The sequence below is a fragment of the Archangium sp. genome (genome assembly GCF_036277355.1).
Classification (GTDB): domain Bacteria; phylum Myxococcota; class Myxococcia; order Myxococcales; family Myxococcaceae; genus Archangium.
This window is the reverse complement of record NZ_DASUNC010000090.1, coordinates 1-41,891: the sequence shown is the minus strand read 5'-3', so window position 1 is coordinate 41,891 and position 41,891 is coordinate 1. Positions and strand designations below refer to the sequence as shown.

The 41,891-nt window shown below is 69.3% G+C and carries 31 protein-coding genes; 19 read left to right on the top strand and 12 right to left on the bottom strand.

The genetic code is table 11. From position 1 onward, the window contains the following. Positions 1 to 171: 171 nt before the first annotated feature. The 4 genes from VFZ09_RS23960 to VFZ09_RS23945 are packed head-to-tail and all read right to left on the bottom strand — an operon-like array spanning position 172 to position 3,894. On the bottom strand, positions 172 to 1,281 hold the full coding sequence (locus VFZ09_RS23960) for a DNA alkylation repair protein (RefSeq protein ID WP_329729961.1): 1,110 nt from the start codon (positions 1,279 to 1,281) through the stop codon (positions 172 to 174). A gap of 8 nt (positions 1,282 to 1,289) precedes the next feature. Further along, a complete protein-coding gene (locus VFZ09_RS23955) occupies positions 1,290 to 2,123 on the bottom strand; it encodes a hypothetical protein (RefSeq protein ID WP_329729960.1) in 834 nt (277 codons plus the stop codon). Next, positions 2,110 to 2,802 carry a hypothetical protein gene (locus VFZ09_RS23950; RefSeq protein ID WP_329729959.1) on the bottom strand — a complete coding sequence of 231 codons (693 nt, stop codon included), beginning with the start codon at positions 2,800 to 2,802 and terminating at the stop codon, positions 2,110 to 2,112. Before VFZ09_RS23950 ends, VFZ09_RS23955 begins: the two co-directional genes overlap by 14 nt. A gap of 39 nt (positions 2,803 to 2,841) precedes the next feature. Further along, positions 2,842 to 3,894: a glycosyltransferase family 1 protein gene (locus tag VFZ09_RS23945; protein WP_329729962.1), complete on the bottom strand. Its 1,053-nt coding sequence runs from the start codon at positions 3,892 to 3,894 to the stop codon at positions 2,842 to 2,844. 119 nt (positions 3,895 to 4,013) lie between these two features. On the opposite strand from VFZ09_RS23945, the gene VFZ09_RS23940 reads away from it, so the two are divergent. The 4 genes from VFZ09_RS23940 (at position 4,014) to VFZ09_RS23925 (ending at position 10,950) form a co-directional block, all read left to right on the top strand. Next, entirely contained in the window at positions 4,014 to 5,153 is a 1,140-nt protein-coding gene (locus VFZ09_RS23940; protein ID WP_329729958.1) for a glycosyltransferase, read from the top strand. 231 nt (positions 5,154 to 5,384) lie between these two features. After that, positions 5,385 to 6,779, top strand: a complete 1,395-nt coding sequence (locus tag VFZ09_RS23935; RefSeq protein WP_329729957.1) for an undecaprenyl-phosphate glucose phosphotransferase — start codon at positions 5,385 to 5,387, stop codon at positions 6,777 to 6,779. A gap of 95 nt (positions 6,780 to 6,874) precedes the next feature. Beyond that, positions 6,875 to 10,150, top strand: a complete 3,276-nt coding sequence (locus tag VFZ09_RS23930) for a hypothetical protein (RefSeq protein ID WP_329729956.1) — start codon at positions 6,875 to 6,877, stop codon at positions 10,148 to 10,150. A 14-nt stretch (positions 10,151 to 10,164) separates the two neighbouring features. After that, positions 10,165 to 10,950 carry an ATP-grasp domain-containing protein gene (locus VFZ09_RS23925; protein ID WP_329729955.1) on the top strand — a complete coding sequence of 262 codons (786 nt, stop codon included), beginning with the start codon at positions 10,165 to 10,167 and terminating at the stop codon, positions 10,948 to 10,950. A 549-nt stretch (positions 10,951 to 11,499) separates the two neighbouring features. Here VFZ09_RS23925 and VFZ09_RS23920 read toward each other — a convergent pair. Next, positions 11,500 to 13,869 carry a MopE-related protein gene (locus VFZ09_RS23920; protein ID WP_329729954.1) on the bottom strand — a complete coding sequence of 790 codons (2,370 nt, stop codon included), beginning with the start codon at positions 13,867 to 13,869 and terminating at the stop codon, positions 11,500 to 11,502. A gap of 908 nt (positions 13,870 to 14,777) precedes the next feature. Here VFZ09_RS23920 and VFZ09_RS23915 point away from each other — a divergent pair. Next, complete coding sequence (locus tag VFZ09_RS23915) at positions 14,778 to 14,948, top strand: transposase (RefSeq protein WP_329729953.1); 171 nt, start codon at positions 14,778 to 14,780, stop codon at positions 14,946 to 14,948. A gap of 202 nt (positions 14,949 to 15,150) precedes the next feature. On the opposite strand, the gene VFZ09_RS23910 is transcribed toward VFZ09_RS23915, so the two are convergent. Further along, positions 15,151 to 17,934: a vitamin B12-dependent ribonucleotide reductase gene (locus VFZ09_RS23910; protein ID WP_329729952.1), complete on the bottom strand. Its 2,784-nt coding sequence runs from the start codon at positions 17,932 to 17,934 to the stop codon at positions 15,151 to 15,153. 584 nt (positions 17,935 to 18,518) lie between these two features. On the opposite strand from VFZ09_RS23910, the gene VFZ09_RS23905 reads away from it, so the two are divergent. Next, positions 18,519 to 18,854, top strand: coding sequence for a (2Fe-2S) ferredoxin domain-containing protein (locus tag VFZ09_RS23905; protein ID WP_329729951.1), 336 nt, complete (start codon positions 18,519 to 18,521; stop codon positions 18,852 to 18,854). A 7-nt stretch (positions 18,855 to 18,861) separates the two neighbouring features. Here the strand turns inward: VFZ09_RS23905 and VFZ09_RS23900 are convergent, their stop codons facing one another. The 3 genes from VFZ09_RS23900 to VFZ09_RS23890 form a co-directional block, all read right to left on the bottom strand. Beyond that, positions 18,862 to 19,674 (bottom strand): phospholipid scramblase-related protein, encoded by an 813-nt coding sequence (locus tag VFZ09_RS23900; protein WP_329729950.1) that lies wholly within the window; start codon positions 19,672 to 19,674, stop codon positions 18,862 to 18,864. Positions 19,675 to 19,764: 90 nt separating this feature from the next. Beyond that, positions 19,765 to 20,475 carry a Bax inhibitor-1/YccA family protein gene (locus VFZ09_RS23895; RefSeq protein WP_414640737.1) on the bottom strand — a complete coding sequence of 237 codons (711 nt, stop codon included), beginning with the start codon at positions 20,473 to 20,475 and terminating at the stop codon, positions 19,765 to 19,767. A gap of 117 nt (positions 20,476 to 20,592) precedes the next feature. Next, positions 20,593 to 22,059 carry a hypothetical protein gene (locus VFZ09_RS23890; RefSeq protein ID WP_329729948.1) on the bottom strand — a complete coding sequence of 489 codons (1,467 nt, stop codon included), beginning with the start codon at positions 22,057 to 22,059 and terminating at the stop codon, positions 20,593 to 20,595. A 111-nt stretch (positions 22,060 to 22,170) separates the two neighbouring features. Between VFZ09_RS23890 and VFZ09_RS23885 the strand changes: the two genes are divergently transcribed. The 7 genes from VFZ09_RS23885 (at position 22,171) to VFZ09_RS23855 (ending at position 28,440) form a co-directional block, all read left to right on the top strand. Continuing rightward, entirely contained in the window at positions 22,171 to 23,823 is a 1,653-nt protein-coding gene (locus VFZ09_RS23885; RefSeq protein WP_329729947.1) for a thiamine pyrophosphate-binding protein, read from the top strand. 106 nt (positions 23,824 to 23,929) lie between these two features. Further along, a complete protein-coding gene (locus tag VFZ09_RS23880; protein WP_329729946.1) occupies positions 23,930 to 24,367 on the top strand; it encodes a hypothetical protein in 438 nt (145 codons plus the stop codon). 334 nt (positions 24,368 to 24,701) lie between these two features. Further along, complete coding sequence (locus VFZ09_RS23875; protein WP_329729945.1) at positions 24,702 to 25,175, top strand: hypothetical protein; 474 nt, start codon at positions 24,702 to 24,704, stop codon at positions 25,173 to 25,175. Further along, entirely contained in the window at positions 25,165 to 25,644 is a 480-nt protein-coding gene (locus VFZ09_RS23870; RefSeq protein WP_329729944.1) for a hypothetical protein, read from the top strand. Before VFZ09_RS23875 ends, VFZ09_RS23870 begins: the two co-directional genes overlap by 11 nt. Before the next feature lie 73 nt (positions 25,645 to 25,717). Next, entirely contained in the window at positions 25,718 to 26,095 is a 378-nt protein-coding gene (locus VFZ09_RS23865) for a hypothetical protein (protein ID WP_329729943.1), read from the top strand. A gap of 12 nt (positions 26,096 to 26,107) precedes the next feature. Further along, positions 26,108 to 26,713 carry a hypothetical protein gene (locus VFZ09_RS23860; RefSeq protein WP_329729942.1) on the top strand — a complete coding sequence of 202 codons (606 nt, stop codon included), beginning with the start codon at positions 26,108 to 26,110 and terminating at the stop codon, positions 26,711 to 26,713. A gap of 11 nt (positions 26,714 to 26,724) precedes the next feature. Beyond that, entirely contained in the window at positions 26,725 to 28,440 is a 1,716-nt protein-coding gene (locus VFZ09_RS23855) for a tetratricopeptide repeat protein (RefSeq protein ID WP_329729941.1), read from the top strand. Positions 28,441 to 28,449: 9 nt separating this feature from the next. Here VFZ09_RS23855 and VFZ09_RS23850 read toward each other — a convergent pair whose 3' ends face one another. Further along, positions 28,450 to 29,295 carry an alpha/beta hydrolase gene (locus VFZ09_RS23850; protein WP_329729940.1) on the bottom strand — a complete coding sequence of 282 codons (846 nt, stop codon included), beginning with the start codon at positions 29,293 to 29,295 and terminating at the stop codon, positions 28,450 to 28,452. 111 nt (positions 29,296 to 29,406) lie between these two features. Between VFZ09_RS23850 and VFZ09_RS23845 the strand changes: the two genes are divergently transcribed. Beyond that, positions 29,407 to 29,841, top strand: a complete 435-nt coding sequence (locus tag VFZ09_RS23845) for a hypothetical protein (protein WP_329729939.1) — start codon at positions 29,407 to 29,409, stop codon at positions 29,839 to 29,841. After that, positions 29,838 to 30,437 (top strand): hypothetical protein, encoded by a 600-nt coding sequence (locus tag VFZ09_RS23840; protein WP_329729938.1) that lies wholly within the window; start codon positions 29,838 to 29,840, stop codon positions 30,435 to 30,437. Before VFZ09_RS23845 ends, VFZ09_RS23840 begins: the two co-directional genes overlap by 4 nt. Positions 30,438 to 30,467: 30 nt before the next feature. Here VFZ09_RS23840 and VFZ09_RS23835 read toward each other — a convergent pair whose 3' ends face one another. Continuing rightward, on the bottom strand, positions 30,468 to 30,905 hold the full coding sequence (locus VFZ09_RS23835; RefSeq protein WP_329729937.1) for a cyclic nucleotide-binding/CBS domain-containing protein: 438 nt from the start codon (positions 30,903 to 30,905) through the stop codon (positions 30,468 to 30,470). 85 nt (positions 30,906 to 30,990) lie between these two features. Here VFZ09_RS23835 and VFZ09_RS23830 point away from each other — a divergent pair, with 85 nt between their 5' ends. From VFZ09_RS23830 to VFZ09_RS23815, 4 genes are read left to right on the top strand one after another with little or no spacing between them, the layout of a single operon-like run. Then, entirely contained in the window at positions 30,991 to 31,539 is a 549-nt protein-coding gene (locus tag VFZ09_RS23830; protein ID WP_329729936.1) for an isochorismatase family protein, read from the top strand. A 55-nt stretch (positions 31,540 to 31,594) separates the two neighbouring features. Continuing rightward, positions 31,595 to 35,245 carry an AAA-like domain-containing protein gene (locus VFZ09_RS23825; RefSeq protein ID WP_329729935.1) on the top strand — a complete coding sequence of 1,217 codons (3,651 nt, stop codon included), beginning with the start codon at positions 31,595 to 31,597 and terminating at the stop codon, positions 35,243 to 35,245. Positions 35,246 to 35,278: 33 nt separating this feature from the next. Then, entirely contained in the window at positions 35,279 to 36,868 is a 1,590-nt protein-coding gene (locus VFZ09_RS23820) for an AAA-like domain-containing protein (protein WP_329729934.1), read from the top strand. Positions 36,869 to 36,871: 3 nt separating this feature from the next. After that, complete coding sequence (locus tag VFZ09_RS23815; protein ID WP_329729933.1) at positions 36,872 to 41,572, top strand: CHAT domain-containing protein; 4,701 nt, start codon at positions 36,872 to 36,874, stop codon at positions 41,570 to 41,572. Here VFZ09_RS23815 and VFZ09_RS51710 read toward each other — a convergent pair. Then, positions 41,559 to 41,714 carry an MYXO-CTERM sorting domain-containing protein gene (locus tag VFZ09_RS51710; protein ID WP_414640738.1) on the bottom strand — a complete coding sequence of 52 codons (156 nt, stop codon included), beginning with the start codon at positions 41,712 to 41,714 and terminating at the stop codon, positions 41,559 to 41,561. The two genes, VFZ09_RS23815 and VFZ09_RS51710, sit on opposite strands and share 14 nt — an antisense overlap. Between the last annotated feature and the right edge of the window lie 177 nt (positions 41,715 to 41,891).

The window sequence follows — 41,891 nt, the reverse complement described above, 5'->3', positions numbered from 1 at the left end:
GCGAGCTCGTCCAGCGCAGGGTGCGAGATGGGCTTCCGCTCGCAGTGAGTCCATGAGCCGAAGAGCCGGATGCGGGAATTCCGCACGTCCGGATCCGTGGGGGGCCGGGGAGGTAACTCCCCGGTCTACCCGACCAACTTTTGTGAGACCGCGCCCGGAGGGGAGAGGGCCTCAAGCGATGACGGTGAAACTCCCCAGGTCCGAGGCCCTACCGTTCACGAGGGCTTCGACCCGATGCGTGCCCGCGTAGTGCTTCCGGGTCGTCATGGTGGCGAAGGAGATTGACTTCTCGAGGGTGCAGGAGGTGCCGGGGAGGAGATCGACCTTGGAGCCCTTGAAGACCTTGGGACTGGCCGAGCCGTTCGCCTTGATGAAGTGCACGGCGAAGTCGACGACGGCCTGCTGGCGAGTCTTCGCGCGATTGGTGACGGACAGGGTCATGGAGACGCTCTCGCCGAGCCGGATGCGCTTGGGTTTGAACGAGGCCGTCACCTCGAACTCTCCGCCTCCCTGGAATCCGAGCACCAAGAGGGCGCGCGCATCTCCTCGTTTCACGGCGGAGCGGAGCGCGTGGCGGATGATCCACAGACGCTCGGGTGAGGCCCCGTCCTTCCAGCGAGCGCAGGTGTCCACGAGGACCTCCGGGTGGTCCTTGCCGATGTCGTTCAGGTTGTTGGCGACGGAGCGCCGGACGTAGAGCTCGGGGTCATCCTTGAGCAGCTCGAGGAGCGCGAGCACCGGGAGCGGATCCTTCTGGAACGCACGGAGCCGGGAGGCCCAGGGCAGCCGGGGCCGCGTGCCCTCCGAGACGAGCCGCCGGATGTGGACGTTCGGGTCCTTCGTCCACTGGTGGAGGCGCTCCAGGGTTTCGCGAGGGTAGCGCTCGAGGAACGGGCGGATGGAGAACTCGGCGGTGAAGCGCTTGGTGAGCTCGTAGTGGGCGCGCATCGAGGTCTCGAAATGGTCGAGCCCGTGCTCCGCGACGAACAGGGTGTGGGGCAGGTAGATGAACACCCCCATGCCCTGGAATTCCTCGCGTTCGAGCTCCGGCCCGAGCGAGCGCAGGAGGATGCTGGCGGCGCGCTCGAAGTCGGAGGGGAGGGCGCGGTGCATGGCCTGCATGATGTGGCGGGCCCGGCCCAGGAGCTCATGGGCCTCGAGTCCGTCAGAGGCCTCGATCAGGAAGCGTGGCTCCGGGAAGGACGGGTGGGCGCCGCGCAGCATGGCGGCGATGCGCTCCACCACCTCGCGGTCGAAGAAGTTCTTGAGCTGCTCGGGCATGTCTTCCTTCAATCCTCGGAGGGCTCCGCTTCTTGATCCTCCTGCTGTTCCTGCTCGGCTTTTATTCTTTCCCGCTCCTCCCTCAGGCGTGTAAGGGAATGCAAGGTGTGGCGGTTGAATTTCTTGTGATACACGGCGTGGTAACGCTCACCGGCGATGGTTACCAGGAGCATTGGAGATGCGGGATGACTCGTCAGCCACTCCAGGGCTTCCTCCCGGGTGTTGAAGGATGCGGCCACGGGAGGCAGTTGGTTCGAGCTGGAATCATCAAGGAACAGTTCCACTATGTCGTTTCGCGATAACTCGCGAAAACCACTCTCGCGTGAGTACCAGATACTAAAGTACTCGTCTCCAATCAGTACATTGCCACCGCTGGGGGGCTCCGAGAGACTGTTCAGCCAGGCATTTGCTTCCTGGCGGGTGTTGAAGAAGGCGATGGCGAGCGGAGGATTGGAGTAGCGATCCACGAGATAGTTCTCGAATGCTTCGTATTGGTCACTGTCCGCAATGAAGTTGAGCAGATCGATGATGACGAGGGTGTACTGCTTTCGTGCCGGATCTGTCTGCTCATCAAGTTCTCGGAGAAGGAGTGTCATGCCCTGTTGCGACATCGGATCCGCGCGCGCGTTGAATGCAGTGCTTACGTAGGAGGTGCGCGCGGAATCGAGGCTGGCAAGGTAGTCCTCAAAGACGTAGACCTGACCAGTGATGATTGTGAAGTTCCATTGATTTCGTAGGTGTTGCCAGATGGCAATTTCCTCTATTCGTCCGGCCGATTCAGCCGCATGTTGCAGGCTTCCAATCAGGAGCAAGCCGCTATTGAGGAGATCATGGATTGGCATTCAGTACCTCCGCGACCTTTGGGGCAGTGGGCAATTGCGGCAGCGGGTCTGTCGAAGTCACTACCAGGAGTGGTATGAGGTAAAGAACGCCTCCTCCCGAACCTGCAACCGCGGCGACGAATGCCACCCCCGCGATGACGATGATGGAGCCTGTCACGACTTCTTCACGGTGGCTCTGGAGCCAATCAACGGCGGCATCAATTCGCGTAAATTCTTGAGCTTCCTGCTCGGCCCAGGGTCCCTCTCCTTTGATGCACTTTTCATGGAACTCCGTGCAGGTTCTTTGACACCACCAGCCCCTGTTTCTTGCCCATGACCCAAGGTGGACCGGGTACTTCCTGCCTTCTATTGGGATGGGTCTTGGACTGCTTGTGCACAGATTGATGCAACTATTCTGTTGCGCATCGCAGTGAGCGGAGGACGTCGCGACGCGCACGAGCCTTCCATCAAGTCCACCGTGGCTCGCGTGGTAGGGGTATTTCGCCAGGTCGAAGTCCTCGAGGGGTTTCCAGGTGTGGCTCACCCGTCCGTCCGGAGACTCCTCGATGACGAGCACAGACCTGGCCAGTTCCCGCGCGCTCGTAGGGCCGGGGGCCGGGTAGCGGGTGGCGGTACAGGCAGCAAACAGCAGACAGAGGACCGCGGCGCCGAGCCTCCGTGGCGCCAGAATCGTTTTCATGGGGGGCATGTACCTTCTGGTGTGTTGGGGGGGCGGACCCTAGCGCGACTCGAGCGCCCGGCGGTAGGTGGCCAGGGTCCGCCGCGCGCAGTCTTCCCAGTTGAAGAGCGCGGCTCGCTCGCGGCCCTTCTCCGACAGCTCGCGGCGCAGGGCATCCTCCCGCAGCAGCTTCAGTGCCGTCTCCCTCCACGCGTTCGCGTCCTCCGGCGGGAGCAGCAGCGCGGCTTCGCCCACCACCTCGGGCAGGGACGTGGCTCTCGCCACCACCGCCGGTGTCCCGCACGCCATGGCCTCCAGCGGCGGCAGCCCGAAGCCCTCGTAGCGCGAGGGCATCAACAGTGCCGTCGCCGCTCCGTACAGGCGCGGCATGTCGTCCTCGGGCAGGTCCGCCAGCTCGATCGTCGACTCCGGGAAGCCCAGCTCCCACACCGCGCCCTTGCCCGCCAGCAGCACGATGGGCACCGGCAGCGACGGGGCAATCTCCGCCAGCATCCCCAGGTTCTTGAAGGCCTTCGTGTTGCCCACCGCGAGGAAGAAGCGCGGCGGCAGCCCCCGGCGCTCGCGGAAGTCCTTCAGCTCCGAGGCCGTCGATGGCTGGTAGCGCGCGTCCACCCCATTCGGAATCACCTGCAGCTTGTAGGGCGACAGGCCGAGCTCCCTCGCCAGCTCCGCGCGGGAGAACTCGGACACGGTGATGAGCGCCCGGGCCGTCTTCGCCCTCGGGCCCACCACCAGCTTGTAGTAGGCGCGCTGGCCCAGGCCGTATTCCGCCGACAACACCAGGTGGTTGGCGTCGTGCAGCGTGGCCACCAGCCGCCCCGGCCACAGCGCCGGCATCGAGAAGGACGTCGCGTGGAACAGATCGGGCGCCAGCCGGACGAGCGAGGCGGCGAGCGCCGGCTGCTCCAATGGCGACAGGAAGCCCACCGGGCAGCGGTGCAGGGGGATGCGCGGCGTCAGCGCTCCCAGCCCCGCCGGCAGCCCCTCCGGGCCCGTCAGGCCACTGAAGCTCAGGTCCGGCGCCAGCTCCGGCAACCGGCTCGCCAGCTCCAGCGCATAACGCGCGATGCCGTGCAGCCGGCCACGCACCATCCGCAGGTCGATCAGGACGCTCGCCACGGAGGTGGCCCTACCACACGCGCGGACCCAAGTGGGGCGCTCGATTGGCTGGTTGTCGGCAAGCGGGCCCGGCGGTGGTACAAGGCCCGCCCGTGAAGGTCGCCCTCGTCCATGACTGGCTCGTCACCCAGCGCGGCGGTGAGCACGTGCTCGAGGCACTGTGCGAGCTGTTCCCGCAGGCGGACATCCATACCCTCGTGCACCGTCCCGGCGTCGTGCACCCGCGCATCGAGTCGCGGCCCATCCATACCTCCGTCCTCCAGCGCATCCCCCGCATCCACAAGCTCTACCGCCACTTCCTCCCCGTCCTCCCCCAGGTCATCGAGTCCATGCGCCTGGAGGGCTACGAGCTCGTCATCTCCTCCAGCCACTGCGTGGCCAAGGGCATCCGCAAGCCGCCCGGAGCGAAGCACCTCGCCTACGTGCACGCGCCCATGCGCTACATGTGGGACCTCTTCGATGACTACTTCGGGCCGGGCCGCGCCTCGCTGCCGGTGCGCGTGGCGGCGCACGCCGTCCGCCCGTACCTCCAGAAGTGGGACCGCGAGAGCACCGCGGGCGTGGATCGCATCCTCGTCAACAGCCAGCACATCGCCGGCAAGGTGCAGCGCTTCTGGGGCCGCGAGGCCTCCGTGGTCTACCCGCCCATCGCCTTGGACCGCTTCTGCCAGCACCCGCTCGAGGGGCTCGGCCAGGGCGGCTACTACCTGTGGCTCGGCGCCTTCGCTCCCTACAAGCGGCTCGACATCGCCCTGGAGGCCTTCCGCCACCTGGATGCCCCGCTGTGGGTGGTGGGCACCGGCCAGGAGGCGGCGAAGCTCACCTCGGGGCCGCTGCCCTCGCACATCCGCTTCCTCGGCGCCGTGCCCAACGAGGCGCTCGCCGGCCTGTACCGCGACGCGCGCGCCCTCATCTTCACCCCCGAGGAGGACTTCGGCATCGTCCCCCTGGAGGCCCAGGCCAGTGGCCGCCCCGTCATCGCCTACGGGCGGGGTGGAGCGCTGGAGACGGTCAGCCCCCGCACGGGCCTCTTCTTCGACGAGCAGACGCCCGACGCCCTGGTGGAGGCCGTGCGCCGCTTCGAGCAGTGGGAGCCCGCCTTCCAGCCCGCCGACGCCCGCGCCCAGGCCGAGCGCTTCAGCCGCGCCACCTTCCTGCGCTCGGTACAGGCCGAGGTGGACGCGCTGATGGGCGCTCCGTCCGTCCCCGCCCGCCGGGCCGCCGTCCCCTGAGACCCCTGACACCGGTGTCGGGGTGGGCGCTTTTTCCGAGGGGCCCGCCTCCGTCTCCGGGGCTCGCACCGTTGGCCACAAGCCCGGGCAACCCCTTGGATTCCGGGCGATTTTCATGGTAGGAGCCCACCCGGCCGCATGGGCTGTCCGCTACCGGACGGCGCGTGGGAGCGGGGTGCGACGATTGCAGGTCGCGGCCGAGCGTCTTGCAGGCCACAGAAGGAGGCCCGCGTGTTCAACCGGTTCCAGCGCTTCTATACGTCCATCAAGGTCGCCGCCGACGTGGTGATGCTGACGTTGGCGTTCGCGCTCGCCTACGTCAGCCGCTTCGAGGGCCCCATCCCCGTCTACTACGGCCTGCCCGCCGTGGAGGAGACGCTGCTGTCGCTGGCGACGGTGCTCATCGTCTTCCCCGTCACCTACCGGCAGGCGCGGCTGTACGCCACCAACCGGGCGCGCACGCACATCGGCGAGGTCTTCGAGGTCTTCAAGGCCACCATCATGGCCACCCTCATCGTGGTGGCCCTCACGTACTTCACCCGTGAGCGCTACTCGCGTCTGATGCTGGCCTTCATCGCCGCCTACTCGTTCGTGGGCGTGTCCGCGGTGCGGCTGGTGCTGCGCGGGGTGCTCAACGAGGTGCGCCGGCGCGGCTTCAACCTCAAGTCCATCCTGGTCATCGGCGCGGGCGAGCTGGGCCAGCGCGTCATCGAGACGGTCGAGGGCCACAAGGAGCTGGGCTTCCGCGTGGCCGGCGTGCTCACGCTGCGCCCCGAGAAGGTGGGCCAGCAGGTGCGCGGCGTACCCGTGCTGGGGCTCGTCAAGGACGTGGACGCCGTGCTGGATGCGCACCCGGTGGACCAGGTCATCATCGCCGTGCCGCTCGAGGAGCAGGCCGCCGTCAAGCCGCTCATGGAGCAGCTGGCGCTGCGCACCGTGGACGTGAAGGTGGTGCCGGACCTCTACCAGTACGTCACCCTGTACGGCGGGCTCGAGGAGTTCGGCGGGCTGCCCATCATCAGCCTCCAGGGCGATCCCATGTCCGGCTGGAACATGGTGGCCAAGCGCGTCTTCGACATCCTCTTCGCGCTGGTGGCCATCGCCGTGAGCGCCCCCATCATGCTGGCCGTGGCCATCGCGGTGAAGCTCACCAGCCGCGGGCCCCTGCTCTATGCCCAGGAGCGCATGGGCCTGGACGGCGACACGTTCCACATCCTCAAGTTCCGCACCATGCGCGTGGACGCCGAGTCCTCCGGCGCCAGGATGGCCAGCAAGGACGACCCCCGGCGCACGCCGATTGGCACCTTCCTGCGCAAGTACTCGCTCGACGAGCTGCCCCAGTTCTTCAACGTGCTGATGGGGGACATGAGCCTGGTGGGCCCGCGCCCCGAGCGGCCCGTGTTCATCGAGGAGTTCAAGAAGCAGATTCCCCGCTACCACCTGCGCCACAAGGTCAAGGCCGGCATCACCGGCTGGGCGCAGATCAACGGCCTGCGCGGGCAGACGTCCATCCAGAAGCGGATTGAATACGACCTGTACTACATCGAGAACTGGTCACTGCTGATGGACCTGAAGATTCTCATCCGCACTGCACTGGGCGGCTTCCTGTCGAAGAACGCCTACTAGCTCGCAGAGCGTCCGGGCGGGTGTGTGGGCTGCCGCACGCCCGGGGCCGAGACTCCTGCGCTCCCGAGGGCGGACCGGTCTAGTATCCGGGGCGCATGGCTGAACAACAGCTCGGAGCGCATCTGGTCCGCAAGGGCCTCATCACGCAGGCGCAGCTGGATGAGGCGCTGAAGTCGCAACTCATCTACGGCGGCAGCCTGGGCACCAACCTGGTCGAGCTGGGACTGCTCGACCTGGGCGCGTTGGGGCAGGCCCTCGCGGACACGTACCACTTCCCGCTCGCGGCGGACGCGGAGCTGGAGGCGGTGACGGCCGAGACGATCGCGCTGCTCAAGCCCGAGCAGGTGCGCAACCACCTGGCGTTCCCGCTGGCCCTCGAGGGCCGCCGCCTGCGCGTGGCCATGGTGAATCCGCAGGATCCCAAGCACGTGGACGGGCTCGGCTTCGCCACGGGCATGCGCATCGTGCCGGCGATTCTTCCCGAGCTGCGCCTCTTCGAGCTGCTGGAGAAGCGCTACGGCATCCCCAAGCCGCAACGCCCCGTGCGTCCGGGTCAGCCCAAGCCCGCGGTGGGGCAGGGGGCTCCCGTCGCGCAGCGGCCCACGTCGTTGTCCCCGCTGACGCCCACGCCCGCCTCGGCCCAGCCGGCTCCGGCCGCTCCCGCGCGGCCCGTGGCGCCGGGGGCTCCGGCTCCCGTGGCTCCGGGTGCGGCGCAGCCTCCTGTCGCCGGTGCTCCGCGTCCCGGCGGCGCGCCGGTCGTGGGTCCCGCTCCGGGTTCCAACCCTGGAATCCACCCTCCAGCGGCGTCCGCCGCGGGCCAGCCCCCGGGCATGCGGCCCTCGCCCGTGGCTCCCGCCGCGGCCCCCGGTGTTGCCGCGAAGCCTGCTTCCGCTCCGGTGGTGGGTGCGCCCGCCGCTCCGGGTGCCGCGCCCGGTGCCGCCGTGGCTCCGAGGCCTCCGGCGCCCGTGGGCGGTGCTCCGGTGCCAGGGGCTCCTGCGAGTGCTCCGGCCGGGGCCGTGGCGCCTCGTCCGCTCGTTTCGTCTGGCGCGCCGGGGAGTGCACCGGCTGGCGCCGCACCTGCTCCGTCTCCCGCCGCTGCCGCCGGGCCGGGCGCGCCCGCTGGTTCGCCGGCCGGAGCCGCGGCTCCTCAGGCCGCTGCCGCGCCGAGAGCCCCTGGGGCACCGGGCGCGCCAGGGGCTCCGCCCTCCGCGACCGTGCCTCCGCGTCCGGCGGCTCCCGCTGGCGTGTCTGGAGCGCCTGGATTGCCGGGTGCCGCAGCGCAGCCCGTGGTGGCGAAGCCGCCCGCGGGTCCGGCTCCCTCGACGCCTCCCCAGCCGGGAGCACCGGTGGCCGCGAAGCCCGCGGGTGCCACTCCGGGCGTGGCTGGCCCCGCGCAGCCGCCCGGGCAGAACCTGCCTCCGGGCATGATGCCTCGGAGCGCTCCGGGCACGGCTCAGCCGGGAGCCCCGAGTGCCGCCGCACCGGCTCCAGGCGCGAGCGCGGGCCAGGTTCCGCCGCAGGCCGTGCGTCCTCCGGCTCCCGCGGGGGCGCCTGCTGCTCCTGGTGCTCAGGTTCCTCCCGGTGCTCCCGCTGGGGCGCGTCCTCCCGTGGGCGCTCCTCCTCCGGGCGCCGTGGCTCGTCCCGCTCCCGTGGGAGCGCCGCTCCCGGGGGCTCCTGCTCCCGCGCCGGCGCAGGGTGGGGCGGTGCCTCCTGCTGGCGCTGCTCCGGCGACGGCTCCCTCGGCCACCGCGACGGCTCCGGGAGCGGGTGCGTCGCCTCAGCCCGTGCCCGCTCCCAAGGCGGCGGCTCCGGGTGTGGCGGCTCCGCAGCCCGCGCGCGCCCCCGTGCCTCAGCCCGCCGCTCCCGTGGCACCTCGGGCTCCAGCCGCTCCCGTGACCGCCGCGCCGCAGTCCACGCCCACCGCGCCGCAGGCCGCGATGCCTGGAAGCGCTCCGTCCGCTCCGGTTCCGGGGCCGGCCCAGAGCACGCCTCCCGCTCAGCCCGCGCCCGCGCCCGAGTCCAGGCCCGTGGCGGCTTCTCCGGACATCGCTCGCAAGCCCGAGGCTCCCTCCACGCCAGCGCCCGTGGTGGCTCCTCCGGTGGCTTCGGCTCCTGCCTTCGCGCAGGCTCCGGCGTCCGCGGCTCCGCCTTCGACTCAGACCATCTCCTTCCCCGTCACGCTCAAGGACGCACCCTTCCCGACACTGGACGCCGAGCCGGAGCAGGAGAAGCGAGCGGTTCCTCTGCTGGCGGAGGAGCCCCCCACTGCTCCCTCCCTGGCGCCCGCGGCCCCCGCTGCCAACGCGCAGCCGTCTCCGAAGGTCGAGTCCACGCCCAGTGCTCCGGCTCCCGCGCAGGCGCCGAAGAAGGCGGAGTTCGTGGCCCCTGTCGCGGTGCCTCCTTCCGGGACGCCTGCTCCGGCACGTGAGCCCCTCTCGGCCAGCCCGGTGGCGCCCGCGCCCGTCGCGGAGCCGGCCCCCGCGTCTCCCGAGCGCAGGCCCCGGACCGTGACCGTGCAGCCCGTTGAGCTCCCCTCGGAGCCCGCTGGAGACATGCAGGTGGCGTCGCACCTGGAGCTCATGGACTGGCGCCAGTCGGAGACGGCGGACGCCGCGGCGGGTGCCGAGTCCTCGCCTCCCTGGACACGGCGGGCCATCGAGGTGGACTTCTCGTCGGACGAGGCCAGCCCCACCGAGGCGGGCGTCTCCGAGGCGGAAGGGGAGGTCCCCCTGGCGTCCGTGCACGAGTTCATCCCGACCTGGGATCCCTCGGCCGAGCCGCCCCCCGAGGAGCCAGAAGCGAGTGCACCGCCCGAGGAGCGCTTCGCCGGATGGGAGGACGACAGCACGGCAGCTCCGCGGAGTGCTCCGGTTGTGGACTCGGAGCGCATCCAGCTGGTGCAGTTCCAGGAGTCGCTCGAGGCCCTGCGGCAGGCGACGACCCGGGGCGAGCTGGGCAAGGTGCTGCTGGACTACTGCCAGGGGCGCTTCCCGCGAGGCTTCCTGCTGGGCGAGACGTTCGGCTACGCCCGCGTGGGCCGAGGCTACGGTCCGGGCAGCGACAAGCACGAGGTCTCGGCGTTGCAGGTGGACCTCGAGGCGCCCTCGCTGCTGGCCATGGCCGCGGCGGGGGGCAGGGCCGTCGTCTCCAGCGTGCCGGAGAGCCCGGTGGACGAGCAGCTCTTCGCCGCCCTGGGCGAGTCGTTCTCGCACTTGATGGCCGCGCCCATCCGCCTGCACCAGCGTACGGTGGGCTTCGTCGTCCTCGACAGCGGGCCCTCTCCGTTCGGTGCCGAGGAGCTCGATGAGCTGGAGCAGCTGCTCTCCGCGGCCTCCGAGGCCTACGGCCGGCTGCACGACGCCTCGTCTTGAGATCGGGGGCGTCCGTGCCCGTCCTGCTGCTCTCGCCGCGGTTCAGTGACGATTCGATTGCACTCGCCACGGAGTCCTCGCGCCTCTCATGGCGCGTGCATCGGTTGCACGATCGGCGTCCTCCCGCCCGGCTGGCCGAGGAGGAGCTCGTCTTCTACGGCGAGTCGTTGCTGACGGATACCGTCGGGAAGAGGTTGGGGCTGGCACTGCTCGAACCCGCCGCTGATACGCTGTCGCTGCTGCCCGCGGAGCATGTGCGCCGGGACGTGCGCTTCACCACGCTCGGCGCGGCTCGGAGTGAGCGCTTCCCGCGATTCGTCAAACCCGCGGATGAGAAGCAATTCCGCGCGGCGGTCTACCCGTCCGCCGAGGCGCTTCCTGGTTCTGAAATTCTAGAAGACAGTCTGCCCGTGCTGACCGCCGAGCCCGTGCGCTGGCTCGACGAGTACCGCTGCTTCGTGCTCGAGGGCCAGGTCGTGACCGCGAGCCCTTATGCCTGGATGGGTGAGCGCGAGGAACTCCCACGGGCTGGGTTTGATCTGGACGCGGCGAGGGCCTTTGCCTCGGAAGTGATCACGAGGGCAGGGGACTCGTTTCCTCCCGCGGTCGTCCTCGATGTGGGGCGTATGGAGGGACGCGGGTGGGCCGTGGTGGAACTGAACCCCGCCTGGAACTCGGGCCTGTATGCGTGTGACCCGGCTGGAGTGCTGCGCGTGCTCCAGCGCGCCTCGGGGACACAGCGGGCATCTTCTCCCTTTGATGCACGGTGGCTGCGCCCACTGCCCGATATCGAGGGTTAGGACTCTGGCGTAAATTAGTTGACCAACTTCAAGCATCGCCGCACAGCGGAACAATGCCATATCATTGGTCGTTTAATTTGCGCCGGAGTCCTTAGGTCAGCCCGTCAGATGACGTGGGCAACCTCGGCGTGGAGTGGCTTGATCTTCAGTGGGCCGGTGATGCGGTCCATGGCCGAACCTCTGGGTCGAGGACCTCTGCGGCCGACGTCTTGAATCCTCACGCTGCCGATGGTCCTTTGGATGAGCAGAAATAGTCGGAGTTGCGCGCTTGACGCGGGGACGCCATGAAACCTCGTGAGGTTCGCCTGCGGTGAAGGCATCAGGGAGGCTATGCGCCGTAAGGGTTCCAGCCCGGTGAAGGAGAGGTGTGTGGTGACGTCCTGCAATGGGCGTTTCACCTCCAACGCGCGAGTCACTGAAGTGCCAGGACGCTGTTTGACTGGGGTGAGTAGACACAGGATGTGCTGCCACCCCAGCAGCTGCGCAAGCGAAAGATGGCGGAGCAGGAATTGGCGCCCCCGATGATGGCAAGGAGCGCTCAACTGACGCTCAGTAATCAGGACCGTCGTCGATGGGGCAGCTCACAGTCCTTCCATCACAGTTGTAATCTCGACCACCGCACGGCTCAAAGGCCCCTGGATGGTAAGCAGAACTCGAATCGTTGCAGTCGCCTCCGCGAGTGGCATACCCAGTGGGCTTGGAGCACGCCAGCGTCGTCGTACCCGTCGCTCCGTAGGTGTCTGCATCCGCATCCCGGTAGAACGTCGTCTTCACGCCTTCATCGACATTCCCGTCACAATCGTTGTCCTTCCCATCACATACTTCGGTGGCTCCAGGCTTGATGCTTGAGTTTGAGTCGTTGCAGTCGCCTCCGCGAGTGGCATACCCAGTGGGCTTGGAGCACGCCAGCGTCGTCGTACCCGTCGCTCCGTAGGTGTCCGCATCCGCATCCCGGTAGAACGTCGTCTTCACGCCCTCATCCACTTGAGCATCGCAATCGTTGTCCAGGCCATCACAGACCTCTGCCGCACCTGGCCTGATGGCAGCATTCCCGTCGTTACAGTCCAGAGCGTTCGCGACGTAGCCCGCGAGTTGCCGACAGTTCTGTATCCAACTGCTCGGGTTTCCATACCCATCGCTGTCTGCGTCGCGGTACCACGTCTGCAGTAGTAGATCCTCATCCACTACGCCATCGCAGTCGTTGTCCAGACCGTCGCAGACCTCACTGGATGCAGCCACTGTCTGCACGCAGTGGAGCGCGCTGCTGGTGCAGTAGGTCACGCCAGCGGCGCAAACACCCAGCTTCCCCGTTGAGCAGGTCTGCATGCCTCCCGGATTGTCTTCGTCGCGCTCTCCATCACAGTCATTGTCCAACCCGTCGCACCGCTCAGTGGATGCCACATTGTTCTGCACGCAAAGCACGCGGCCATTGGAACAAGCGGTCGTTCCCGCGGCGCACTCGCCCTTGAGACCTGTCGAGCAGACCAGGTTGCCTCCCGGGTTGCCGTCGTCCACGGTCCCATTACAGTTATCATCGACGCCGTTACACACCTCGGCCGCACCAGGGTGGGTGGTCGGCGAGTAGTCATCGCAGTCCACCTCCTCCACGAAACCAGGCGACGGCGTACAGGCCTGTTCTGCGATATACTGATCGCCGAAACCGTCTCCATCTCCATCGAAGTAAAAGGTGTTGAAGAGCTGGCTTTGCACCATCGTCCCGCTGCTGAGACCGGTCCCATCGCCGAGTTGGCCCTGACCGTTGTTGCCCCAGGCCCACACCGGACAACCCGGACGCACCGCTAACGAGTGCTGGGCACCGGCAGCAATCGCCTTCGCATCACCCAGACCTGCCACCTCCACGGGCACGGCGCTGTTCTCCGTCTTGCCGTTACCAAGCTGGCCATAGATGTTTTGTCCCCAAGCCATCACGGAACCGTTCCCCATCCTGGCCATGGAGAAGTAGTGGCCGGCGACGATGGACGCGGCAGCGGTTACCCCACTCACTGGGATGGGAACCAGCGTGGGAGTCGTGCTGGTACCACCGCTGCCCAGCTGCCCGACGCTATTTTGGCCCCACGCCCACACGTTGCCGAACTGCTCATCAATCACCAGCGAGTGGCCTGCTCCCGCGGCAATGGCTACGGCGCGGGGTAGGCTCGTCACCCGTGTCGGAACGAACACGGCGCTGCTGGTGGCGCCAGTCCCCACTTGGCCGGAGGTGTTCAACCCCCAGGCCCAGACGCCACCGCCTGTGTCCAATGCCAGCACATGGTTGACTCCGGCGGCAATGGCGCGGATGGCCGGAATTCCGGCCACTTTCACGGGCGAGGGCACCGAAGCACTGGCGGCGCCCGTTCCCACCTGTCCGGCTGTATTCTGTCCCCAGGCCCACACTTGGCCGGCCCCATCCAAGGCCAGTGAGTAGTTGCCACCCGCCGCGATGTTCCGAATGCCAGACAGCCCCTCCACCTTCGTGGGAATCAGCACCGTGCCTCCGACGCTGCCCATGCCCACCTGCCCGGAGGCATTCTGGCCCCAGACCCACACTTGACCGTTCAGGTCCAGGGCAAGTGAGTGGCCAATGCCGGCGGCGATGGCCTTCGCCGCAGGCAGACCCGACACCGGAGTGGGGATGGGGACGATGAGCCCACTGATTCCCAACCCGAGTTGTCCGTACTGGTTCTGGCCCCAGGCCTGCACCTGCCCGGTCTTGCCCAACATCAGGGAATGGTAGGACCCAGCGGCCACCATTTCCGGTACTGTCACGGCTGCGAGTTCCTGCGGCTTCGCCGTGAACATCGCGTCCGAGATGATATCTTCTTCCAGTTGCGGCGAACCACAGCCCAAAGCAACCATGGCCAGAATGGCCGTACACCACCGAAGACAGGGTCGAGAGCCCCGCGTGTACTGCTTTTTCAAGACGTTTGCTCCTGAGGACCAACCATGAACCTTCCTCTCTCGCTGTATGAATGCTTACATACTTGGCGTCAACCACTTTTTATCCCTTGGCGACAATCACACTACCCCATCGGGTTGATGCCCTGACTGCGTTCGCTTCGTCGTGGTTGTTGTCAGGTTGAGACATCCCCTCATAATCTGAGACATCCTCTCGTGATTTGAGGCATCCTCTCGTGATTTGAGGCATCCTCTCATGATTTGAGACATCCCCTCGTAATCTGAGGCATTCTCTCGTGATTTGAGGCATTCCCTCATAAAAGGGGCTCTTCTGTTGCGCTCATGGGTTTCCCCGATGGATGGTGTTGGTGTTTCACGACGAAAGACGACCGACATGAGACGCTGAGGGCCGCGTTCCTGTGAGCCATCGCTGGCAACTGCCTTGCACAACACGCTGCCCCGGTATGGGCAGGGGAGGAACGGACAGCACCATAACTATAGGAGAGTCGGGCGGTGGCGTGGGTCGGGTGGAGAGGCTGCTGGGCGTCAGTGGCATACGGGTACGAGGTGCCCGCTTCGAGTTCCGAGGTGTGGTGGTGTCAGGCGATAGGAAGATTGACCCCCCTCGGCGACAGTAACTCTGACCCCCAACCCACCTGCTGTGAGGCCTCTGACCTCACACAGTCAGCCCACTGCCCGCGACGAAGTCGCTGTCCAGAGGCGCGTAGCGACTCGCGAAAGCGATCCTGACCTGCACAGTACCGCAGGCTCGGGGCACGCGAGGTAGGGTGCTGTGCGCTGAACCAAGGGTTCAACGTTAGTGGCGCGAGGGGGTCGTTTCTGCTGTTGCTTTACACCCTGCGGCAGGGGGAGAAGCTGCGCGAGGTGCGGCGGCTCAACAGGCGGCTGTACCGCGCGTACCTGCTCAAGCAGTGCGCAAGCACAAGCAAGGCATTGTCGCCTACAGCGAGACGGGGTTGAGCAACGGCGTGGTGGAGGGGCTCAACAACAAGATTCGACTCGTCATCCGCCGGGCGTATGGCTTTCGCAACATTGCGGCCCTAAAGGCCATGGTGTTCCTGTGCTGCGGGGGGCTGATGTGAACGAAAAGGCCCCGGTACGTGTGTACCGGAGCCTCTTTGACTCGTGGGTTCATGTCCGGGCTTCGCGTAGACCCTCACCCCGTCCCTCTCCCAGAGGGAGAGGGGAGTGGGTTGAACCCGAGTTCTTCCGATACCCTCACCCCGTCCCTCTCCCGGAGGGAGAGGGGATATTGGGATGAGATGGATCAGTGGGCTCCGGGGCTCAGCTGCAACCGCTCGTCGTGCCGCAGTTGCTGCACTTGTAGCAGGCCCCGTTGCGCACCATGATCTCGCCGCACGTGTGGCACGGCGGCGCGTCCGCCTGGTTCAGGTACGTCTTGCGCGGCGTCGACATCGGCAGCGCCACCGCCGTCACCTGCACCGGCTTCACCGCCGGCTCCGCCACCACCTGCTTCTCCACCGCCTCTTCCACGCCGTCGGCCTGCTCGCTCGGCAGGAACTTCAGCGACAGCCACCGGAAGATGTAGTCCACGATCGACTTGGCGATCGGCACCGCCGGGTTGCCCGTGAAGCCGCTCGGCTCGAAGCGCGTGTGGCTGAACTTGTCCACCAGCACCTGCAGCGGCACCCCGTACTGCAGCGCCAGCGACACCGCCGTGGCGAAGCTGTCCATCAGCCCGCTCACCACCGAGCCTTCCTTCGCCATCACGCAGAAGAGCTCGCCCGGCGTCCCGTCCTCGTACATGCCCACCGTCAGGTAGCCCTCGTGGCCACCAATCGAGAACTTGTGCGTGATCGCCTGACGCTCGTCCGGCAGCCGCCTCCTCATCGCGTTGGCGTCCTTCACCGCCGCCAGCGCCGGCTCGGCCACCGCCGCCTTCGTGTCCTTCACCTTCTCCTTCGACGTGTTCAGCGGCTGCGTCCGCTTGCACCCGTCGCGGTACACCGCCACCGCCTTCAGGCCCATCCTCCACGCCTCGATGTACGCCTTCTCGATGTCCTCCACCGTGGCGTCCGACGGCATGTTCACCGTCTTCGAGATGGCTCCCGACAGGAACGGCTGCGTCGCCCCCATCATCTTCAGGTGGCCCATCCAGTGGATGCTGCGCTGGCCCTTCGCCGGCTTGAAGGCGCAGTCGAACACCGGCAGGTGCTCGGGCTTCAGGTGCGGCGCGCCCTCGATCGTCTCGTGCTTGTCCAGGTAGGTGATGATGTCCTGGGACTGGGTCTGCGGGTAGCCCAGCTTCTCCAGCGCCTGCGGCACCGTCTGGTTGACGATCTTCAGCATGCCGCCGCCCACCAGCTTCTTGTACTTGATGAGCGCGATGTCCGGTTCAATCCCCGTCGTGTCGCAGTCCATCATGAAGCCGATGGTGCCCGTGGGCGCCAGCACCGTCACCTGGCTGTTCCGGTAACCGGACTCCGTGCCCAGCGCGAGCGCCTCGTCCCACGCCTTCTTCTGCGCCTCGAACAGCTCCGCGCTCACACCCTCGGGCGACACGTTGTACGCCGCCTTGCGGTGCTTGCGGATGACGCCGAGGAACGGCTCCTCGTTCTTCGCGTAGCCCGCGAAGGGCCCCATCTTCCCGGCCATCCGCGCGCTCATCGCGTACGCCTCGCCGCACATCAGCGAGGTGATGGCCGCCGCGTAGTTGCGGCCCGCGTCCGAGTCGTACGGCAGGCCCGTGGCCATCAGCAGCGCGCCCAGGTTCGCGTACCCCAGGCCCAGCGGCCGGAACGCGTGGCTGTTCTGGGTGATCTTCTCCGACGGGTACTTGGAGAACCCGACGATGATCTCCATCGCCAGCAGCACCACGTCCACCGCGTGCTTGAAGGCGGCAACGTCGAAGTCGCCGTCGATGGTGCGGAAGTGCATCAGGTTCAGCGACGCCAGGTTGCAGGCCGAGTCATCGAGGAACATGTACTCCGAGCACGGGTTGGACGCGTTGATGCGGTCCGTGTTCGAGCAGGTGTGCCAGGTGTTGATGGTGGTGTCGAACTGCAGGCCCGGATCACCGCACAGGTGCGCCGCCGCGGAGATCTCCCGGAACAGCTCGCGCGCCTTGAAGGTGTCCATGGGACGCCCATCGCGCACCGCCCGCGTCGTCCACGCGCTGTCGTTCATCACCGCGCGCATGAACTCGTCCGTCACGCGCACCGAGTTGTTCGAGTTCTGGAAGAACACCGACGAGTACGCCTCGCCGTTGAAGCTCGGGTCATACCCGGCCTCGATCAGCGCCCAGGCCTTCTTCTCCTCGTTGGACTTGCACCGGATGAAGTCCAGCACGTCCGGGTGGTCCGCGTTGAGGATGACCATCTTCGCCGCGCGCCGCGTCTTGCCGCCGCTCTTGATGACACCGGCGAACGCGTCGAAGCCCTTCATGAAGGACACCGGGCCGGACGCCGTGCCGCCACCGGCCAGCAGCTCCTTGCTCGAGCGGATGGTGGACAGGTTGCTGCCCGTGCCCGAGCCGTACTTGAAGAGCATGCCCTCCGTCTTCGCCAGCCCGAGGATGGACTCCATGGAGTCCCCCACCGAGTTGATGAAGCACGCCGAGCACTGCGGGTGCTCCTCCACGCCCACGTTGAACCAGACGGGGGAGTTGAACGCCGCCTTCTGCCGCAGCAGCAGGTGCGTCAGCTCCGCGTGGAACGTGTCCCGGTCCGTCGCCGTGGCGAAGTAGCCGCCCTCGGCGCCCCAGCGCGTCAGCGTGTCCACCACGCGGCCCACCAGCCGCCGCACGCTCGTCTCTCGCTCCGGCGTCCCCGGCGTCCCACGGAAGTACTTCGACGCCACCACGTTGGTGGCCAGCATGGACCAGGACTTGGGCACCTCGATGTTCTTCTGCTCGAACACGGACTTGCCGTCCTCGCCCGAGATCGACGCCGTCCTCAGCTCCCACGCCAGCTCGTCCGCGGGATCCACCCCCGGCGTCGTGAAGACGCGCTCCACCGTCAGTCCGCCAGCCGGGGCTCTCGTCTTCAGCCCCGCCACCGTCTCCTTACCGTCCATTGCTGCTGCCGTGGCGCTCAGGTCGCGTTCCATGGTCCCTCCCACTGCTTTCACCCAACGTATGACTGCAAAATTTGCAAAAAGCCAAGCCCGCGAGATCTCTCGGGATCGAGTGATCTCGTTTCGACACGTCCCGCCCCGGTGGGGCGAGGTGCGTGGCGATGGTTCAATCTCTTGTTTTTTGGGATTCCGCCTGGCTGCTGGCTCGGCGGCTAGGTAGGCAAAGGTACGATCTTCGATCCGGGCTCGTCAAGGTTCTAGGCCCCCCAGATCTAGTGTCCGCCGCCATTGCACCACCTATGGATAGGGGAGTGTGACCGATTGGACGGTCCACGTCCGGCTCTCCGCCCCCGGTCCGGAAGCGGGTCGGGGGTGGCGATCTAAAGCCTGCCCGGCTGGCGATCAACTCTCTTGCGCAGCCGTTCGTGCAGTGGATCGTCAGGTGATGACGAGTCATGTAGTGTCACTCCCGCGAAAAGGCCGATGATCACTAGCGGATGTTTGCTGTGAGTCTGTGCATGGATCGTCCGGCCCGCCAGGCCTCGTGGCAAGAAAGGGGCAGGAGCGTCACGGGCGGGTTAGTCGCTTTTGGACGAAAGGCGCGTTAAGGGGACGACATGCCCCCCTTCAAGCGTCACGTATTCGTCTGCACCAACCGCCGCCCGGATGGGCACCCCAAGGGCTGCTGCGCCACCAAGGGCGCCGAAGAGGTCCGCGCCCGCTTCAAGGAGGAGCTGGAGAAGCGGGGGATGAAGGGGCAGATGAGGGCCAACGCGGCTGGATGCCTGGACACGTGCGCGTTCGGCGTGTCGGTGGTCGTCTACCCCGAGGGCACGTGGTACGGCGGGGTGAAGCCCGAGGACGTGCCCGCCATCGTCGACGAGCACCTCGTGGGCGGTCAGCCCGTGGAGCGGCTGCTGATGCCGTTCTCGCGCAAGAAGGCCGGGGAGTAGGCCCCGCTCAGTCGAAGATGTTGAGGAAGTCGAACACGTTGCCGCTGCGGCTGCGCTCCTCGAAGTAGCAGAGGTCCACCATCAGCGCGGCGGCGAGCACCAGCTGGCGCAGCCGGGGGTCGGTGAGGCCCGGTTGGAACTCCACGCCGAAGAAGTCGGAGTCGGTGAACATCTCCCGGGCCAGCCCGCTCCACTTCTTGCGGATGGTGGCCACCTCCTGGCCGTTCTGCTTCACGCGGAACGTCCACGGCCGCCACAGCGGGCCCTCCAGCGTGGCCAGCACCGCCCCCCCGGGCGTGCAGATATCGAAGGTGCGGTGCAGCAGCCCGAAGCGCTGTTGGATGATGCCCATGAGGCGCCCGTCCCAGGCCTTCACCTCCACGTACGTGAAGAAGAACGTCCAGGGCTGCTCGAGGCGCAGGGCGAGCGTGCCCCCCTTCGTCATGAACTCCAGCTCCACCCGGCGGAAGGGCCAGAAGTTGCGCAGCAGCGCGTTGCCCCAGCCCGAACCCGTCTCGCCGATGTACAGCATGAACTGGCCATTCTGATCGATGGCCTCGTAGCGGTTGCCCGTCTCCCAACCCACGAGGATCTCCGCCCACTCGTGGATCTGCCGGATGCTCAGGCTGGAGCCCTCCAGCAGGGGGCCCAGCGCGTCACGGACCTCCGGGCCCATGTAGCGGATGTCTCCTGGCGCCCCACGGCCCGCGCCCGGCTCGGCGAGCGCTGTCGGCTGCACACGCTCTTCCGGCGCGGTGCGCCCCTTCCAGTCCAGCTCCAGCTCGCTGTCACCCTTCGGCTGCCGATGGTCGTTCGACATGCCGGCGAGGCTAGTCCGCCCGCTCCCAAGAAAAAAGGCGGCGGGCCCGGGGGCCCACCGCCTTCCTTGCTTCATCCAGCGTGCTGGAGCCTAGCTGCGGCGGGAGCCGAACAGGCGCAGCAGCGAGATGAAGAGGTTGATGAAGTCCAGGTACAGCGTCAGCGCGCCCACGATGCTCAGCGTGGCGGCGGAGCTGTAGCCCGAGTCGGCGTGCATCTCGCGCAGCTTCTGGGTGTCGTACGCGGTGAGGCCCGAGAACACGAGCACGCCCGCGCAGCCGAGCACGAAGTTCATCATCGGGCTCTGCACGAACACCTGCACGATGCTGGCGATGACGATGCCGATGAGCCCCATGAAGAGGAAGGTGGACCAGCCGCTCAGGTCCTTCTTCGTGAAGGTGGCGAAGGCGCTCATCGCACCGAACGCACCCGCGCTCATCAGGAAGGCATTGGCGATGGAGCCGCTGGTGTAGACGTAGAAGAGCACCGAGAAGGTGAGCCCGGTGAGCACGGAGTAGGCCATGAAGAGCGTTCCGGCCACCGCGCCGGAGAGCCGCGCGGCCATGCCCGACAGGGCGAACACCAGCCCGAGCTGCGCGAAGAACAGCAGCCAGCGGAACTGGGCGATCTTCAGCACCATTTCCGGCGAGGCGGCCGTGAAGAGCGCCACCAGGCCCGTCACGGAGAGGCCGGCGAACATCCAGCCATACACCCGCGACATGAACGCACGCCGCGACTCCTGCACGGCGGCATCGCTCACCATGGGGCGCGACATCTGAAACCCGGGAGATTCCCAAGCCATAAGAATTCTGTGTCCTTTCCTTGCGACAGGACGGGTCTCCCCGCCCGGCACCGGTGTTTATAACGCAGCTTCAACCCGCGTGCGGCGTATCCCTTCCCGGATGTCCGCCGCGAGCGCTCAAATCGCCTTCCAGGCCATGAGGAGCTTCTGGGCCACTTCCGTGGTGATGAGCGGCAGCACGCCGCCCCCGCCCACGATGTTCACGATCTCCGAGGTGGAGCCCCGGCACACCCCGCCCCAGGCCGGCTGCTTCGCCAGGCCCACCGACGCGTACGCGGAGTAGTCCACGTGCAGTGACAGGGACGTCACGCCGCTCTCCTCGCACAGCAGGTGCTCCTGGGGAGTCGTCTCCACCACCTCCTGCACCACGAAGCCGCCGCCCGCCGGATCCGTCGCGGCGCGCTCGCACAGCTCCGCCCACGTGGGCACGGTGCCGTAGGCGGCCTTCGCCCGCTCCTCGAACGCCGGAGTGCCCACCGAGCGGCCGAGGTACACCGCCCGGCCCCCGTAGTCCCAGGACCGCTTGAGGACGAAGCGCCTGGGCTCCGCCACCACCAGGGCCACCAGGTCCTCCACCCGCTGCCCGTCCGGGCCCACGCCGGGGCCGTGCCGGAAGGGCCGCGTCCAGGGCACCGACTCGCGCACCGCCTCCAACTCCTCGGGCGTCAGGCCGGCGGCCTCGGCGCGCGCGGGCTCCACCAGCGCCTGCGAGAGCAGGGCGAACGTCGTCTTCACCTCCACCGGCGAGGCCGGCGGGTTGAGCAGCACCGCCTTGCGCCCCGGCACCGTGCCGAAGAAGTCCTGGATCCACGGGGCCGGCGTCTCCTCCAACCGCCGCGTGAAGAGGTGCCGGTAGACCAGGTCGTACCGCTTGCCGCGCACCTCGAAGTGCTCCTCGCCGGAGACCTCGTCCGGGTGCACCACGTCCGCGTCCGCGCCGAACTCGCGGAAACGCTCGCACAGGTAGCGCTGCTCGGTGATTTGCGCGTCGTTGCGGCGGCAGAGCAGGGCGAGGGTCTCCGGCATCCTGCCGTCACGCTCGGCCGCATAGCCGTCCAGCAGGGCGCGGTAGAGGGCCAGCGCGTTGCTGCCGTTGGCGGAGATGACCGCGTAGAGCGCCTTCTCGGGGTAGCGGAAGTGCCGGGCCACCACCTCGATGAAGGTGCGCGCGGCGATGTCCGAATAGCCCTGCATGGCCGGAATGGTGGCGTTGACCTCGAGGGCGCGCGGCTTCGTGTCCACGAAGTAGTCCACCCGCGTGGTGGCCAGCCGCTCCAGGTTCTTGAAGGTGCGCTCGGTGAGCTCGCGCTCCAGCGGAGAGAGGCCGCCCAGCAGCAGCTCCCTCTCCTCACTGGCGAGCACCGCGCGCGTCACCTTCACCGTGGCCGAGGCCAGGTGCGCCGAGAGCGTGGCCCGCCGGCGGATCTCCGCGGCATCGAGGATGACGGGGGTGGCGGTGACGGGGATGGGCCGGGTGGAGCCGTCCTTCTGGGTCACGGCCAGTCCCCGCTCGTACGCGGTACGGGCGAGCTCGGGACCGAAATGGATCGCCTGACGGCGCAGCACTTCCAGGAGTTCTTGCACGATGGGAATCCTTACGACGTGAACAGCCGGGCGTCCAGGGGCTTCCCGGGCGGCCCGATTCGGCGATGATGCCGGACTTCCGAGGTTCCCTACAGAGAGAGGACACACGCCATGGGCATGGTCACCGGAGGTCAGCTCGTCGGACGGATGCTGAAGAAGGAGGGCGTCCGGCACATCTTCACCCTCTCGGGGCTGCACGTGGCCCCCATCTACGCCGGGTGCGTGGAGGAGGGCATCCAGGTCATCGACACGCGCCACGAGCAGGCGGCCGCCCACGCGGCGGATGCCTATGCCCGCGTCACGCGCGGCGTGGGCGTGGCGGTGGTGACGGCCGGCCCCGGCGTGACGGACGCGCTCACCGGCGTGGCCAACGCGCACGCGGCCAGCTCGCCGATGATCCTCCTGGGCGGCGCGGCCCCCATCTTCAACCAGAGCCGCGGCTCGCTGCAGGAGATGGAGCAGGTGGACCTCTTCCACCGCATCTCCAAGTGGTCGGATCGCGTTCCCACCCCGGAGCTGGTGCCGGCGTACCTCGCCAAGGCCTTCCGCGTGGCGCTCTCCGGACGGCCCGGGCCCGTGTTCCTGGAGCTCGCCTGGGACGTGCTCTGCAACGGCGTGGACGAGGACACCCTGCAGATTCCCAAGAGCTACCGCACGGATGCGCGGCAGGCGCCGGATCCGCGCAAGGTGGACGAGGCCATGGCGCTGCTGAAGTCCGCCGAGCGCCCCGCCATCATCGCCGGCTCGTCGGTGTACTGGGACGGGGCGTGGGACGCGCTGCGCCGCTTCGCGGAGACGGCGCAGATTCCCGTGTACCTCAACGGCGCGGGACGCGGCTGTCTGCCGGCGGGCCATCCGCTCTTCTTCCAGCACACGCGCAAGGAGGCGCTGAGCGGCGCGGACCTGGTGTTCGTCATCGGCACGCCCTTCGACTTCCGGCTCAACTACGGCGCCGAGCCCACCTTCAGCGCCGGGTCGAAGATCGTCCAGGTGGACATCGATCCCACGGAGGTGGGCCGCAACCGCGTGGTGGACGTGGGCATCATCTCGGACAGCTACAGCGCGCTCACCGCCTTCGCGGACGCGGCGCCCAGGGGCAAGCGCGAGGCCTTCGTCTCGGGGCTGCGCGAGCGCGAGCAGAAGAAGCAGCGCGACCTGGAGGCCTGGACGAAGGACGACAGCCAGCCCATCCACCACTACCGGCTCGCCAAGGAGATGTCGGACGTGGCCAACGGGCCCGGGCAGGATCCGGTGTTCATCGCCGATGGCGGCAACTGGGTGGCCATGGCCGCCAAGGTGGTGGAGCTGCGCCGGCCGGGCCGGTGGTTGGATCCAGGTCCGCTCGGGTGCCTGGGCGTGGGCGCGCCGTTCGCCCTGGCCTCCAAGGTGCTGCACCCCGAGCGCACGCATTGGATCATCCAGGGGGACGGCTCGTTCGGCCTCAACGGCTTCGACTTCGAGACGGCGCTGCGCTTCAAGCTGCCCATGGTGTGCGTGGTGGGCAATGACGCCGCCTGGGGGCAGATCCGCCTGCCGCAGGTGCAGATGTTCGGCGAGGACAAGTCGCCGGGCACGCTGCTGGCTCCCACCCGCTACGACAAGGTGGTGGAGGCCTTCGGCGGCCACGGCGAGCTCGTGACGGAGCCGTCACAGATCCGCCCCGCGCTCGAGCGGGCCCTGGCCAGCGGCACCGTGGCGTGCGTCAACGTGATGCTCGACCCGGACGCGCCGGTGAAGGCGGGCGCCATGGGCTACGCCGTCTGATTCATCGCGTCATTCGGGGGCGCCGCCGTGTCTGGACTTGCACGCGGGGGCGCCCTCGCGTACAAAGATAGACACAATCGTAGTTTTCCCTGAAACCGTGCTTCCCGTGAGCCGCCTCCACCGCCAAGAGCCCGCGCTGTACCGACGGCCCCGCCTGCTGGCGCTGCCGCTGGTGCTCCTGTGCGCGCTGGCGTACCTGGGAAGCGCGGCGCACTTCTTCCTCGTGCAGCACGCCGCGTGCATCGAGCACGGGGACATGGTGCACGAGGCCTCGGCCGGGCAGGGGAACGCTCAGCTGAAGGTGCGCGAGTCCTTCGCGGACGAGCGCATCACCCGCACGGACGCCCAGGTGTCCGTGCATGGCGCGGATGCACACTGCGCCCATGTCTTCCTCCGCCGGGTGGTTCAGCCCCCGGCCGGAGTGATGCTGCCGCCGGAAGCGCCCGTCCTGCCGGGACAGGTGCTGGAGGCGGACAGCGTGGCCGTGGAGCCCCAGGTCGCATGGCTCCACCTGGCCCCCAAGTCCTCACCGCCACGGGTCTGAGCACGCCCTTCCTCTCTCTCGGGAGAGGAGCGGGGTGAAGGTGCTCGGAGCGCGTCCTCCCTCTCCCCCTGGGAGAGGGGCGGGTCCGCAATCCCTCTCAGCACCCTTCGCGCATCGCCCGCACACCTGCCCGCGGAGCTCCCTCCGTGTATGGCTTTGGCCCATGCACGCCCTCGGAGTCCCAATTCCTGGCACCGGTGCGTGAGGCCATGCCCACCCCGCCGTGCGTCCGTGCGCGCGCCTTCCCCACGTTCCGGGTGTCCCAAGCCGTCTTCCGGGACGGGAGCGTGGGGGCATTGCAGCACCAACACGTCAACACCTGGAGTCACACGTCATGATGAAGAAGTTGTTGTCCGCCTGCCTTCTGTCGAGCGCGCTGCTCGCGGGTTGCGTTGAAGCCAATGAAGCCGATGTCGAGGGGTGCGAGCACCTCCAGGAGGGGCCTGGCGCCGCCGTGAGTGCGAGCGCTTCGGCCACGGGCACGCTCCCCGCGGTGAGCAACGACCACAAGCGCTATGACATTTCGCTGCCGGCGGGCAGCGGGGGCAACGTGGGCTCCGTGTCGTTCGCGGCGGCCGAGGCCACCGACTATGTCTTCTTCCTGAGCACGAACGTCGCGCTGAAGGTCACCAGCGCCTCCGGCGAGACGGTGTCGTTCGAGGAGTCCGCGACGAAGTCGGACGTGTGCCCCGAGGTCAAGGGCCGCTTCGTGGCGCCGCTGCAGGTGGGCACGTACACGCTGACCTTCGGCCCCACGGCCGACAGCAGTGTCTCGCTGGTCATCGAGGAGACCGCCCATGCGCACTGAGCGCAAGCTGCTGGCGGCGTTCGCGGGCGCGGTGCTGGCCCTGACGGGGTGCGCGAAGTCCTCCACGGCGCTGGAGCCCGAGCTGGCCGCCGCCCACCAGAAGATGGAGGCGGACCACCAGGAGATGGAAGCGGCCCACCAGAAGATGGAGGCCCAGCACCGTGAGTGGGTGGCCGAGCACGACCGGCTCAAGGGCAGCGCGCCCGACGCGGAGCACGACGCCCTGGAGGCGCAGCACGAGCAGCTGCTCTCCCGCCACCAGTCGGTGGTGGAGGCCCACCAGAAGCTCGTGGGCGACCACGGTCAGCTCGAGGCCTCCCACGGCGAGGGCAAGCCCGCTTCCTCCGAGCACGAGCGCATGGAGGAGGAGCACCGCAAGATGCGTGACGAGCACAAGTCCATGGTGAGCGAGCACGAGCGCCTGGGCGAGGAGCACCGCCGGATGCTCGGCGCGCACGGCTCGAAGTAACCGCAGTCCGGAGCGGGAGGTGCCGCTGTCCTCCCGCTCCCTTTCCTTCCACGTGATTCCGCAGGAGATGACCATGGGGACCTTCAAGCAGTTCCTGGACGAGAAGCAGCTGAAGCCCGAGACGCTGGTGCGCCTGTCCAGCCAGCTCGAGGCCCGCGCCGAGGACGATCGCAAGCTCGCGAAGCAGCGCTCCGACAAGCGGCGCGACAAGGAGAAGCAGGGCAAGCCGTACGCGGAGCTGGGCATCGGCAAGCCGAAGAGCGGCCGCGGCGTGAGCGTGCAGCAGGTGACCGCCGCGCTCGAGGACCAGCCCCTGCCGCCGAAGGTGCGCGGCAAGCTGGTGCGCGCGGTGAACGCCGTGCTGTCAAGGAAGGGCGGCCAGCCGGTGGACTTCAAGGCGCTGTTCGGCGAAGTGCCCGTCCGCAAGGGCGCGGCGGCCAAGGCGAGCTGAGGAGACACGCGGATGGGCTCCTCCCTTCTCCACCTCCTCCCGCCAGACGTGCGGCGTGACGGGGAGCGGCTGTTCAACGTCTCCATGTGGTGCATCGGCCGCGATGTCACCCATGCGGACAACCTGCTGCTGCGCCATGGCTTCACCCGCGAGCGCATTCCGGCGGGACAGCAGGGGACCAGCGCCTACTCGGGTGCGTTGCCCGGGGGAGGGGCCCTCACGTTGTGGGGTTTCGGCGCGCTGTGCCGCGTGTGCGGCGAGTCCATCTACGTGCCGCGCGATGGGTTCTCCCCCGTCCTGGTGGAGGAGGCGAGCGTCACCTGGCCCGTCTTCCAGGCCGCGGGGCTCGGCAGCCCGCGTGCACCCGTCTCCGCGGGCGAGCAGTCCGCCGCGCGCACCGCGGTGCGGGCCCTGGCCCGGTGGATGGCCGGGTACGAGGAGTGGGTGCTCGGGCTCATGGGCTCGGGCTGGCGGCACGAGTGCCTCGCGGCGCGGCCCAAGGCCTCGCCCGTGAGCGCGGAGTCGTTGGCGGTGGAGTGGCGGCGTCTGGCCGGGCGCGTCGAGGCGCTGGAGCGGCCTGTCGTGGACGAATCGTTTTCCCCGCCCGCAGGGGCGTGAGTGAGGTCACCATGCTGACGAGACACCTTCGAGCCGAGGAGCCTTCTCTCTTCCCCTCCATGCCCTGGGATGATGTGCCCGACCTGGAGCTGCCCACGCCTCCGCTGCGCGAGGGGCTGGGACGCGCGCACCTGAAGGTGAGCACCCGGGTGCCCCTGGCCCAGGCGTACTTCGATCAGGGCCTGCGCCTGCTGCACCTCGGTTGGGGCGCCGAGGCGCGGCGCTCCTTCGCGGAGGCGGCCCGGCGGGATCCCCAGCTGGCCATGGCGTACTGGGGCCTGGCCCTGACGCGCGGGGCCGGCGCGCGCTTCGCGACGGACAGGGCGGACGCCATCCACAAGGCGCTCACCCTCAGCGAGGGCATCTCGGACGTGGAGCAGCGCTACATCGTCGCGGCCACCTTCCTCGCGGACAAGGGCCCCGCCAACGGCCGCCATGGCTTCGTGCGGGAGATGGAGGCGCTCGTCGACCAGTTCCCCGAGGACGCCGAGGCGCGCCTGCTGCTCGCCGGTTTCCTCGCGGATGGGTACGAGCCGGATGGGCGTCCCTGCGCGGGCCAGCCCTATGCCCAGGCGCTGCTGCGCGAGTTGCTGCGCACGCACCCCCACCACGAGGGTGTCCACCACGCCTGGGTGCAGGTGATGGGGGAGAGCGCCCGGCCCGAGGCGGCCCTGGAGAGCGCCCGGCGGTTGCGGCTGCTGGCGCCTCGCGTGGGCACGGCCCTGCTCGGCTCCGGCCGGTTGATGCTGCGCACCGGACACATCCGCGAGGCCCGCGAGGTGCTGGAGGCGGCGGTGGCCGCGGACGACGCCTGGCTCTCCCAGGAGTCCCTGCCCGAGTCCGCCGCACCCGCCGCGGGCCTGGCGCTGCGCCTGCTCGTCCAGGCGTGCGCCGACGCGGGGCGGTATGGCGAGGCCCAGTCCTGGGCGCGCCGCCTGCGCCAGCGCGTGGAGTCGGTGACGCCGCACTCCGGACAGGCGCTCGTGTTCGCGGCCGGTGCGCTCTCCAGCGTGCACCTGCGCTTCGGCTTCTGGCGCGCGGCGGCGGACCTGCGCGTGGAGCTGTCGCCCGAGTCGAGCGTGGCCGAGCGGGGGTTGCTCACCGGCATGGAGGCGTATGCCCGGGGCTTGCGCGCCCTCGAGTCGGGCAAGCTGGTGGAGGCGGAGCGCGTCTGTGACGAGCTCGACGCGCTGCACCCGCCGCTGTCCGAGGAGCGCAAGGCGGAGCACCGCCTGCTGTGCCCGCGCGACGTGGCCCGGGTGGTGGAGCTGGCGGCCTGCGAGCTGCGGGGCGCCCTGGAGGCGCGTCAGGGCGACTTCGCCCGGGCCGAGGCCTCGCTCATCAAGGCCATGCGGCTGGAGCGCCGGTTGCGCGCGCCGGGGCCCTCTCCCTTCTCCCGCCCGGCCCGTGAGACGCTGGCCCGCTCGCGCATGCGCGGGGGCCGCGAGGACAAGGCGGTGGAGCTGGCCGAGGCCGTCGTGAAGGAGCGGCCCGGCAGTGGCCATGCCTGGCTCCTCCTCGCCGAGGTGCACGTCGCCCGGGGCTCCTTCGCCGAGGCGGCCTCCGCCTTCTCCTCCTTCCTGGCGTGCTGGCGTGACGCGGATCCTCAGCTGCCGGAGCTCCGGCGGGCCCGGGCCTTCATCCTGGGCCGGGGTGGGGTGAGCGTGGCGGCCGCCAGGCCCGTCAACGTCATCCCGCTCCGCGCGCTGGAGAACGTCTCCTGCTGAGGGCCCCGCTCACGCCCGGTGCGGCGCCGCCTCCTCGAGGAACGTGAGGAGGCGCTGCGCGCACTCCTCCGGGTGCTCCAGCGGGAAGAGGTGGGTGCCGGGCAGCTCCTCGGCTCGGGCCCCGGGGAGGGTGCTCCCGGCGCGGGCCAGGGCCGCCGGCAGCAACGTGTCCGAGTCGCTCCCGCGCAGCACGAGCGTGGGCACCTTCACCGCGCGCAGCTTCCGCCACACCCCGCGCGGTGAGGTCTCGAAGATGCGGGCCTCCCACGCGGTGGGGATGGTGAGCCGGAAGCCGCCGCCGGGCACCTCGGTGAGGCCGTGGGTGATGTAGTCCTGGAAGCACTCGGGGTCGAAGCGCCGGAAGAGGGGCTTCTTGCGGTAGCTCGTGGCGGCTTCTTCTCGGGAGCCCCAGGTTTCCCGGCGGCGGCGGGCCAGGCTCGCGGGAGGAATCCGGCTCCGCAGCCCGAGCAGGGTCGCCGCCTGGATGACCCACTGGCGCGTGCCCGTGAACAGCACCGGATCCAACGCCACCACGGCCCGGAAGAGGCCCGGGTTCTTCACCGAGGCGAGCAGCGTGGCCACGCCGCCCATGCTGTGGCCCACGCCCACCACGCCCTCCAGGCCGCGCGCGCGCAGGGCCCCGGCGAGGTCATCGGCCATGTCCTCCCAGTCGCGCAGGGAGCGAGGGTCCGTTCCCGGCACGAGGCCGCGGCTGCGCAGGGTGTAGACGTGGTAGCGCGTCGCGAGGCGCTCGATGAGCTTGCGGTAGGTGCCCGGGGGGAAGCCGTTGGCGTGCGCGAGGTGCAGCACCGGGCCGGTGCCACCCCAATCATCCAGGTGTAGGGAGTCGCTCATCGCTGCCCTATACAGTAATCGGTTCCAGGTATGCGCTCCTCGCGGCGGCTGGCGTGAGGTGTCAGGGGACATGCGTAGGGTGCCCGGGCAACTCCACTCTCGGAGGCCTCCGTGAAGCGCTCTTTTGTCGTATTGGCCGTTACGGCCCTGCTGTGCTTGTCCGCGTGTGTGTCCATCGTTGGCGGGCCTGGAGGCATCTCTCCATCCCAATTCGAGTTTCTGCCAATCGTACCCGTGAGGGCTCCCGGACCCGGTGGATGGAAATCAGCAAGGGTCGTCATCCACCTGTTACATGTGACTGAGCAAGGTATTCGCAAGAACGTCTTCTGCCCCATCGAAGTGCAGGTGCCGGAGGTCAATTACCTCGGAGTCGTGACTGATCAATTCGCGCAATGGGAGGCTGCGAGGGCAGCGGATATCGCCGCGGAGAGGACATTGAAACACCAGGAGCTGTTATCGGCGGAGTTGTGTCAGCGATTCATGGCGGAAATGTTGGAAGTGCTGGGGGAGGCTGTTGACGGGGCTCGTGTTATCAAGGCCCTATGACCTCGAACCTGCCCGTTGATGGATCCACGCCCCAGTTGATGGAGCTGATCCACCAGTACTACCCGGCCAACATGAGGCAGTTCGCCGAGGGCTACAGTGAGTCGGAGCAGTACCAGCGGCTGGTGAGGGCACGTCAGGAGGCGTTGAGGAACTCCGGGCCCTGGGAGCGCGTGGTTTCCATGCTGACCGAAGCGCTGCCGGATTGCCGTGTGGAGGATTGGAGTGCTCTCTTCTCCAATGACAACTGCTGGCGTGTCCGGGTGTACCTCCCGGAGGTCCCTCAACTCCAGGGAGGAGGGCAGGAGGTTCGAGCCGTCGTGGTGCTCGTCAGCATTCTGGCGCCTGTGTATGTGCGCTATAGCTCCTTCCGCGAGCTTTTCGACCGCAAGTGGAGGAATCGCAGGCTCTTCTACGAGGACGTGCCAGAGACGAAATCCGTCGCGGGCAAGGTGGAAGCCCTGGTGGGCTCGGAGTTGGGCGTTCAACCCTTGCCGCAGCACGCCCTCTTCACTCCGGTTCCCGACATCGAGTGTGGTACCAGGTCTCTTGGTGAGGCCCAGCTCATCGACTGTCTCTTCACCTACGATCGCTGGTGAAGCGGCCGCTCCCTCCGGCCCAACACCCGATCAGGCCATCCGGCCGTTCTCGGGCAGGTCCTCGGCCAGGTAGCGGATGACGTCCGAGGGGGTGATCATCCCCAACAGCTTCTCCTCGCGCACCACGGGCAGGTGGTGGATGCGGTGCTTGCGGAAGAGCTCCATCACCTCGTCGGTGAGATCGAACTCGTTCACCGTGTGCACGGGCGACGTCATCACGTCCTCCACCGGGGTGCGCAGCGGCATGCCCCGGAGCAGGGCGGCCATGATGTCCAGCTCGCTGATCATGCCCAGCACGCGCCCCTCCTCGTCCGTCACCGGCGCGCCACTGACGCGTTCCTCGACGAGTTGGATGGCGATGTCGGACAGCGGCATCCCCAGGGAGACGGACTTCACCGGCGCGGTCATCAGGTTGCGGGCATGTCCCTTCATGCCCGCCAGCTTGGTCACGCGTTGGGGGGGCGTCAATCTCCCTCGACGGTCAGTGGGGCGTGCTTGACGAGTGGGCGGGCCTTCGGAGAAGGCTGGGGCCCCAACCGAGAGGATTCCCTTCATGCCCACCTTCCGCCTCAAGAGAGACCAGGCCTCGCTGCTCGTCGTGGACATCCAGGAGCGCCTGTGCGCCGCCATGGAGCGGGACGCGCTCGACCGGGTGCTCAACCGCACCAACGCCGCCATCGAGGGCGCCAGGGCGCTCGAGCTGCCCATCATCGTCACCGAGCAGTACCCCAAGGGCCTGGGGCCCACGCACTCGCTGGTGAAGATGCGGCTGGGCAGCTACTCCGCCGTGGAGAAGATCGACTTCACCGCCTGCGTGCCGGACGTGGCCACGCGGCTCGGCGAGCGCAAGCAGGTCCTCCTCGTCGGCATGGAGACGCACGTCTGTGTCTTCCAGACGGTGCGCGACCTGACCGAGAAGGGCTTCACCCCGTTCCTCTGCGCGGACGCCGTGATGTCGCGCCACCCGGAGGATCGCCGGGTGGGCCTGGAGATGTGCCGCGAGGCGGGCGCCCACATCGTCACCGTGGAGGCCGCGCTCTTCGATCTGCTCGGGTGCGCGGGGACCCCCGAGTTCAAGAAGGTCTCCGCCGCCGTCCGTTAGCCGGGCGGGCAAGGGGAGGCTTGGAGAAAGGACGGCGCCCGAAGATACTCGCGGCGTGAGCGACACGCGCCTGTATACAGTGGGCGGAACGGTGCAGGCGGGTGGCGGCGTCTACCTCGCCCGGCGAGCGGACCCGGAGATGCTGGAGCTGTGCCGGGCCGGCACCTTCGCCTTCGTCCTGACGGCGCGGCAGATGGGCAAGTCGAGCCTGATGGTTCGCACCGCCGAGCAGCTCTACGAAGAGGGCATCCGCTCGGTCATCATCGACCTGACGCGCATCGGCAAGCAGGTGACGGCGGACCAGTGGTACGTGGGCCTGCTGGTCGTCCTCCAGGAGCAGCTCGAGCTGAGCACGGACGTGACGGACTGGTGGGGCCTCCATCGCGACCAGGGGCCCGTGCAGCGCATGACGCGCTTCCTGGAAGAGGTGGTGCTCTCCGAGGTGAAGCAGCGCGTGGTGGTGTTCGTGGACGAGATCGACACCACGCTCGGCATGGGCTTCACCGACGACTTCTACGCCGCCATCCGCTACCTCTACAACGCGCGGGCCAGCAACCCCGAGCTGGAGCGGCTCTCCTTCGTGCTCGTGGGCGTGGCCACGCCGGGAGACCTCATCCAGGACGAGACGCGCACCCCCTTCAACCTCGGGCAGCGGGTGGAGCTCACCGACTTCACCCTGGCGGAGGCGGCGCCGCTGGCCGAGGGGCTGGGCCATTCCCCCGAGGAGGGGCGGCGGGTGCTGGAGTGGGTGCTTGGCTGGACGGGCGGACACCCGTACCTGACGCAGCGGCTGTGCCAGGCGCTCGTCGATCACCATGCGCAACAGGCACGGGCTGGAGGCGGCGCCTGGTCCCGCGACGAGGTGTGGCAGGTGGTGGAGCGGACCTTCTTCGCGGAGAAGAGCTTCCAGGACAACAACCTGGTCTTCGTCCGCGACATGCTCACCCGGCGCGCGCCGGAACCGGAGCGGGTGCTCCGGACCTACCAGGACATCCGGCGCGGCCGGCGGGTGCTCGACGAGGAGCGCTCGCTGGTGAAGGCGCACCTCAAGCTCTCCGGGGTGGTGCGCCGCGAGGGCGAAGCACTGCGGGTGCGCAACGCCATCTACGAGCGCGTCTTCACCGTGGCCTGGGCCGGGAACCAGCTCCCGGTGGATTGGCGGGTGATCCGGTTCGCCGCCCTGGCCCTGGTCATCACCGGCTTCGTCGTGCTCCTGCCCCTGTCCGTGCTGCTGTTCAAGCAGCTCGCGGACACGGAGCGCGATCGCCAGGAGACCGCCGAGAAGCTGACCCAGGCGCGGGAAACCAATGACAAGGCCGAGGCCAACAGGATCTCGGTGCAACGGGAAGTGGACAGGCTCCGCTCCCAGGCGCGGCAGGAGGCGGCCCAGGCGCAACAGGAGGCGCAGAGACTCCAGAAGGACGCCCGCCAGGCCAAGGACGAGGCCGACAGGTTCCGCAAGGACGCGCAGCGGTTGCAGGAGGAGGCCATGCAGGCCCTGGAGAAGAAGGCCCTGGCCGAGCAGGAGATCTCCCGCGCCAGGACCCAGGCCGATGAGAAGCTGAACGAGGCCGCCTCCTATGTGTTCGTCAACCAGGCGGATGCCAGGCTGCGCGGGGCCTCCTCGGCCCTGCCCGTCAGCACCGCGCTCTCCATGGAAGCCGCGCGGATCCATCCCTCCCCCGAGGCCATGGACTCGCTCATCCGGGGGCTCGTCCAGCTCCGTCAGCCCCAGGCCCGCCTGATCCATGCGCACAACGTGCTGGCGGTGGCCTTCAGCCCCGAGGCCGGCCTGCTCGCCACCGCCAGTGAGGACAAGACGGCACGGCTCTGGGACGCCGCCACGGGGCGCGAGCGGGCCGTGCTGCCCCATGCCAGCGCCGTCACCGCCGTGGCCTTCAGCCCGGATGGCAAGCTCGTGGCCACCGCGAGTGATGGTGGCCTCGTGCGCCTGTGGAACACGGCCACCGGCACGGCCCTGCCCATCACCCTGCGTCACGAGGACGCCGTCAACGCCGTGGCCTTCAGCCCGGACGGCAAGAGCCTGGCCACCGGCAGTGATGACAACACCGCGCGGCTGTGGAGCACGGCCACCGGCCAGCCCCTGACCGAGCCCCTGCCCCATCTGCGTCGCGTCAACGCCGTGGCCTTCAGCCCGGATGGGAAGTTCCTGGCCACCGCCAGCGCGGACAGGGTCGTGCGCCTGTGGAAGACGTCCAATGGGGAGCTCCAGCCCGGGCCCCTGTCCCATCCGCAGCCCGTCAACGCCGTGGCCTTCAGCCCGGATGGCACGCTCCTGGCGACCGCCAGCGATGACAAGATCGCCCGGCTGTGGGAGGTGGCCACCCGCCTGCCCAGCAGTGTGGTGCTGTCCCATGACAAGGCCGTCATGGCCGTGGCCTTCAGCCCGGATGGCAAGGCGCTGGCCACCGCCAGCAGCGACAAGACCGCTCGCCTGTGGGCCGTGGACACCGGACGGCAACTGGTGTTCCTGCCCCATGACGACGCCGTCAACGCCGTGGCCTTCAGCCCGGACGGCAAGGCGCTGGCCACCGCGGGCGATGGAAAGACCGCATGGCTCTGGGATGTCGCTCCCCGCCCACCGCTCGTGCTCCTGCCGCACGGCAAGGCCGTCACCGCCACGGCCTTCAGCCCCGATGGCAGGCTCGTGGTCACCGCCAGTGAGGACAACGCCGCGCGCCTGTGGCGTGGGGACACGGGCGAGCCCGTGGCCAGCCCCTTGCGGCACGACGCCCGCATCCGGGCCGTGGCCTTCAGCGCGGATGGCACCCGCGTGGCCACCGCCAGCGATGACAAGACGGCCCGGTTGTGGAGCGCGTCCAACGGCGCGGCCCTGGCGTCCCTGCCTCATGGCGGCAAGGTGCTGGCGGTGGCCTTCAGCCCCGAGGGCGGCTCGGTCCTCACCGCCAGTGAGGACAAGACCGCACGGCTGTGGGATGCCGCCACGGGGCGCCAGCGGGCGCTGCTCGCCCATGACAGCGCCGTCAACGCCGTGGCCTTCAGCCCGGATGGCTCGCGCGTGGCCACCGTGTGTCAGGATGGCACCACGCGCCTGTGGAACGCGGCCACCGGCAAGCTTCAGGCCGGCCCCCTCCGGCAACGCGCCAGCCTCCTCGCCGTGGCCTTCAGCCCGGATGGCTCGCGCCTGGCCACCGCCGGTGAGGACAACGCCGTGTCTCTGTGGGATGGGTCCACCGGTGCGAGCCTGGGCCGTCCCCTGAAGCATGACTTCTTCGTCACCGCCCTGGCCTTCAGCCCGGACGGAAGGAGCCTGGTCACCGCCAGTGAGGACATCGCCGCGCGCGTGTGGGACGTGGCCACCGGCGAGCAGCGGCTGTCCCTGCCGCACGACAACACCGTCACCGCCGTGGCCTTCAGCCCGGATGGCTCGCGCGTGGCCACCGCCAGCGAGGACGGAGCGGCACGCCTGTGGGATGCCGCCACCGGCCGCCGGCTCGCGCGCCTGCCGCACACCAGCCGCGTCCTGGCCGTGGCCTTCAGCCCGGGGGGCTCGCGCGTGGCCACCGCCAGCGGAGATGGCACCGCGCGTGTGTGGCCCGTCCGGCCCGAGGACTGGCTCCAGGCCGCCTGCTCCCTGCTGCCTCGCAACCTGAGTCCCCAGGAGTGGCCCGCCGATGTGGGAGGGGTCGTACCCTATCGGAAGACGTGCCCCGGCCTGCCCTGATATTCGCACCACGTCACCCGCCCCGAGAGATCCATGGCCCGTGTCTTCATCAGCTACAAGCGCGATGTCACGCCCGATCAAGACCTCGCCCAGGCGCTCTACAAGGCGCTCAAGGCCTCTCACGAGGTCTTCATCGATACCTCCATGCTCGTGGGCGAGAAGTGGGTGGAGCGCATCGACGCGGAGATCCGCCAGGCGGACTTCTTCATCGCGCTGCTGTCTCCCTTCTCCGTCAACAGCGAGATGGCCCAGACGGAGATAGAACTGGCGTACCGGCTCCAGACGCAGCGGAGCCAACCGGTCCTGCTCCCCATCCGCGTCGCGTACCACGAGCGGCTGCCTCCGCCCCTGAGCGGCTACCTCAGCGCCATCAACTGGGCCCTGTGGGAGGGGCCGGAGGACACCCCGCGTCTGCTCGAACAGCTCGGCAAGGTCATGAGCGGGGGCCTGCAGCGCGGCTCCGCACCGGCGGCCCCGCCCACGGCCACCTCCTTCCAGGAGCATCCTCCCGAACTGCTCGAGCAGCTCGCCAGGGCCATGGGCGGGGGTGCTCCCGCGGGCTCCGTCGTGCTGTCACAACCCCTGCCGTCCGCCCCGCTCGAGTTGGACGAGACGCTCGAGGGGGCCATGGACACGCAGTCGGCCTTCTATGTGGTGCGCGACGCCGATGGCACGGTGACGCGGGCCGTCTCCCAGAAGCAGGGCGCCACCGTCACCATCAAGGGCGCCCGGCAGATGGGCAAGAGCTCGCTGCTCATGCGCGGCATGGCCTCCGCTCTCGAGTCCGGCAAGCGCGTGGCCTATCTCTCGTTCCAGGAGTTCGACACCCAGACCTTCTCCGACCCGGATCTCTTCTTCCAGCGCTTCTGCATCACCCTGAGTGATCAGCTGGAGCTGGAGAACCAGGTGGAGACCTACTGGAAGAAGCCCATGGGCAGCAGCCAGCGCTGCGGGCTGTACATGAGCGGCCATGTCCTGAAGAACCTGGACGCGCCGCTGGTGCTGGGGCTGGACGAGGTGGAGACGCTCTTCGAGCTGCCCTTCGGCACGGACTTCTTCGGCATGCTGCGCAGCTGGCACAACAACCGCGCGCTGCCGACCACACCCGTCTGGAAGAAGCTCGGCATCGTCCTGGTGACGTCGACCGAGCCCTTCCTGTTCATCAAGAACCTGACGCAGTCTCCCTTCAACGTGGGGCAGACCGTGGAGCTGGGGGACTTCTCTCCGGAGCAGGTGGCGGAGCTCAACCGGCGGCATGGCTCGCCGCTGGGGCCGAAGCAGGAGCAGGAGCTGTTCACCCTGCTGGGGGGACACCCGTACCTCATCCGCAAGGCCCTATACCTGTTGGCCATCCGCAGCCTGAGCGTGGAGGAGCTGTTCACCCAGGCGGCGGAGGACCGGGGACCGTTCGGCGACCACCTGCGTCACCTGCTCTTCCGGTTGGGCAGCCAGCCCCAGCTCAAGGCGGGACTGCGCGAGGTGCTGCAGCGCAACGTCTGCCCGGATGAGGGCGTGTTCATCCGCCTGCGGAGCGCGGGACTGGTGCGGCAGGAGGGCGCCTCCGTGCTGCCGCGCTGCGAGCTGTACCGGCGCTACTTCCGTGAGCGCCTGCAAGTGGGCTGAGCCGTGATCGCGCACGCCGTCGTCCCCGAACCCCTGGAGCTCACGCTCCACCTCGTCTCCGGCGAGCGCTCGCGCGACGCCGACCGCTTCCTCTTCCAGCCCCGGGACTACCTGCGCCTGCGCGAGGGGGGCACCTCCGCGCGCGCCTCCTTCCCCTGGGAGCACGCCCTGGAGGACCTGGCCAGCCTGGGCTCCAGCCGCCCCAGCCCCAACGCCGCCCAGCGGCTCGGCGAGCTGCTGCGCGCCTTCCTCGCGCCCCTGGGGTGGGCCCAGGACGAGCAACGGCTGCGCGAGGCGCTCGAGGCCCGCCGGCCCGTGCGCCTCACCCTGCGCCTGGAGCCCGCCGAGCTGTGCGTGCTCCCCTGGGAGCTGCTCACGCTGGAGCCCACCGGCCTGGCGCTGAGCGACCTCGAGGGCTGCACCCTGTCCTATGAGCGGCCCGGGACGCCGCCGCTTCCCGCGCCGTCCTCCCCGCCGCCCGCGGGAGGCCGCATCCTCTTCGCCTGGTCCGGGGACGTGCCCGTCGCGGCGCACCAGCGCGCCCTCGCCGAGGCCTGTGCCCGCTCCGGCCATGACTTCGACCCGCGCCGGGACGTGCTCCCCCATGTGAGCCTCGCCTCACTCGAGCAGGCCCTGCGCGCCCATGACGAGCCCATCGCCGCGCTCCACCTGCTGTGCCATGGCGTCCCCTCCGAGCCCGGCGCGTATGGCCTCGCCTGGGACTCCTCGTGGGGCGATGGCGAGGTGCACGTGGTGGACGCCGCCGCGCTCCGGGCCGCGCTCGAGCCCCATGCCGCGCGCATCCGCATGGTGGTGCTGTGCGCCTGCCGTGGCGGCGACGCGGGCCTCCCGGGCAACCACCTGGGCAGCCCCGCCCGCGAGCTCCACCGCGCGGGCCTCCCCGCCGTGGCCGCCTCCCGGCTGCCGCTCTCCACGGGCGGCTCCGTCACCTTCACCCGCACCCTCTATGGCGGGCTGCTCGAGCGCCACGCCTCGCTGGAGCACGCGCTGGCCGAGGCGCGCAAGGCGCTGCGGCTCGAGGGCGCGCGGATGGATGGGGCCTCGCTCCAGCTCTACGCGCGCGCCGGGGAGGGGCCGGACCTGCGCCCCTTCGTCTTCGCTCCCTACTGCGGCCCCCGGCCCTTCGAGCCCGAGGACCACCGGCGCTTCTTCGGCCGCGAGCCGCTCCGCCAGACGCTGCGCCAGCGCGTGGAGGCCGCCGCGGCGGGACAGGGCCCCACCTTCCAGGTGATCGCCGGTGCCTCCGGGAGCGGCAAGTCCTCGCTGCTGCGGGCCGGGCTGCTGCCGGCGCTGCCCTCCGAGCGCTGGGAGCTCACGCGGGTGCGCGCGGGCGAGGCCGGTGCGCTGGAGACGGTGCGTTCGGCGCGGGCCTCTCCGGGCAAGCGGAGGCTCCTGGTGGTGGATCCGCTGGACGAGGCCTTCTCCCGGCTGGGCGAGGACGAGCGCCTGGTGTTGCTGGGCGCGCTGTGGGAGGCCTCGCGGGAGCCCGAGCGGAACACGGTGGTGCTCGCCACGCTGCGGGTGGACTACCTGGGGCGCTGCGCGGAGGTGCGGCTGGGCGAGGACGGGCTCCGGCTGGACGCGGTGCTCTTCGAGGGCGGGCGCCTGCTGCTGGTGCCGGAGATGACGGCCGGGGAGCTGCGCGAGGCCATCGAGCACCCCGCGCGGCAGCAGGGCCTCCTGCTGGAGCAGGGGCTGACGGAGCGGCTCGTGCAGGAGGTGGAGCGCCAGCCGGGAGGACTGCCGCTGCTGGCCCATGCGCTGGATCGGCTCTGGCGGCTGCGCGAGGGACGCTGGCTCAAGCACAGCGCCTATCAGGCATTGGGCGGCGTGGCCGGGGCGCTCGCCCAGGAGCTGGACAGGTTGTACGAGGGGCTGGAGGAGGAGGAGCGGCACCAGCTGCGCCGGCTCCTGGTGGAGCTGGTGGACGTGCGGGAAGGCGCGGCCCCCTTCACGTGCCAGCGCGTGTGGCTCGAGCGGGTGCGTCCCGTGGAGGAGCGGGCGCGCCGGGCCTTCGACACCGCGCTGGGGCGGCTCGTGGAGGGCCGGGTGCTGGTGCTCGGCGGCGGCGCGGAGGGCGGCGAGGTCTCCATCGAGGTGGCCCACGAGGCGCTGCTGCGCCACTGGCTGCCCCTGGCCGGGTGGATCCGCGAAGGGCAGGAGCGCCGGCGCAAGCGGCTCGAGCTGCGCGCGGGCGCGGAGGGCTGGCATGCCCACCGGGAGTCACCGTACGCGGAGGACTATCTCCTGCGAGGCCGGCGCCTGGAGGACGCCCTGGAGTTCCTGCAAGCCCACCCGGACGAGCTGGACGAGCGGGTGCTTCCGTTCATCGGCGCGAGCCGCGGGCGGGCGGAACGTCTGGCCCGGGAAGAGCGCGAGCATCAGGAGCGGCTGCGGGACTTCGCCCGGCTGATCGTCGCGGACAAGCTGCGCAAGGAGGACCCCACGGCGGCCCTGCTGGTGCTGCTGGAGGTGCGCGAGCCCGGACGGCACCTGGCGTGGACGCAGACGGCGTTGGAGGTGCTCCAGCAGCCGGTGGCCTCGGCGGTGCTGCGAGGGCACCGGGGGCCGGTGCGCGCGGCGGCGCTCAGCCCGGAGGGGCGGTGGGTGGTGACGGCCTCGCGGGACGGGACGGCGCGGCTGTGGCGCGCGGATGGCACGGGCGTGCCGCGGGTGCTCGAGGGGCACGGCGGAGAGGTGCTGGCCGTGGCCTTCAGCCCGGACGGGCGGCGGGTGGTGACGGCCTCGGCGGACAGGACGGCGCGGGTGTGGACGGTGGAGGGGCGCGCGGCCCCGGAGCTGCTCGCGGGACACATGGGCGAGGTGGTGGCGGCGGCCTTCAGCCCGGATGGACAGCGGGTGGTGACGGCCTCACGGGACGGGACGGCGCGGGTGTGGCGCGCGGATGGCACGGGGATTCCCGTGGTGCTCCGGGGCCACGAGCAGGCGGTGGTGGCCGCGTCCTTCGACGGCACGGGCGAGCGGGTGGTGACGGCCTCGCGGGACGGGACGGCGCGGGTGTGGCACGCGGACGGGCGGGGCGAGCTGGCCGTGCTGGCGCACCCCGGAGACGTGCGGGCCGCGGTGTTCAGCCCGGATGGGAAGCGGGTGGCCACGGCCTCGGTGGATGGCGCGGTGCGGGTGTGGCGCGCGGATGGGCAGGGCGAGCCGAGCGTGCAGCCTAGTGACTCCGGCTTCGTCAACGCGGTGGCCTTCAGCCCGGACGGAGGGCTGGTGGTGAGCGCGCACGCGGACGGCTCGGTGAGGCTGTGGCGGGCGGACGGGAAGGGTGGGGCGATGCGGCTGGCGGGAGACACCGGGGAGACCGTCTCGGTGGCCTTCAGCCCGGATGGCCGGTGGGTGGTGACGGCGGTGCGGGATGGGACGGCGCGAGTGCGGCGCACGGATGGGGCGGGCCCGGTCGCGGACCTGCTGGGACACACGGATGAGGTGCTGTCCGCGAGCTTCAGCTCGGATGGAGAGCGGGTGGTGACGGCCTCGAGGGACGGCAGTGCGCGCGTGTGGAGATGGCGCGCGCAGCCCCAGGCGCTCACGCTGCAACGCCGTGCGGGAGCGGTGCAGGCGCTGGCCTTCAGCCCACGGGGCGAGCACCTGGCCACGGCGCACGCGGATGGCACGGCGGCGGTGTGGCGGCCAGGCGGCGGTACGGACCCGGTGGTGCTCAAGGGGCACGGGGCGGAGGTGCGGACGGTGGCCTTCAGCCCCGAGGGCGAGCGGGTGGTGACGGCGTCGGTGGATGGGACGGCGCGGGTGTGGCGGGCGGACGGGCGGGGCGAACCGGTAGTGCTCCGAGGACACACGGGCCGGGTGGTGACGGCGGCGTTCAGCCCGGAGGGCGAGCGCGTGGTGACGGCCTCGTGGGATGGAACGGCGCGGGTGTGGCGGGCGGACGGACAGGGTGAGCCGGTGGTGCTCCAGGGGCACACGGAGTTCCTCCGGACGGCGGTGTTCAGCCCGGAGGGAGAGCGGGTGGTGACGGCGTCTGATGACGGGACGGCGAGGGTGTGGCGGGCGGACGGACGGGGTGAGCCGGTGGTGCTCCGCGGGCACACGGGCCGGGTGGTGACGGCGGCGTTCAGCCCGGAGGGGGAGCGGGTGGTGACGGCGTCGGACGACGGGACGGCGCGGGTGTGGCGGGCGGACGGGCGGGGCGAACCAGTGGTGCTCCGAGGACACGACCAGTCGGTGGTGAGCGCGGAGTTCAGCGCGGACGGAGCGAGGGTGCTGACCGCCTCCCCGGACAAGACGGTGCGGGTGTGGTCCGCCGAGGGGGGAGGGGAGCCGGTGGTGCTGAGAGGACTCACCGCGCGGTTCGATCCCCGAGGCACGCGGGTGGTGACGGCGTCGGGGGACGGGACGGTGCGGGTATGGCCCGCGGATGGAAGCGGTGAGCCCCTGGTGCTCGCCGGGAATGGGGACCGCGTGACGGTGGCGGCCTTCAGTCCGGGGGGCGATGTGTTGGCCATCGCCTCGAACGATGGCAGCGCACGGGTGTGGGGACTGGGGGTGGAGTCGCTGCGCGAGCGTTTGCGCCAGAGGACCAGCGCGAGCCTGGAGGTACGGCAGCGCCAGCGCTACCTGGGCGAGCGCTCCGAGGAAGCCCGCGAGGCCCACGCCCGTGATGAGGGGGCGTGGGGCCGCCAGACACTCAAGGCGACTTGAGCCGGCGCCTGCGGAGAGCCAGGCCGAGTACCAGTAAGGCCCAGGTGGCTGGGATGGCGGGTGCAGTGGAGCAGTTGTTCCAGCCGTAATGGCTTTTCTGGATGGCGAACGGGTGCCTGGCTTCACCACTGATGTTGCCCACCGCGTCCGTGGCGATAGCCACGACCTGGTGGCGTCCCCCAGGCTTGATTCAAAGTCCTACGAGAGAGGTTATCCCACCAGGACCTACGGCTGAAGTATAGTCCCGCCTACAGGCGCCCACCGGAGGCGAGCAGCCGCGAGCTGATCGCGAGGGGGGAGCCTGCACAGAGCCGATGAC

Bases quoted from the DNA above. Each gene is read 5' to 3' on its own strand.
- VFZ09_RS23900 (WP_329729950.1), bottom strand. From the start codon at position 19,674: ATGTCGAACGACCATCGGCAGCCGAAGGGTGACAGCGAGCTGGAGCTG.
- VFZ09_RS23850 (WP_329729940.1), bottom strand. From the start codon at position 29,295: ATGAGCGACTCCCTACACCTGGATGATTGGGGTGGCACCGGCCCGGTG.
- VFZ09_RS23860 (WP_329729942.1), top strand. From the start codon at position 26,108: ATGGGCTCCTCCCTTCTCCACCTCCTCCCGCCAGACGTGCGGCGTGAC.
- VFZ09_RS23820 (WP_329729934.1), top strand. From the start codon at position 35,279: ATGGCCCGTGTCTTCATCAGCTACAAGCGCGATGTCACGCCCGATCAA.
- VFZ09_RS23910 (WP_329729952.1), bottom strand. From the start codon at position 17,934: ATGGAACGCGACCTGAGCGCCACGGCAGCAGCAATGGACGGTAAGGAG.
- VFZ09_RS23905 (WP_329729951.1), top strand. From the start codon at position 18,519: ATGCCCCCCTTCAAGCGTCACGTATTCGTCTGCACCAACCGCCGCCCG.
- VFZ09_RS23955 (WP_329729960.1), bottom strand. From the start codon at position 2,123: ATGCCAATCCATGATCTCCTCAATAGCGGCTTGCTCCTGATTGGAAGC.
- VFZ09_RS23830 (WP_329729936.1), top strand. From the start codon at position 30,991: ATGCCCACCTTCCGCCTCAAGAGAGACCAGGCCTCGCTGCTCGTCGTG.
- VFZ09_RS23945 (WP_329729962.1), bottom strand. From the start codon at position 3,894: ATGGTGCGTGGCCGGCTGCACGGCATCGCGCGTTATGCGCTGGAGCTG.
- VFZ09_RS23870 (WP_329729944.1), top strand. From the start codon at position 25,165: ATGCGCACTGAGCGCAAGCTGCTGGCGGCGTTCGCGGGCGCGGTGCTG.
- VFZ09_RS23855 (WP_329729941.1), top strand. From the start codon at position 26,725: ATGCTGACGAGACACCTTCGAGCCGAGGAGCCTTCTCTCTTCCCCTCC.
- VFZ09_RS23960 (WP_329729961.1), bottom strand. From the start codon at position 1,281: ATGCCCGAGCAGCTCAAGAACTTCTTCGACCGCGAGGTGGTGGAGCGC.
- VFZ09_RS23840 (WP_329729938.1), top strand. From the start codon at position 29,838: ATGACCTCGAACCTGCCCGTTGATGGATCCACGCCCCAGTTGATGGAG.
- VFZ09_RS23950 (WP_329729959.1), bottom strand. From the start codon at position 2,802: ATGAAAACGATTCTGGCGCCACGGAGGCTCGGCGCCGCGGTCCTCTGT.
- VFZ09_RS23865 (WP_329729943.1), top strand. From the start codon at position 25,718: ATGGGGACCTTCAAGCAGTTCCTGGACGAGAAGCAGCTGAAGCCCGAG.
- VFZ09_RS23930 (WP_329729956.1), top strand. From the start codon at position 6,875: ATGGCTGAACAACAGCTCGGAGCGCATCTGGTCCGCAAGGGCCTCATC.
- VFZ09_RS23875 (WP_329729945.1), top strand. From the start codon at position 24,702: ATGATGAAGAAGTTGTTGTCCGCCTGCCTTCTGTCGAGCGCGCTGCTC.
- VFZ09_RS23885 (WP_329729947.1), top strand. From the start codon at position 22,171: ATGGGCATGGTCACCGGAGGTCAGCTCGTCGGACGGATGCTGAAGAAG.
- VFZ09_RS23895 (WP_414640737.1), bottom strand. From the start codon at position 20,475: ATGGCTTGGGAATCTCCCGGGTTTCAGATGTCGCGCCCCATGGTGAGC.